The organism is Protofrankia sp. BMG5.30 (assembly GCF_001983005.1).
Taxonomy (GTDB): Bacteria; Actinomycetota; Actinomycetes; order Frankiales; family Frankiaceae; genus Protofrankia; species Protofrankia coriariae.
In genome coordinates, this window is the sequence record NZ_MOME01000005.1 from 115,344 (window position 1) to 173,014 (window position 57,671).

Genomic DNA, 57,671 nt, shown 5'->3' on the forward strand with positions numbered 1-57,671 from the left:
TGGTGGGTTGAAGACGGGCGGTCATGCGTTTGCCGGCTCCGGTTTCCGTCGGGTCCGGGTGGTCCGGAAAGCGATCCGGATGGTCCGGATACCGATGGTCCGGAAGGCTTTCGGCCCGGAAGGCACGCGGGCCCGAAGGTCTGCCGGGTCATTCGGATCCGCCGGGCTACCCGGTACGGATCACTCGCGGCCGTGGGTCCCGCGCCCAGCCACGATGCCCGCTCGCGATGCCCGCTCGCGATGCCCGCTCGCGATGCCCGGTAGGGATGTCCAGCCGTGGCGCCCGGCCGGGGCATCCAGCGGATCATTCGATACCGGCCGTGTTCCGACAGCTGGATTCGGATGTCTGGGCGGCTATTCGGCGCGGTGCCGCGACAGATGGTGCCGCGGCCGATGATGCGGCAGGTGCTGGGGGCTGCCGCCGTGGTAGGTGGTGCGCAGCTTCTCCGAGGTGAGGGTGACTGCCGCCGGTCCGGAGCCGAACTGGCGGCGGTTGAGCAGCCAGACGCTGTCGCAGGTCAGATGGGCCAGCGCGAGATCGTGCGTGGACATCATGACGCTGGTGCCGGCCGAGCGCATGGYCGCCAGCGCGGACAGCAACGCCTGCTGGGAAAGGACGTCCACACCGTCGAACGGCTCGTYGAGCAGCAGCAGGTACGGCTGCTGGGCGATGGCACGGGCGAGGAGCACCCGCTGACGCTGCCCGCCGGGCAGCGCCTCGAACCGGTCCCCGGCGCGGTGGGTGAGCCCGACCGTTTCCAGGGCACGTGCCGCGATGGCCCGGTCCGTGCGGGTGGGCCGCCGTACCCAGCCGAGCGAGCGGTAACGACCCATGAGGACGGCCTGGGCGACGGTCACCCGCGGGTCGGGCCCGAGAGCGTCGACCTGCGGGACGTAGGCGACCCGGCGGCGGGCCTGCATCGGTGGGCAGCCGAGTACCGTCACCGATCCGCTCACCACCGGGGCAAGCCCGAGCAGCGCTTTCATCAGCGTCGACTTTCCGGCGCCGTCCGGGCCGATGACGGCTACGGTACGGCCGCTTTCGACCGTTCCATGGACGTTCTCCAGCACCGGGACCCGGTCGTAGGCGACCGTCGCCCGGTCGAAGACCACGGCCGGGGACGTTCCGGGCCCTCGCGTTTCATCCGATACGGCCGGATCAGATGGTGGATCGGATACGACCCGCGAATCCGACGCGACCGGACCAATGGGGCCGTCCGGTCGGGCTGGCCGCCAGGCGGCCGTGACCGTGTCCTGTTCCGCGAGATCCACCGACCATACGACTGATTTCCTGAATGTGGAGCTCGACAACCACCGCGTTGCCTCGGTCATGCTCCGAGACGGTACGACCACTGGACGCGTCCGGCATTGCGGGCCGCTTCCCCACCGGCCATCTCACCCGCACAGGTTGATGCGGTCCACGCGGGCACGAACGGCCACGGACCCGCCGCCGCAGCTCCAGACCGTGATACCGGCCGTATCCAAAAAGATCATGATGACAGGTATCAGGTACGGCACGGCGGGGAGCGCCGCTTTGAGCGATGGGAACGGGTTCGGCATCGATCGTCATGTGTGGTCGATCGTCATGTGTGACGGTCATGATGTGCGATAGATGATGCTGACCCGTCGGTTCTGGCCGCGGCCCGCGCTGTTGTCCGAGCCGTCCGAGTTGGTGTTCGGCGCGACCGGGTTGGCGGCGCCGTGCCCGGTCGCCGAGACGAGGRCGCCGGGCGGGGCCTTCGGACGCAGCAGGTTCGCGACGGCGTTCGCCCGCTGCTGGGACAGGATCACGTTGTACGCGGGCGTACCGGTGCTGTCGGTATACCCGTTGACGGTGATCGTGCCGGTCACCCTGCCGAGCTGTGCCGCGATGCCGTCGAGCTGCTCGCGGGCCGCCTTGGTCAGGTTCGCCGAGTCGAACGCGAAGAGCACGTCCGAGCTGATCGTCAAGACCACGCCGGAGCCGTCACGCCTCTCGGTACGCAGCGTGACAACAGACCGTTCGACGTCGATCGGCCGGATCGCCGCCGCTGGATCGATCTCCCGGATCGACTCGATGATCGCCTGATCGGTTACTGTGGGTGCAGTCGTGGGGGTGTCCGTCGCGGCGCGGGCTGTCGGCACGCACAGCCACGACACCACAGCGGTGACCGACGCCAGCACGACCGCRCCGAGCCGGGTCAGCGTGGGCCGGGTCAGCGTGGACCCGGCCCACGCGGGGCCGGGCTGTGCGGGGCCGGTCAGCGCGCTCGGCGTCCGCGTCCGCACGGGGCTCACCGGCCGACCGGGACGTCGTCGAACAGCAGCCGGTCGTCGGCGTAGACGTCGATCGTCCGCACGTCCGCGGGCGGCGCGGCAAAGGTGTACGAGGCGCTGACCGGGGTGTTGTTGGAGGTCTTCGTCTGGGGGCCGCTCGCGCCCAGCTCGACGTTGCGGCTGTCCTGGACGACGAGGTAGCGCTTCAGGTTGACGCTGTCGACCAGGGTCACCGCGGGGCTGTGCCCGTCGAACATGTCGAAGACCGAAATCTCCTTCCCCTGTGGGGCGCCGGTGTATCTCGGTGTCCACAGCAGGGTGAGCGTGCTCAGACGTCCGTCCGCCTTCAGACCGACCAGGCCGACCTCGACCGTCCCCGGGGTGCTGCCGGGCGCGCGGAAGCTGGCCGTCCGGCTGGCTGCCGGGACACCGGCGGAAGCCGCCTGGCCCGTCTGGGCCGTACCGGCAGGCCCGGGGGCCGTCGTACCGCCGGATGCGGGCGTGTCGGACGAGCTGGAGCAGCCCATGGCGAACAGCGTGATGACGCCGATCAGGATGGTGAGGGTGGTGACCGGCGTCAGCCGGGTTCTCATCCGGTGGAGCATCCGGACCTCCCGCATGGATGCGACGACGGTGCGCGATCCCGATTATGCGGACAGACCGGGGCCCACGGCCCATCGGTGGCCGGCTCTGTGGACAACTGGCCCGTTGGTGGCCGACCCGCGGAATGATCTGTGGATAATCCGCCCGCGGACGACCAGCCTGTGAACGACCGTCGTCTCAGGCGGGTGGCCATTCCGTGCGGGGCCGCCGGCCGGGCCGGACGAGCCCGCGCCACCGCGGGGCAGGAAACCGTTCCGCGCGGTGCCGCCGGTCAGAAGGGCGGGACCGTTCCGCAGGGGATGCGGACAGGATTCGGGCCGGTCCAGCCGGGTAGGGCAGGCCCGGACGGGTTTTCAGACGAGCCCGAGCAGCCAGCGGATCTCCTTGCCGAGCTCGCGTGGTTCGCGCAGCGGTGCCCGGAACGGAAGATGGATCTCCTCGGCTCCCGAAGGCCCTATCCGCCACATGTCCAGGCCCTGGTGGTCGAGCCGGGTGATCTGCGCGCCGGCGAACTCCCGCGCGTGCCCCGACCGCACGATCCTCACCAGCCTGGGGCCGGCGGGCTGCCGCGCCCCGCGGCCCTGGTCGGTGTCGACGGCGACCGCGTGTTCGGCGAGGCGGCGGATCTGCTCGGCGTGCACCGTGTTCAGATGCGCCACCAGATCCGGCGCGTAGGCCGCTATCAGGTCCGGCTCGGCCAGGGCGTAGGCGATCAGGTCGATACGGGTCCCACAGCCACCGGCGGCTCGGGCCCGCCTGCGGTCGCGTTCACCCGCGGCCCGTGGTGCCCGCCGGCTGCTCCCTGCCGTGGCTTTCTCGGGCGCTGTCGGCCGCGGTCCGGGAGGGTCTGCCGATCCGGCCCCGCCGCGATCCGTTCCGCTGTGGTCTGTTCTGTCATGATCTGGTGACGGCTGGGCCGCCGCGCCGCCGGGATCCGTGAGAGTGAGCAGGTAGAGGACGACTTCGGCGACGATCATCGCGATCGCGACGAGATCATGATCGTGCCCGCACGAGCCGAGGGGTGGCCGCGGTGTCGGGCAGCCAGGCCCGGCCAGCCGCGCGATGACGTCCGTCGCCGGGCCGGGAACGACGCGCAGGGAGCCGGAGAGGACGAGGCGCTCACCCTGCGGCCCGTGAATGTCGACCCGCGCTGTCGGGGAGCTGCCGGCCGCGTGCGCGGGCGGGCTGCCGGCCGTGACGAGCAGGATCGGCTCGCCACCGTCGTCGAGCAGGCCGACCCGGCCGCAGAGGCGTTCGTATGGCAKCGTCAGCAGAGCGTGTCGGGCTCCGGCGATCACGGTGCGGGCCCGGCTGGGCGTCGCTTCCTCGAGCGGTGTCGGTGCCGTCACGATGCCCTCCGCTAAAATATGGTTACCTGTTCTCAAGTAAGGCTAACCTAATTAGCCGTCGGTCTGCGTGCAATGGAACAGCGACGGATCGCAAAAGATCACACTAGGTCATGTTGATCGCATTGACAAGAATGCTGGTGGTGCTGTAAAAGCGGCGAGTGCGCGTGGGCGGCGTCCACCGTCCACGGCGTGCGGTCGCCGGCAGATTGAGTATGAAGAGTAGATATCTTCTACGTTTCTTCTACGTTTCTTCCGCGTTCTACGGTGTCTGCCTACAGCGTCCGCTGGGTCCGCTGGAGCCAGCGGTGCGGAAGTCGCTCGGGGTGTCGGGATGTCGGGACGTCGACAGGGCCGAGGTCGCGAGGTTGCTCCGGGAGCGGTTCCGGTCGGTGTCGCTCGACACATCGCGGGCGGCCCTCGGCGTGTCGTGGACGGCGCCCGGCGCGTCGCGGACGGGACGGYGGCATGGGTGGGGGAGCGGGGGTCGCCCCGGGTGATGCCCGACCGGCGCCGTTCGACTCCGACGGTGAACGGTTTTCGGTTGGCTATAATACGTGAAGTGTTGATTTTAGATGACAGTTTGGATGACAGTTTGGATGACGTTGTCGATCCAAAACAATATACGAACAACTACTGTAGAGAACGGCCGCGATCCGCTGGGTTGACGGAGGTCTCCGGCATCCTGTGAGGCCTCCGGTCGCATGAGAAGGATTGCGATCATCTGGCCTTTGGTCGGTAGGCTGTTGGAGCCTCCGGACTTCCCAGGTCGGCATCCGGACCTCCTGGATCGGCTTCGCCGCTCCGGCGGGAGCCCCGGATTCGGCGGGAGCCCGAGCGCGAGGAGGATCATGATCATGCGGCCTTTGGTCAACTGGCCATCAGATGTTCCGCGACGTCGCGGCCTCGGCGAGGAGGTGCTGGGTGATCTTCAAATGGGTGGGTGACGGTCGCCCCTATCCCGATCACGGGCTGAGCCAGCGGGAGTGGGCGGCGATTCCACCGCGCCAGGTCAGGCTGGACCAGTTGGTCACCACCAAACGAGTGCTCGCGCTGGACGTCCTGCTCGACGAGGACTCGACCTTCTACGGGGATCTGTTCCCCCACGTCGTCGACTGGGACAACACGCTCTACCTGGAGGACGGACTGCACCGGGCCGTCCGTGCCGCGCTGCAGCAGCGCAACTCGATCCATGCTCGGGTGCACGTTCTCCAGCAGCCCCAGCCGGGGGCGGACCCGGCGACCATAGCCGGCTCCCGACTGAGGGTCAGTCCCCACTGATCAGATAGGTGGTGAAGGTGTCATCACCGACCTTGCCGAAGATGTACGGCGGGCAGTCGTCGGACGGCTTGTAAGCGACAATCGGCTTCCACACGGGCAGGCGGGAGACCTGGACGAGGGAGCCGCCGGCGAGGTCGCGGGCCTCCACCAGCGTACGGTCACGCTCGTTGCTCCGTTCGTACCACGCCCCACACCAGCGGATCTCCTTGGGTCTGCTCGTCCATGCGGGGGTGTGGAAGAACCACAGCAGATATATCTCGCGGAACACCAGGGCCATCACGAGGATGGTCAGCAGCGCCCGGACGAAGTTCCCGGCCCGGCCTGACGCGAGAACGGGGCTCACAGGACCAGAAGCCTAAAGCGTCCCGGATAGATCTTCAGTAGCGCATGCGGGTGTGTCTACTCATCGGGGGTGAACAGGCCATAGCGGTTTTGAAGTCGGTGGCGCGGCGCGGGGGATGTCCGTTGCCGCCGGGCCAGGGCGCGCCGGTCGACTTTCAGATCATTCAGGGCTGTTCCGGGGCGGCCTGATCGTCCACCGTGACCTGGTCCCCGATTCTGATCGTGCCGTCGGAACGGACGGCGGCATACACCCCGCAGTTGATGTGTCCATAGTGGGCCTGTAGTTCCTTCGGAATCCTGATGTCACGCTCGCCCGTCCGCGGGTTGACCGTGGTCGCGGCGCACCGGCCGGTGGGGACGAGCGCCTTGACACGCACCCCACCGAGGTCGATCTCGTGTCCGACCCAGTCCAGTTCCGACCAGGCGTCGACATCGTCCACATAGATGTTCGCCCGGAAGCGCAGATGGTGGACGTCCGTTCCCAGCCGGTCCGCGATGTCGCGGACAGAGGCCAGATTGATGATCGAAATGGCTCGCATCATATCGGCGGAGACAATGGAGGCATCGGTGAACCGGTGGCTGTCGGAGCCGGCCACCAGCCGTGGCCGGTCTCCGTGCAGGGTGTCGGCGAGCAGTGTCGCGAAGTAGTCCTCCACCGCTGCCCGGTCCCGGGCGTTACCCAGGTCGGCGGTCAGCTTCCCGACCGGGTGGTCGAGGGTGAGCAGACCGGTGGCGGCGTCGTACCGGCTCGCGACGCGGGCCAGCTCCGAGTTCTTCGCCAGCATCAGAAAGCGGGTCTTCGGCAGTCGCTGTGGATGTGCTTCGTCGAAAACGGTCTCGGGCCTTGCCAGTGCGTACACCCGGTCCACAAGGAGGCCCTCGCTCGCTGACAGCGTCATCGAGTCCAGCATCTCAGCCGACAGGCCCTTGATCGGATATCGGTACAGGTGAGCGATCCGAGGCACCCTCCCGACGCTACCGGCAGGGACGGCCGCCGACACAAAGGCGCCGGGGACGACGGCCGGCGGGGAGCCGCGGCGGGCACCGGCCGAAGGCGACACGAAGATTTTTCGTGTCGCCGGAGGCCGTGGCTGGCAGCGCCGAAGGCGACACGAAGATTTTTCGTGTCGCCCTCGGCGCACCGGTGATCAGGAGGTGGTCGTACCGCCGCGTCCGCCGCGCAGGGCAGCCACGCCGGCCCCGATGCCGATCAGGCCGACGACCAGGCCCGCGATGCCCAGCCCACGGGCCGTGCCGTCGGAGCTGTCGACGCTGTGCGACGCCGCCCTGTCGGCCGTGCCGGTGCCGGCGGGGGACGCGCTGGCTGCCGAGGCGCCGTGCGCGTCCGCGCCGCCAGCGGCCGCCGCGGTGAGGGTCAGGGACGGCGCCGGGTGTTCGGGCTCGTCCTGACCGGGCTGGGCCACGTCGATCCAGCGCACGACCTCGCCGTTGCTGTAGGTCTGCAGGGCCTTGAACGCGACCGTGCCGGCCTGGGCTGGCAGCGGCCCGGCCGAGACGTTGAACACGGCGAACTCACCCGGCTTGATCGCGGTATCGGCGGAGGACGCGGTCCAGGTGATCTGAGAGATCACTTCGGAGACGGAGCCGTCGTCGGTCTTGATGGGTTCGGCCAGCTTGGTCTTCGCGACCTGGTAGCTCCAGCCCGGGTGTGGCTCGATCGTCACCGAGCTGATCGGGGTGTCGGTCGGGAACTGGATCTCCAGTTTGGTCGTGGAGGCGTCGTCCCGTTCGGTCGGGATCTTGAATGACAGGGTGCTGTAACTGCCGGCAGCCGCTGATTTCGGCTGCACGGTGACATGCGCGGACGCCGGCAGCGCAAAGGCGATCACGCCGGTGAGGGCGGCGCCGAGCACGGCGATGCCACGGGTGGTGCGGGACATACCGATCCTTTCGGGGAACCTGCCTCCCGCGGACGGCGTGACAGTGGTTTTTCACGTCGCCGGCGGAGCGGCGGGAGCATGTGCGTACGGGGCGTCAGCCCGGACCCGCGTACACCTCACCCACACAGACGGTGAACCCGGCCCGGCGCGCCGAGGCCTACCGGCCTGACGCGGGCCGGCCGGTAGACCATGCCGGTCGGGCCAGTGCCGGTCGGGCCAGTGCCGGTCAGCCGGTGCCGGTCGCCCCGCAGGCCCGTTCGCCGCCGCCGGATCCGACGGACGCGAATCCGGGCAGCGGGCATGCATCGGGCCAGCGCTCGCCGAGCCGGCCGGTCCGGCGGCGGACGCCGTCCACAGGCAGGACAGGGCAGGCGGGGCAGGGCACGGAGTGAGGTGACGCGTGGCGGATGCGGACGCGTGACGGTCAGGCCGATTGTGGCCGGGCCCTCGGGTGGGACCGGCCGGCGGCCGTACGGCGGGCCGGCGGCCCACGTCGTCTGCCGGCGCGGACGAACAGGCATCCGCCCATGGACGCCGACGGCGCGGACGCGGCGAGCGGACATCCACCGGGCATGCCGGGGGCGCGGGTGGCCGCCGGCCCGATCGTGAGCGGGATGCCGCACCGCGCCGCGAACCGGTGGGTGGCCCGCAGCAGCCTGCCGACGCGGCGGGCGAGCATCCCGAACCGGGCGGCCGCCGAACGCAGGACGCTCGTGCTCCACAGCCCCTTCTCGGCATGGCGGAGCATGCCGGCGACGAGCCCGGCCGCCACGGCGTGCACGGCGCTCATGACAGCTCCGTCATGCAGGACCGCGTCGGACGCCGTGCCGGCGCCGTGCGCTGTGACCGCAAACGTGGCGTGCAGGACGATCTGGGTCAGGCCGACCCCGGCGAGTACGGCGATGGCATGGCGTTCCCGCCCGGCAAGCCCGTACGCGATGCGGGTGATCAACCCGAAGGCCCCCAGGAAGATCGCCATTGACGGTCGGTGACCGTCGGCGGCGGTGTGCGCCGCCACGGCGAGGCAGACCGAGGAGCCGGCGAAGACGGACGCGCGCATGCCCCGCCCGGCAGCCGTCCCGGCGACAGCGGGTGTCGCGGCGGCGGGCGTCCTGGCGACGGCGGGCAGCGCCGTGCGCGCGTTCACGGCGGTCAGCTTGCCATATCCCGCCGGGTAGGGAGCATGTCGGCCGGTTGCCGGCCGTCGTGTGGCAGGCCGGCGTGATCCGGGCCGGCCTGTCCCGGGTCGCTGTGGTGGCGRCTTTTCCGTCCCGTACCGCCCGGCCCGCGTGACGCGCGCTGGCGGGACGCCAGTGCCGTGGCGGCGAGCAGGCCCAAGCCGATACCGATGGTGACCGCGGTCAGCGTCCGGGCGAGGCCGATCGGCCCGGCGATCGGGGCGCTGGACCGGTACAGCACGCCCAGGTCGCCGAAACCGCCGACCATGGCGATGACGAAGCCCGCGGTCCCGGCGAGGTAGCGGCCCGCGCTCGAGCGCCGTAGCAGCAGGACGGCCGCGGCCAGCCCGAGGATCCAGGCGGTCATCTCAACGATGTTGCCGTAGACGAACCCTGAGAGCCGGCCGCTGGCCCGGGAGCAGGCGACGAGCACCGAATGGGTGACGTCCACCCCGACGATCACTGTCACGGCTGCGGCCAGCGCGGCGTCGCGGCGCTGGTACAGCCCGCTGGCGGCTACCGCGGCGGCGACAGCCACGGTGAGGACGAGCCACGGCACCGGTGACGGTCCGGGAACCCAGTCGAGGGTGCCGGCGGTGAGGACCGCCTGGTCGTCCACGGTCAGGGGGATCGTCCAGGCGTAGATCTGGTGGAAGCGGCCCKGGGCGGCCTTCACGGCCGGCGGGTCCTGCGTGCCCATCCAGTGGGCGCGGTGGTCGTGCCAGACGACGGTCCGGCCGTCGGCGATCTTCTCCCAGCGTGGCGTCGCCTTGGCGGCCCGGCTGTCGCCGGCCGGGACGGAGCCGCTCGACCCGTACCGGTCACGGTTGAGATACGTGGCGGGTGAGAGCGTGTTCTGCCAGACGCCGGTGGAATCCACCCGCAGATAGGGCTCCTCGTCGTACCCCTTGACGACGACCGTGTGGTTGCCGGTGACGGTCAGTCGCACCCGGCTGCCGTTCTCCACGGGTACGAGGCTGACCCCGTCCACCGGCGGCCGCAGGCCGGTCACGGTCGTGCGGAAGTTCGTGGCCGAGGCACCGCTGACGGAATGCGCCTGCGCCGGCCCGGCCGTGAAGACGAGCCAGCAGGCCACGGCGCCCAGAAGCACGAGCACACGCCGCGACACGCCGACCGGCCGGACCCGGCCGGACAGCCTTCCGACAGCGGCGTTCACGAGATCTTCATGGGCGCGCGGTCTTCATGCAGCCGGATTCTAGCCGGCCGATGAGCGGGAGCCGGTGATTCCTCGTCCGACGACGATCGCGGAAAACCGCTCGGCGATCCACGGGAAGTGGATTTATGGATCTTGAAAAGAATGCTCGGAGGGCCCTGGAAGATGTGGCACGCTCGGAAGTTGCCAGCGGGCCGCGGAGGTTCCCGGAAGGGCACAGGGTTTCCGCGGCACCATGGAGATTCCTGCGGAGCGTGGCCGGCCGGAGTTTCCGCCGGCTCCCGGCTCCCGGCTCCCGGCACGCTGGCCTCCACTGTTCCCGGGAGAGTTGTGGGACGTGGTGGCCGGCCGCGGATGCCGGCGTTGCCGCCGTTCGCGGGCGGCGAGGTGGACACTGGGCCGGTGGTTCGGTTCCGGATTGGCATCGGGCCGGTATTCCGGCCCAGGACTGGCATCGGGTCGTTGACCCGATCTCGCGTTGACACCGCGTCACCATGTTTTGACGCCGGGTGGCGTTGGCGGCGCGTCGCGCGTCGCGTCGGCTTCCTGCTCGCGGCCATGCTCGTGGCGGTGGTCGGGACGGCCRTGCCGGCGTCCGCGCATGCCGTGCTCGAGGGCAGCGATCCCGCCGGGGGGTCGAGCCAGCCGGCCGCGCCGTCGCGGGTCACGCTGACCTTCAGCGAGTCGGTCACGGTGAACGCCGGCTCGATAACGGTCATCTCCGCGCCCGGCCAGCGGGTGGACGACGGTGCCGCGCGGCACGGGCAGGCCGGCAACGAGGCCGTGGTGGGGATCCGTCCCGGGCTCGACAACGGAACGTACGTGGTCAGTTGGCATGTGGTCTCCGCGGACAGCCACCCGGTCTCCGGTGGTTTCTTCTTCGGGGTCGGGGTGGTACCGGACGCGTCGGCGGCCGCGTCGGTGTCCACGACCACCCGTGGCTCGGTGGTTGTGGGCGTGCTGGCCGGCGTCGCCCGTTTCGCCGCTTTCGCCGGGCTCGCCGTCCTGGTCGGGGCGGGCCTGTTCCTGCTGGCGCTGTGGCCGGCCGGGCTGGGGCTGCCAGGCCCGCGGCGCCTGCTGTGGGCGGGGTGGGGGGTCACCTTCGGCTCGTCCGTCGCGCTGTTGCTGCTGCAGGGGCCGTACGGCGCCGGTCAGGGCCTGTCCGCCCTGTTCCGCTGGGATGCGTTGTCGGCCACCCTGCACGGCAGATACGGGCATCTGGTGCTGCTGCGCATCCTCGCGCTGCTGCTCGCGGTACCGCTGCTGCGTGCGGTCATGGCGGGTCACCGGCGCTCCCTGCTGGAGCTGGCGGGGCTCGCTCTTGTCGCCACGGTGACCCAGAGTGCGGCCGGGCATGCGGGTGCCGGTGACGACGCGTGGCTGGCAACCGCCAACGTGACCCTGCACCTGCTGGGTGTCGCAGCCTGGGGTGGCGGTCTCACGGTCCTTGTGATCTTTCTGTGGGCCACCTCCCGGCGCGTTTCGCGGGACGGCCGGCAGCCTCCCGGCGACGACGTCGAGGTGCCGGCTGCCCGGGCCGCCGAACTCGCCGAGGTCCTGCCGAAGTGGTCACGTGTCGCGATGGCGGCTGTCACTGTGATCGTTCTGACCGGTGTCTATCAGACATGGCGGGAGGTCGGCTCGCTCTCGGCGCTGAACACCACCTACGGCCGTCTGCTGCTGGTGAAGCTCTGGTTCGTGGCGATGATGCTCGGATTCGGCTGGTTGGGGCACAACTGGGTCGCGCGCCACCATCGGCCACCCCGTGCCGCGCCGGCCGCGGACCGGGCGGACACGAACGCCACCGCGGGGCAGGCCGGGAACCACGCCTGGAACGAGGTCGGGGACACCGCCGTGGAACCGGCCGGGGACGGTCGGGGAAGTACGGCGGTGGGCGTGGCCGTCCAGACCGTGGGCCACGGGCCCGGGCTTTCCGGATCCGCCGGATCCGCCGGGTCAGCCCCGCCGGCCCGGCGGGAAGCGGGGATTCACGTGAATCGTGGCCGTGCCGTCCTCGGCCTGCTGACAGGCCGGGCAGCCGGGCCGCTGGCAGCACGGAGAAACAATGATGATATTGCTGCCGGCCCGTCGGGGGGCGCGTCCTCGCCGGGCCTGCCGCCGCGTCCCAGGATCAGCGAGGGCGCGTTGGCGCGGCTGCGCCGGGGGATCATCCTCGAGGTGGGAGTCGCCGCCGTGGTGCTCGGGGTGACAGCGGTGCTGGTCAACTCCGTCCCGGCGCGGACGTCGTACGTCCCCCCGTTCTCCGACACGGTCTTCGCCGGGCCGCTGACCGTCCAGGTGGACATCGCCCCCACCAGGCGTGGCCCGCAGACCCTGCACGTCTACGTCTTCGACCCCGCGGGGAAGGCACAGCCGCTCGCAGAGACGTCGGCCGCGCTGTCACTGCCGGACGCCGGTGTCGGCCCGCTGCCGGTGCCGCTCACCCAGGCGGCACCCGGCCATGTGATCGGCGAAGGCATGCAGGTCCCGCTGCCGGGCATCTGGCAGCTGCGGCTGACGCTACGTGTCAACGACTTTGACCAGTACGTGACGACCCTCTTCTACCGGGTCCGCTAGCTCTACCGGGTCCGTCAGCGCGTCGGCCGGGCAGTCGACCGGGTGACGCGGAGCCGTTCCGGAACCGCGGGCCGGCGCGATGGCCGGCCGGGCGGCCGGTTCCTGGCGGTTCAGACCGAGGTCAGGGGCGCGCGGGTGGTCGCGGGCCCGCCCTCCTCGTCCGCCGGGCCGCCGGATGCCGACGGGCTCACGGCCGTGGCGGTGATCGACGGATCCGCCGTGGATGTTTCGCCCGGGCTGGTCGGGCTGCCCGCCGGCGGGTCGGTCCCGGCGCTGCTGGACGGAGTGCCGGGACCGGTGGGCTCGGTGGTTGCCGTGGGCTCCGGTTCGGGCGGGGTCGCCGTCGCGGTCGGCTGGGGCGGTTCCGTGATCGTCGTAGGCGGGGCGTTCACCGGCGGTGGGGCGGCCGGGGGGAGCGGGCCGTCGTTGATGGAGAGCTGGGAGGACACCAGTGCGACCCCGGCCGGAGGCCCGAAGTCGGACGTGGTCGGCCCGGTGCGTTGGGCGGACGGCTGCTGGGCGGGCGGCGCACCCACCGCGGGGTCGACCGGGGCCGACGATCCGGACGCGGACGAGGGATCCGAGGAGAAGCCGCCGGGCTCCTCTCCGGACGAACTCGGTATGATCACCGCGGTGCCGGGGCGGCTGGCGGTGGTGTCGGATGCCGCGGTGGGCCAGTTGACCGCGACGACGGCACCGATCGTGGCCATGACCAGCAGCGATGCGGCGGCTGCCGCGACCGGACGACCGCGCCGACGCGATCCGGCCACCGGGGGCTCCCCACCGAGGTACCCGGGCGCCAGCGGCCCGACCGGGCCCGGCCTGGCCCGGCCCGGCCCGGCCCGACTCGGCTCGGTCGGGTCGGACAGAACGCCCTGGCCTGTCACCGGGCCGATGACTAAGGTCCTGTCGCTGTCCGCCGGCTCGGCGTGAACCGGTAGCTGGCCCGGGCCGGCCGCACCGTCGTGAGCTGGGCCGTCGTGAGCCGCGACATCGTGGGCCGCGCTGTCGCGGACGGTACCGGCCCCGTTGCCGTAGCCGGCAGCGACAGCGCCGACTGTGCCGCCGGGGAGGGCGCCGGCCGCGGGGACGGGGCCAGCCACGCCGTCGCGGGAGATGACCGCTGTGCCGTCGGGGCCGCGGCCGGTGCCGAGCGCCCGGTAGTGGGCGCGGGCCGCGATGTCGCGGGCGGTGGCCGCCGCGGCGGCCCGGTCGAAGGTACGCGCAAGCCCTTCCCGCAGGGATGCCGGCGCCGCCACCAGTTGGGTCGCGGCGAGCATCTCCTCGGGGGTGATCCCGTGCGGTACCGGAGCTGCCTGTACCTGCGGCGAGCCCGACCACGCCAGTGAGCTGCCGCGGGCGAGCTCCAGCAGCCACGCGTGCAGCCGGGTGGGATCGCTGAGCGGGCTGAGGCGGCTACGGGCGACGAGGGCGAACGCCGTGCCCGCCGCGGCGTGCGCGACGGTCGGCTCGCCAAGGATCAACAGGCACACGGAGAAGACGTCGTCGGCGTACCGGTCGTAGAGATCGTCGAATGCCTGCCGCTGACCATGCCGGATCCGCATGACGATGTCGGCGTCGATGTCGGCGTCGGCGCCGACCGCCGGCCGCTCAGGTCGCGGCTTCCTGTCGAAGGCGGCGGGACGGATGACAGGTGGCGCACCCGCGGGGATGGCCGTGTCGAAGGTGGTGTGGTCGATGCCGCCGTCCATCAGTGCACTCTCCCGGATCCCCCATCGGTGATTCCTGTCGCAGCCGCGCCCTGACACGGACGGAGTGACATCACCATCACTTATTACGGTAGAACGTCTCGGTCATGTCATGCGGAACCTTGGGAAAACTTTGTTGTCACATGACGGACTCGTAACATTCCTGGCCTGCTCGGCCGCCGTCCCCAGCACCGCTGGTGGTCCGCTGGTGGCGGTGGTGGGGACGGGTTAGTGGCGGACAGCGCGGCAGTGCGGGAGCGGGCGCCCGGGCCGCCGCCCGGTGCCATGCGGGCCGGCTCCCGGTCGGCCGCTCCCGTGACATCGAGTGCTCAGGACGGTTGCTGGGCGAGGGTCACGTCGGTGGTCAGTGTCTGGCCGTTGCGGGTGTAGGTGACTGTCACCTTGTTGCCGATGCCGTGTGAGCGCACGGCGGCGATGAGGCCGTCCACACTGGTGATCCGGCGGTCGCCCAGTTTGGTGATGACATCRCCCGGCTGGAGCCCGGCCTGCTGCGCCGGCCCGTTGTTGACCAGCTCACCGATGGTGGCGCYGGTGCCCTCACCTGTCGGGTCGGACGGGCCCACGCCCGCCGTGGACGCGCTGACCCCGAGGTACGGGTGTCTCGCGGTGCCTCCGGTGATCAGTTCTTCGGCGATGGACTGGGCGTAGTTGGCCGGGATCGCGAACCCGACGCCGATGTTGCCGGACTGCTGCTGCTGACCGCCGAAACCGCGGCCGCCCGATCCCACGGTGGCGATCGCCGAGTTGATGCCGATCAGCTCGCCCCTGCTGTTGACCAGCGGGCCGCCGGAGTTGCCCGGGTTGATCGGGGCGTCGGTCTGGATGGCGTCGAGAACCGCGTTGCTGTCCTGGACGTCGGCGTCGCCGGTCCRCACCGGCCGGTGCACGGCGCTGACGATGCCCGAGGTCACGGTGCCGTTCAGGCCGAGGGGGCTGCCGACCGCGATCACCAGTTCGCCGACCGCGAGCGCGTCGGAGTTGCCGAAGGTCGCAGGCTTCAGACCGGTTTCGTCGATCTTGATAACCGCGAGGTCGGAGCTCGGGTCGGTACCGACGATCCTCGCGTTGTAGTCCTTGCCGTCCTGCGTACTCACGCTCAGTGAACCGCCGCTCGCGGCGTCGGAGACCACGTGGTTGTTGGTCAGGATGTAGCCGTCCTGGCGGATGATCACGCCGGAGCCGGTGCTCCCCTCGTTGTTCCTGGAGGCGACGGAGATCGTGACCACGCTCGGGAGGATGGCCTGCGCGGCGGCCGACACCGTGCCGGCGGCCGCCGGCGACGTGCCACCCGAGCCGCTGTCGGTGCTGCGCAGCAGCCCGCCGGAGGACACCACGGCCTGGCCGTTGTCGTTGTTGCTGGCCACCAGCGCCCCCACGCCGCCGCCCACCCCGGCCGAGACCAGCGCGAGCGCGAGCGCGGCGGCGACCAGCCGGCGGCGGTGCGGTGGCCCCGACGGCCCGGTGGTCCGCGTGAGGTCCTGGTACGGGCCGGCCGGTGGTGCGGGCGGCGCGTGGAACGGGTTCCCGGCACCGGGCAGCCCGCCGAGGTAGTTTGCCGAGCCGGGCCGGGTCGGGTCGGGCGGGGGAAACGCTCCCTCGCCGCCGCCGCCAGCCGCGGCCGGCCCCCCTGCCTGCGGCGTGTTCCACGGTGTGCCCCACCAGACCCGGCCGGACGGCTGGCCTGGCCCGCCACCGGACGACGAGGCCGCCGACGGTGGGGCTGGCGCCACAGCTGGCGTGCCAGCCGGCGCGCCGACCGGCCGCTGCCACGGTGAGTTTTCGGGGCTGGCGGGAGTCTGCTTCCCGCCGGCGGACGCGTAGGACGTCGGCGGGCTCGACGGGGCCGGTCCGCCCTGTCCCGGGCCGCCTGGCGGTGGGTCACCGCCGGCGGCCGGCCGGGCCGGCCGCGTGTCGACGACGGGATAGGGGTCGGCATCCGGCGCCGCCCAGTTCGGGCTGTCCGAGCCGGTCGCGACGCCGTCGATGCCGTCGTCGGATACGTGCGCGTTCAAAGGTGATCCGTCCACGAAGGTGACGAAGGGGGGCCGCGTGCTCATGGTACGAACCTTCCCCTCGCAAGCTGAGTGAATACTGAAGTACAGACAACAGTCGGCTGAGACGTGGCACCGGACGGTGTCCGCCGCCCGACACGGCCCACCGGCCGACACCCCCACCGGGATCACACGCCGACGGGGGCGACGACGGCAGAGTACGCAGCGTACGGCCGCGGGAGGCAGCGCGGTAACACGGCGCCGGGAGGAACCGGCCGCGGGGAACACCCGTAGCGGGGAACACAGTGGGAAACAGCGAACCACGGTGGGAAAGCAGGGAGCCCGGCACGGAACGAGATGCGCTGTCAGGATGCCGGCGCAGGTGGCATGCCGTGCCGACGATCTCGGCTGCCCCGTTCCGGGCATCCATCCGTGTCCTTCTGCGTCCTTCCGCTGTTGCGTGTTCGGCCCGCTGTTCCGCCCGCCCGAAGTCCTCCTTCCGGGACTCGCCTCCGTAGCGGGGCTTTCACCATGACGGATGCTTTCACCGCGGCAGGAACCGCGACGGGACGGGTATTGCGACAGGACGGGTATTGCGGCCGAACCCGCGCACCGCCTTCCGTCCCGGGCCCGTTCTCCGGTTTCCCGCTTCGCGTCCGCGCTCCGCGGCCGCGTCTGTTCTCGTGTGGTGGGGCCAGGGATTCGCCGTGACAACCACTCAGTAGCTTCTCAGGCACGGTTCAGCCCGTTCTCACCGCGGTCGCCGACGCTGGAAGGTGTGAACCTGCCGAAACCTTTTCGGGACGACCGCCCCGCCGGCCCGGCCGTGCCCGGATCGCCCTGTGCGCTACCCATGCGCGGCGACGGCCTCGAGGTCCCTGCCACGGGCGCGCCGTCCGCCGGCCCGGAGCCCACCGGCTCCGCGTGCGCCAGGGTCACGCCCCCCGTGCCCGCCGGTGGTGTGCCCGCCGGCGCCGCGCCTACCGGCGTCCACCCGGAATCGGGGCTCGACGCACCCGGGAGCACCGGCGTCCTGGCGGAAGCCCGGCCTGACGGCTCGCGGACGATCCCGTCGCAGGCCTCGTTCGGAGCCGACGGTTGGGATCCGGCCGCCGCCCGGGGCACGGTGGCGCCACAGCCGTGCGGGACGTCACCGGCGCGGTGGCGCCAGCAGCAGTACGGGACGCCACCGGCGCGGTGGCGTCAACAGCCACTTGTCGAGGTGGTGGTCCCCGTCTACAACGAGCAGGAGGCCCTCGACGGCAGCATCCGCCGGCTGCACGACTACCTGACCCGCCGCTTCCCCTTCGGCTGGCGTATCACGATCGCGGACAACGCCAGCACCGACACCACTCCGGTCGTCGCCCGGCGGCTGGCCGGCGAATTCGACCGGGTCCGGGTGGCCCGGCTGGAGGCCAAGGGTCGCGGCCGGGCCCTGCGGGCGGCCTGGTCGTCCTCGGACGCCGACGTCGTGGCCTACATGGACGTCGATCTCTCCAGCGGGCTGGAGGCGTTCCTGCCCCTGGTCGCGCCCCTGCTGTCGGGTCATTCGGACGTCGCGATCGGCTCCCGGCTCGTCCGCGGGTCCCGGGTCGTCCGGGGGCCGAAGCGGGAGATCATCTCGCGTTGCTACAACTCGATGCTGCGGGTGGCCTTCCACACCTCCTTCCGGGACGCCCAGTGCGGGTTCAAGGCCGTGCGGGCGGACGTGGCCCGCGCGTTGCTGCCCGCCGTCGAGAACGACCACTGGTTCTTCGACACCGAACTGCTGCTGTTGGCCGAACGCAACGGCCTGCGCATCCACGAGGTGCCGGTGGACTGGACCGACGACCCGGACTCGCGGGTCGACGTCGTGGCGACCGCGATGGAGGACATTCGCGGAATGATCCGGGTCGCGCGCCGTATCATCGCCGGCCGGGCCGGGGTGGACCTGCCACCGCAGGTCCGGGCCGCGCGGCTGCCTCGTGACATGGGCCGCCAGCTCGGGACGTTCGCGGCGATCGGGGTGTGTTCGACCCTCGCCTACGTCGTCGCCTATGCGCTGTTGCGCGAGGGCGGGGCGTCGTCCTTCGCGGCCAACTTCATCGCGCTGCTCGGCACGGCGGTGGGCAACACCTGGGCCAACCGGCGCCTGACGTTCGGGCAGGTGGGCAGCGAGGGGGCGCTGCGCCAGTTCGCCGAGTCCGGGGTGGTGTTCGTGCTGGGGCTCGCGGTGTCCTCCGCCGGGCTCGGGCTGTTGCACGCCCTCTGGTCGTCGTCCGGGGTTCTCGTCGAGATCGTCACCGTGCTGCTCAGCGGCGTGCTGGCCACGGTGGTGCGGTTCGTGCTGATGCGGGCCTGGGTCTTTCACCCCGCCCGCTCCCCTCGTCCCCGCGACACCTCCACCGGGCGTCACCTCCACCGGGGGTGACCCGTCCACCGAACTGGCGCTTTGAGCGGACGCCGGTGGGAGGAGCCACGCGGTGGGAGAAACCGCGGCCGTGACCATGGTCAGGGGAGTCGCGGAGCAGGTCCGTTGAGCGTCGGGATTCGGACATAAGTCGGTTACGAAGCGTCAGCGTATGACCGTGAGGATCCGGGCGAGTTGCGTCGCGGAAACCTGTGGCGGATACGCTTAATATCGCTGTTCCGACGACATCGGCACAACCGCCGCCGTGCGAACCTGACCGGAGGATACTCGCGTGGTCCGAGGAGACCCCGACTCCCGGGGCGACCGACGAGGTGCTCCTCGAGCGGACTCGCGGGGTGAGCCGCGTGAGATCACGGATGGTAACGACGAGGAGACGTGGCCGCCGAACGAGCCGGCGGGCCCGTCCCGGCCCGGGCCGGGTGGGTCGCGGCGCCCAGTGGCTGAGCCGCCGCCGTCCCGGTCCGTAGTGGCGGGGGCGGGGCAGGTGGATCACGGGCATGAGCGGCCCGTCCTCGGCCAGATACGGGCGCTTTCCGCGAGCAGGGGCCTGGTTGCTTTCGCCACCCTGTCGGACCGGTCCGCCAGAAGCGTCCAACCCGTCGGCGGCAACCGGTCCGCGACGCCCGTGGCCAGTAACCACAGACCCGGCGGCCCTGGACCCGGCAGCTCTGGACCCGGCGGCTCTGGACCCGGCGGCTCTGGACCCGGCGGCTCTGGACCCGGCGGCTCTGGACCCGGCGGCCGTGGGCCGGGCGGCTACGGGTCCACGGCGTCCCCCGCGGGCCGGTCCGGGCCGGGCCGGCAGGGCAGCAACGCACCAGGTGTGGACGCCGGCGCTGCTCCCGCACCGGTTGCCAACGGACGTCCGAGAGGGCACGGTTCGTCTTCGTCTTCGTCTTCGTCTTCGTCTTCGTCTCTGCCTCCGCCCGTGCCCGCACGGCACGGGCCTGGGCCGGCCGCCGGCGACGCCCGTCGAGCCGAGGGCTATCCCGACCAGCGGGGAGCCCGCGGGCCCGATGGCCCTGATCCGCTTGACATGACCACCGTCGTGCAGCGACCGGCCGAGCGGGGGCTTCCCGACCAGGGAGCGGACCCGGTCATCCGGAGGCGGGTGTCGGGCGCCGGCCCCGGCGCGGACCAGGGAAGGCCGCCTTACACCGGAGAGCCCACACAGGGATACAACCCGTTTCCGGAACGTGGTCGGGACGGCGCCCGGTCCGCGTCCGCCGCTGCCGCACTCCGTCAGCCGGGGGCGGTGCGCCCTGGTCATGGCGGTGCGGAACAGGTCGGTTCATCCGGACCGCCCTCGCCCCGATCGTCCGCGGTCGCCGGCATGCCGCCGGCCGCGCCGCCGCGTCTGCCGGTGCTCCCGCCCGACTCCGGGCCCGTGGGGTCCCGCTCCGCCCCGCATGGCCGGCCCGATGCCCGGGCGCGACCGGCTTCCGGTCCGGCGGGCACGGCGGGTGCGGCCGGCGCGGCAGGTGCGCGCGGGCCGGTTGCCGGTGACCGAGCCCGTCCGGAGAGCCAGCGGCAGAATGATCATATTGCTCGCCCGCCCGGGGCCCGGATACCAGCCGGGGCGGGTCGGGAGACAGCGAGGCGCGGACCATCGGCTGGGTGGGGCGGCTCCGCCAAGCCCGTCTCCAGTGCGAACGACATCGAGGCCACCGATCGGTTCACCACGCTTCCCGGCGAGGACGGCCGTTCCGCCACCGCTGGTCGTCCCGCTCAGGCGCGCACCGAGCGCGTCCGGGCGGACGTTGCATCCGCCGGTGGCGCTCCTGGCCCGGCCCGTGCCGCTGCCGCTGACGGCGCCGCCGCTCCCGACGATTCCGACGCTGATACCGATTCCGGCTTTGACGCGGCCGCTGACGCCCGGGCCCGGGCGGGTGCCGCGTCCGCCCGGCACCGTCCCCCGCGCGCGCGGCCGGCCGTGAGCCTGCTGGGTCTGCTGTTGGTGATCGTTGTCATGGTCGTCGGGTTTTCCATCGGGCGAGCCGTCGCGGTGCCGGGCTCGGTGAGCATGCAGTCGCGGGTCAGTGACTGGGCTCGTGATCATAATCTGACGTTCCTTGTCGAGAACGTCGACAAGTTCCGTTGATCGTCGATGTTCCCGGTGCCRCTGGCCGGGGTTCTGATGATCAAAGGTTTTGGTGATCGCCGTTCTTGGTCGGCGACTTGTCCATATATTGACAAATATGTCGGACGGTAGTGTTTTATTGTGCCTGAATTTTCTGTTACCAGGAGAGATATTGACAAATCGGTGAGCAGCCACCAAATAGCCCATACACGCTAGTCGCTGTTTCGCGGCTGGTCATTGTGATGGTCACCGTGCGAGGAATTCGGTTCCCGGCCCTTGCGCTCGGGGCTCCTGCATGTGAATCTRCATAGATAGGTCTGTCGCGCTCTGTCACAGCATGTGCGACTTGGCGTGATGTTGGCCGGGTAACGTCCCGACCTGTCATCCGCGGCAGGAGGCTTCGCGTGCGTCCACATTCCACGCGTCCACACGGCAACGGCCCACGTGTCATCCGCCCGGCGGCCGGTCGTGACGCGGACGCTCCCGCAGCTGAGGATCCCCACGCCAGGGCGTTAGCCCCGGCCGCCATCCGGGCCGGCCGGGATGCCGGCGCCGCTCCTGCCCCGCCCGGTCGGGAGCCGACCGCGGAGGAGGTCGACGCGATCGCCCGGGCGGTCTTCGCCAGCCCGCTGGTCGCAGCCGTCCCCCACGGCCGCCTCCAGGTGGACTCCATCAGGATTTCCACCGGCTCGCCCGACTGGGCGTTCGTCGCGCTCCGACCACGTGAATATGATCTTGATCCGGCCGTTGCCGTACTGCGCTGGAACGTCAGCGGCGGCTGGGTGCTCGACCAGGTCGGTACGGCCCAGGTCGGCGTGGGTCGGGTCCCGGTGTCCGTGAGCGACGAATTCGATCTTGATGATGGACGATAGGGCGTGTCGGGCCTTCCACGCAGCCGGATACCGTTGTGAGGGTGTCCATACCGGCGGACGGCTCCGACGTGCCCACCACCCTGGCCGGGTGGCTGCGCGGCCTGCCGGATGACGCGCTGAACCGGCTGCTCACCCTGCGGCCGGACCTGGCCACCCCGCCCCCGCCCGACTTCGACGTCCTCGCTGCCCGGCTGGAGATCCGGGTGAGTGTCACCCGCGCGCTCGAGCGGCTCGACGTCTTCACCCTCGAGGTCTGTGAGGCGTTGACGCTGCTCCCGCCGGCGGTGAGCGCGGCGGAGCTGTCGACCTTCTGCGGGGGCGCGGACGTGACGGCGGCCCTGACGGCGCTGCGCGAACGCGGGCTGGTGTGGGGGGACGACTCGGCCATCGTGCTCGTCGGCATGGTCCGTGACCTGCTGGGTGAGCGGCCGCTCGGGCTCGGCCGGCCGTTGCGCGCGTGCCTGGGCGGCCATCGGCACACCCAGCTGGCCCGGCTCGCCACCGCGGTCGGCGTCGACCCGCGCCGGGACCGGGGCGCCGCCACCCGCTCGGCCCTGCTCGACGAGCTGACCACCGTGCTGGCCGGGCGGGAGCGGGTGGCCCGGCTGGTCGAGGAGTGCGGCCCGCGGGCCTGCCAGATCCTCGACCGGCTCGCCACCGGGCCGGCGCTGGGGCACACCGGCGACGCCGGGCGCCTGCTCGCGGCCTCCGACGCCCGCACCCCGGTGGAGGAACTGCTCGCCCGGGGCCTGCTCGTCGGCGTCGACGAGGAGACGGTCGAACTCCCCCGGGAGGTGGGCCTGGCCCTGCGCGGCGACCGGCCGGCGGGGCAGCTGCACGTCGACCCGCCCGCGCTCGCCGGCCGGCAGATCGATCTCGGCCAGGTCGACGGCGCCGCCGCTCTTGCCGCAGGCGCACTGGTCCGCCTGGTGACGGCCCTGCTCGAGGCGTGGGGGACGGCCCCGCCCACCCCGCTGCGCACCGGCGGTCTCAGCGTCCGGGACTTCCGCGCCACCGCGAAGCTGCTCGACGTCACCGAAGCGGTGGCGGCGGTGGTCGTCGAGATCGCCTACGCGGCCGGGCTGGTCGACGGCTCCACCGGGACGGACACCCAGATCATGCCCACGACGGCCTACGACCGGTGGTGTGTGGAGACCCCGGCCATGCGGTGGGCCGTCCTGGTGGAGGCGTGGCTGCACACCCCGGACGTCCCCGGCCTGGTGGGGGAGCGGGACGACAAGGGCCGCCAGCTCGCGGCGCTGTCGCTGGAGCTGCGGCGGCGCAGCGCGCCGGAGCTGCGCCGTCTCGTACTGGACGCGTTCGCCGCCGCGCCCCGCGGACTCGCGCCCACCCCCACCTCGGTGCGGGAGCTGCTCGCCTGGCGGATGCCGCGGCGTGGCGGGCCGTTGCTGGACAGGATGGTCGACTGGGTCTTCGCCGAGGCGGAGCTGCTGGGCGTCACCGGCCGGGGCGCGCTGTCGGCCGCCGGGTGGGCGTTGGCCCGCGGCGAGGCAGGAGCGGGGGCGAGCCGCTCCGAGCTGGCGGCGGCGCTCGGCCCGATGCTGCCCGAGCCCGTCAGCGAACTGTTCGTGCAGGCCGACCTCACCGCGGTGGCGCCGGGCCCGCTGGTGCCGGAGATCGCCGCCGAGCTGGCGCAGATGGCCGATGTCGAGTCCTCGGGCGCGGCGACGGTCTACCGGTTCTCCGAGACGTCCCTGCGGCGGGCACTGGACGCCGGGCGGACCGTCGAGGACATCCGCGACTTTCTCACCCGGGTGGCCCGTGGAGGCGTACCGCAGACGCTGGACTACCTGGTGGACGACGTCGCTCGCCGGCACGGGCGGTTGCGGGCGGGGCCGGCCGCGTCCTATCTGCGCTGTGACGACACCGCTGTCCTCTCCGAGGTGGTCGCCTCCCGGCGGACCCAGGCGCTGGGGCTGCGCCGGATCGCGCCGACGGTGGTGGTCTGCTCGCTGCCCATGCCCAAGCTGCTCGACGGGCTGCGCGCCGCCGGTTTCTCCCCGGTGGGAGAGGGCCCGGACGGGCGGGTGGTGCTCAGCCGGCCGGAGGTGCACCGCACGCCGGGCCGGCCGCGGCCGCCGGGCGGTGCCCAGGCGCGGGGCGGCCGTGACGAGCAGCTGCGCGACATGGTGCGGATGATCCGCCGTGGGGACGCCAGTACCCGCACGGCGCGGGCGGCCGCCGCCGCGGCCGGCTCGCTGGCCGACGGGGCCGACGGGATGGTGCGCTCCGCGCCGTTGATCCTGGTGACGCTGCAGGGGGCGGCCCGCGCTGGCCGCCGGGTGCTGCTCGGATACGTCGACCAGCAGGGGACGCCCAGGGACCAGGTGGTCCGCCCGCTGACCGTCGAGGGTGGCTGGGTCACGGCCTGGGATCAGCGCACCAGCGCGACCCGGCGGTTTGCGTTACACCGTGTGACCGGCGTCCTCGATGTGGAGGACATACTCCCGAGTGGTGAGATCAACGGCTACCCCTGGCTCTACGAGCCGGGCGGGCCGGGCGGTTTCAGGGCGGCTTCCGCCTCCCGAGCCGGTTTCGGTGCCGGGCCGGCGGGCRTGGGCCCGGTTGCCGTGGACCCCGTTGCGGTGGACACCGCCGGGACGGACACCCCCGAGACGCCGACGGCGGTGCCCAGCCAGGCGCCTCCACGGCCGCTTGACACGGAGGACATTTCCGATCTGCCCTGACGACAGCCTGACCTGCCCTGACAGCCCGACCTGCCCTGACAACGGCCGGGCCCGCCTCGCCTCCCGATGACCGGATTTCGGCGGCCGGGCCGCTCTGCGGCCGGATCGTCCGGACGACGCCCGCCGCGGGCGGCGGCGTCGGCCCTGCCCGGGACCGCCGGCGAACATGCGAGAATCGGCGGACGCGCTCGGTGTCCGCTGGCCGGCCGGTCTGCTCCGCTTGCCGGTCCGCCTGACGCGACGCCGTGAAATCGGCGTCCTGGAAGCCTTCGGACGCCTCGGGAACCCTGAGCCCCTCGGAAATCCCGAAACCCTCGGAAGGCCCTCGGAAGGGTGGTGAGACGTGACCGACGGTCCGTTGATCGTCCAGTCGGACAAGACCCTGCTGCTAGAAGTCGATCATTCACTGGCCGGCGACGCCCGAGCCATGATCGCGCCGTTCGCGGAGCTGGAACGTTCACCCGAGCACGTGCACACCTACCGGATCACCCCGTTGGCGCTGTGGAACGCCCGGGCCGCCGGCCATGATGCCGAACAGGTCGTCGACGCGCTCGTCCGGTTCTCCCGCTACGCCGTTCCGCACGCGCTGCTCGTCGACATCGCCGACACCATGGATCGCTACGGCCGGCTGCGGCTGGAGAACGACCCGGTGCACGGGCTGGTGCTGCGCACCGTCGACCGCGCGGTGCTCACCGAGGTTGTCCGGTCGAAGAAGGTCGCGCCGATGCTCGGGCCGCGCCTCGACGACGACTGCGTCGCGGTGCACCCGTCCGAGCGGGGACGGCTCAAGCAGGCGCTGCTGAAGATCGGCTGGCCGGCCGAGGACCTGGCCGGTTACGTCGACGGCGAGGCGCACCCGATCGAGCTGCGCCAGGACGGCTGGGAGCTGCGCGACTACCAGAAGGGCGCGGTGGCGGGTTTCTGGGAGGGCGGCTCGGGCGTGGTGGTGCTGCCCAGCGGTGCCGGCAAGACCATCGTCGGGGCCGCCGCCATGGCGCACGCCCGCGCCACCACCCTGATCCTGGTCACCAACACCGTCGCCGGCCGCCAGTGGCGCTCGGAGCTGCTGCGGCGCACGTCGCTCACCGAGGAGGAGATCGGCGAGTACTCCGGCGAGCGCAAGGAGATCCGGCCGGTCACCATCGCCACCTACCAGGTGATGACGGCCCGCCGTAAGGGCGAGTACCTGCACCTGGAGCTGTTCGGTGCCCGCGACTGGGGGCTGATCGTCTACGACGAGGTGCACCTGCTGCCGGCGCCGGTCTTCCGGATGACCGCCGACATCCAGTCCCGCCGCCGGCTCGGCCTGACCGCAACCCTGGTGCGCGAGGACGGCCGGGAGGGCGACGTCTTCTCGCTGATCGGCCCCAAGCGGTACGACGCCCCCTGGCGCGAGATCGAGGCGCAGGGCTGGATCGCGCCGGCCGAATGTACCGAGGTGCGGGTGACCCTCACCGAGGACGAGCGGATGGCCTACGCCGTCGCCGAGGCGGAGGAGCGCTACCGCATGTGCGCCACCGCCCACAGCAAACGGGCGGTGGTGCGCCGTCTGGTGCAGCGGCACGCCGACGACCAGGTGCTCGTCATCGGTGCCTACCTCGACCAGCTCGACCAGCTCGGCGAGCTGCTCGACGCCCCGGTCATCCAGGGGTCGACCCGCAACCGGGAGCGCGAACGCCTGTTCGAGGCGTTCCGGACCGGGGAGATCAGGACGCTGGTCGTCTCCAAGGTCGCGAACGTGTCGATCGACCTGCCGGAGGCGGCGGTCGCCATCCAGGTCAGCGGCACGTTCGGGTCACGCCAGGAGGAGGCGCAGCGGCTCGGGCGGGTGCTGCGCCCGAAGGCGGACGGCCGGGGCGCGCACTTCTACACCGTGGTCTCCCGGGACACGATCGACCAGGAGTACGCCGCGCACCGCCAGCGCTTCCTCACCGAGCAGGGGTACGTCTACATGATCGTGGACGCTGACGACATCCCCGATCCCGCGTAACCGTCCGGCCCCGGGTGGCCAACCGTCCGATACCGACTGATCGTCTGGCCCTGTGTAACCGTCCGGTGGTTACTCTGGGTATGGTTACTCTGGGTTTGGTGGGTCCACGAGGGTGGCTGGGATGATCGTGCAGGGTACCGGCGTGATCACTGTCAGCTCCTCGTCTCCGGTCGCGGATGCCGCCGGTACGTAGGCACCGTCGACGAGCCGGTAGGCGTCGATGCGCGGGCCGTCCGGATCGACCAGCCAGTAGTCGGGCACGCCGTGGTCACGGTAGAGGTCGAACTTGAGCGTCCGGTCGTAGCGGCGGTTGCCGGCTTCGGCGACCTCGACGACCAGCAACGGCAGACCGGTGATCCGCTGTGGGCGGTCGTCGTCGCCGGCGGCGGCCACGACGATGTCGGGGACGACCTCGCTGCGCGGCTCGATCCGGACGCTGACGTCACGGGTGTGGACGCGCATGTCGGCCGGGGTGGCCTCGACGAGCAGCCGGACCAGGCGTTTGGTCACCCGGGTTTCCAGCGGCGTCGGCCACGGGCGGACCACGAACATCCCGTCGACCAGCTCGAAGCGGGGGTCGAGCGCGAGTTCGTCGAGGTCCGTCACGGTGAGCGGCGGCGCGGGCAGCGTCAGGACGGGACGGAGCGAGCGTGTCGCGGGGCCGGGAGAAGGCACGCCAGTAATGGTGCCTTGTGACCCGGAGACTGTCTAAATGTTCTTTGCCGTACCGCTGTCAGCCGAGGCCGCGGGAGTCCTGCTTGAGCGCGGTGTCTATGGTGAGCGCGGAGGCGACCACCAGGCTGCGCAGCGGATCCGTCAGCGGACGGTGGATCTGGACGACGTAGTTGTCAGCGGTGGTGAACAGGGTGCGGGCCAGCCCCTCCCAGGTTTTCGTCACCCGGGCGATCTCGGTGCCGCCGTGGTCGACGATCGAAAAGTTCCACGCCCGCCAGTTCTCCGTTTTGATCGTTCCGATGGGCGTCCCGCCGGTTTCCAGCGCAAAACGGATCTTGCCGAAGATGTTCTGCTGGACGATCTGGCCGATCTCGAATCCGTCCGGCCGGGTGACGATCACACGTGACCTGAAGACCTTCGCCGGCCGGGTGAGGACCAGATGGGCCACGCCGGCGCTGTCGCGCACCTCAAGCCGGTGGGTGAAGAACTGGTCGAGCGAGCTGACGAACCGCACTGCTTTCTTCAGCGCGCTCTGGCCGACCTCGACAACCGAACCGATCTGGTTGCCGGCCTGGTCGAACACGGCATATTCGTTCGTCAGTTCGATGAGCTTGGTCTTCTGGTTGACCACCAGGACCGGTTCGGTGAAAAGCGTCCCGCCGCCACCGTGGACGGGTCGTACACCCGCGCCTTCGGAAACCTGGCGCTGGACGCGGTCCGGTGTGTAGTTGGTCTGTACCGGCGCGTTCTGGTAGCCCTGTGGAGTTCCCCAGCCCTGGGCGGGCGCCGTCTTGCCCGGTGATTCCGGCTGTCCCGATGGCACGTCGCTGACCTGGTCGGTCCAGGTGGTGCCGTCCCAGTAGCGGAAGCCGTGCTGGCCGGACGGGTCGGCGTACCAGCCGGCCGGCGGCGTGGTCTGGGTCATCTCGTACACACTCCCGGTCATGGTGCTGTTCGCGGCCCACCACGAACCCGTGGCAGCGGTAACCCCACCGAAATCGACGCTTCACGCGAGTATGCCCGACATGGTCGGTAAACCGCCGCCACCGCCGTCCAGCCATGTCCCAGGCACGACAGGGACATGACACGACAGACGACAGAGGTATGACAAACGACAGAGGCATGACAAAGGGGCGGTCCCGCCATTGGGACCGCCCCTTTTATCCGGTTTGTTCGGTATTCAGGCTGTAGGCCTCAGAAGTCGAGGTCTCCACCGCCGCCGGGAGCGGCCGGGGCCGGGTTCTTCTCCGGCTTGTCGGCGATGACGGCTTCGGTGGTGAGGAACAGCCCGGCGATCGACGCGGCGTTCTGCAGCGCCGAACGGGTGACCTTGGCCGGGTCGATGATGCCGGTGCCGATCAGGTCGACGTACTCGCCGGTGGCCGCGTTCAGGCCATGGCCGGCGGGCAGGTGGCGGACCTTGTCGACCACGACGCCGCCCTCAAGACCGCTGTTGTAGGCGATCTGCTTGATCGGCGCCTCCAGRGCGAGGCGGACGATGTTCGCTCCGGTCGCCTCGTCACCGGCGAGGTCGAGCTTCTCGAAGGCGGTGACCGACGCCTGCAGCAGCGCGACGCCACCACCGGCGACGATGCCCTCCTCGACCGCGGCCTTCGCGTTGGAGACGGCGTCCTCGATGCGGTGCTTCTTCTCCTTGAGCTCAACCTCGGTGGCGGCACCGACCTTGATGACCGCGACTCCACCGGCGAGCTTGGCCAGCCGCTCCTGCAGCTTCTCGCGGTCGTAGTCGGAGTCCGACTTCTCGATCTCGGCACGGATCTGGTTGACCCGGCCGGCGATCTGGTCGGGGTCGCCAGCGCCCTCGACGATCGTGGTCTCGTCCTTGGTGACGACGAACTTGCGGGCCTTGCCGAGCAGGTCGAGCGTGGTGCTCTCCAGCTTCAGGCCGACGTCCTCGGAGATGACCTGGCCACCGGTGAGGATGGCGATGTCACCGAGCAGGGCCTTGCGGCGGTCGCCGAAGCCGGGGGCCTTCACCGCGACGCTCTTGAAGGTGCCACGGATCTTGTTGACGACCAGGGTGGCCAGGGCCTCGCCCTCGACGTCCTCGGCGATGATCGCCAGCGGCTTGCCGGCCTGCATGACCTTCTCCAGCAGCGGGAGCAGGTCCTTGACCGCCGAGATCTTGCTGTTGACGATGAGGATGTACGGGTCGTCGAGGACGGCTTCCTGACGGTCGGCGTCGGTGACGAAGTACGGCGAGATGTAGCCCTTGTCGAAGCGCATACCCTCGGTGAGCTCGAGCTCGAGGCCGAAGGTGTTGCTCTCCTCGACGGTGACGACGCCTTCCTTGCCGACCTTGTCCAGTGCCTCGGCGATGAGCGCGCCGATCGCGGGGTCGCCCGCGGAGATGGACGCCGTGGAGGCGATCTGCTCCTTGGTCTCGACCTCCTTGGCCTGCTTGGAGAGCTCCTCGGAGACGCGCTCGACCGCGACCTCGATGYCCTTCTTCAGACCCAGCGGGTTGGCGCCGGCCGCCACGTTGCRCAGACCCTCGCGGACCAGTGCCTGGGCGAGGATCGTCGCGGTGGTGGTGCCGTCACCGGCGACGTCGTTGGTCTTCTTCGCTACTTCCTTGACGAGCTCCGCACCGATCTTCTCGTACGGGTCCTCGAGCTCGATCTCCTTGGCGATGCTCACACCGTCGTTGGTGATCGTGGGGACGCCCCACTTCTTCTCCAGAACGACGTTGCGGCCCTTCGGGCCGAGTGTGACCTTCACGGCGTCGGCCAACTGGTTCATGCCGCGCTCCAGGCCGCGCCGTGCCTCCTCATCGAAGGCAATGATCTTCGGCATGGTGTCGTGGTCCTCCCAGGGGAATGGCTGTTCAATGGCCTGGCCAAGACGACGCCCGCGACGGACGGCCCGGTGGCCTCGTCGCTCAGCCCTGGCACTCGAAGCGGGTGAGTGCCAGCTCCTGTTTAGCACTCGAGGTGGGTGAGTGCAAGCTCGCCCCCCGTTGCGCCGCACGGCCGGACGGCCCGCCACGGGCCCGGCCAGGTGGCGGCCGCGCGCCGGCCGCATGCCATCGTCCGGCCCGTGAACCATCGGTGAACCCCGTGCCGGTCACGTGCCCAGAACTCCGTCGAACTGGCAGATCGCCACGCGGGCGTCGAGCGACTACGGCGAAGCCCTGGCTGCCCGCCCACCGACGAACCCCCGCCGTTGCGCGCTGGAAGGACGGGGGTTCGCGGTGCTGGGGCACGTTCGCACGTCGCGATCGCCGACCAGGACGGTGCGGTACAGGTCAACCTGAATCTACCCAACGGGGCCGGGACGGTGCTGCGGGTGATCGGCGATCCATGTCCATGCGGTCCATGTGCCGTGTCACGGGCCGGTGGTGCCAGGCGTTTTCACGCCCGCCATGGGGCACGTCGTCCGTCCGTGGCGTCCTCGGCCTCCCAGCGCAGCAGGTCGCCCGGCTGGCACCTGAGCACCTCGCGGAGCGCGGCGAGCGTCGCGGAGCGCACTGCCCTGGTGCGGCCGTTCTTGAGTACCGCCAGGTTGGCGGGCGTGATCCCTACGCGGTCCGCGAGCTCGCCCACGGACATCTTCCGCCTGGCCAGCATCACGTCGATGTCGACGACGATCGGCATCAGATCACCGTTGATAACGGGGACGTCGATGCCGTTGATACGGATGGTGCGGGCCATCGCCACCTCCTCGTGTGGTTTCCATGAGGTGCGGACAGGCCGGCGCCGCTTCCGGGCATGGTGGTATCCGGGAAGGGGACGGCGGTGGGATCATGGGAGTCGTCCGTGTCGGTCGTGGAGGTGCTCGCGGGGATGGCCACGCCACGGCTGTCGAAGCGAAGTCGCGGAGGTGTCACCATCGGCATGCGCTCCATCGGCCTGTCCGGATCCGGCACCGGAGGGTCCCCGGCACCCGATCCGGACGGACAGACGCGTGCCCCAGGGAGATCATCCACCACAACCTCCGACACGCCGACGAACCCGGGAGGTTGTGGTGAGAGATCGACATGCATCCTGACCTGCAACGACACAGAATTTTTAGATCATCTCACCATGATCTAAAAGATCTTCAAAAGGAGGTTGTGGTTGGATCTTGCAAACCCCCAGCTCAGACGGGGTACAATTCGGACAGCGGTCCCCGCGATCTACAAATCCGAGCCGGATTGAAACCAGGCCGCCGCGTCGTGCTCGTCGACGACCGTGAGGTCCCCGCGATCCACAGATCTTTGTTTCTGGGTTCCGCGTGTCGTTCGTCTTCGGAATAGCGGACCAATCCGTCGATCACTATGGGCTGGGTGTTGACTCCCAKGGTGTCCCCGAGCCGCTCGAAGCTGTCGAGATCGCAGGAGGCGGACATGGTTCGATACTCATCGACTCGAAGGGGAGCCCAGCTCGATTCTTTCGTCGGGCCGCGAGTTCGGAAGCTGCCGTCAGTGGCAGGCCTCGGCCATGTTCAAAGCGGCCCCCGGGCAGGCGAAAGTGAACGAAGTTCTCGTCTTCCGGTTCGGTGTCCACAATCTTGGCTTTACCGGCCAGTTGTCGGAATGAATCGACACGGGCTTCTTCTCAGTGGTCTGCCGGAACGGCGGCGCGGGCAGGTGGCCGCGCCGCCGTTTGCGTCGTCCCGGAGATGTCGGCGGTGCTGAATAGCGGAAGATCCTGCGGAGGGTGTTGGGCGGTCGGGGTCAGTCGCCGAGGCCGGCGGCTTCGAAGGCGGCCAGGGACGGGCGGATGGTCGCGGTCGGCCGGCCTGTCGGGATCAGCGGGTCGAGGGTCTTCAGGCCGTCGCCGGTGTTGAAGATGACGGTCTCCGCGTCGGGGTCGAGCAGGCCCTCGCGCAGCAGCCGCCGCAGGCACGCGACGGTGACGCCGCCGGCGGTCTCGCCGAAGACACCCTCCGTCCGGGCCAGCAGGCGGATTCCCTCGACGATCTCGGGGTCGGTGACGTCGGTGATCGCGCCGCCGGTGCGACGGGCCACGTCGAGGGCGTACGGGCCGTCCGCCGGGTTGCCGATCGACAGCGACTTGGCGATGGTGGACGGCTTCACCGGTGCGACCGTGTCCGCCCCGCGGGCGAAGGCCGCCGCGACCGGGTTGCAGCCCTGCGCCTGCGCGCCGAAGACCCGGTGCGGGGTCGGCTCCACCAGGCCGAGCCGGCCGAGCTCACCGAACGCCTTGTCGATCTTCGTCAGCAGCGACCCGGACGCGATCGGCACCACGACCTGCTCCGGCAGCCGCCAGCCGAGCTGTTCGGCGACCTCGTAGCCGAGCGTCTTGGAGCCCTCGGCGTAGAACGGCCGCACGTTGACGTTGACGAACGCCCATTCGTACTCGCCGGAGAGCTCGCTGCACAGGCGGTTGACGTCGTCGTAGTTGCCCTCGATCGCGACCAGCGTGCCGCCGTAGACGGCGGTCGACACGGTCTTGCCGTCCTCCAGATCATGCGGGATCAGCACAACCGAACGTAGCCCGGCGGACGCGGCGTGCGCTGCCACCGACTGGGCCAGGTTGCCGGTGGACGCGCAGGCGACCGTGGTGTACCCGTGCTCGCGCGCGGCCGACAGCGCCACCGACACGACCCTGTCCTTGAACGAGTGGGTGGGGTTCGCGGTGTCGTCCTTGACCCACAGTGTCCGCATCCCGAGCTCGGCGGCGAGGCGGGGGGCCGGGCGCAGCGGCGTCCAGCCCGCGCCGAGCGACACCCGGCGCGCGGGGTCGTGGCCGGCGGGCAGCAGCCCGACATAGCGCCACAGGCTGGCGGGACCGGCCTCGATGGACTCCCGGGTGACCCGGCGTAGCACGGAGTCGTCGTAGGCAATCTCCAGCGGGGCGAAGCACTCGATACAGACATGCGTCGGGGAGAGCGGATAGGTGGCGCCGCAGTGGCGACACGACAGGGAAACCGCGGGATTGACGACGTCCGGGCTGATCGTTGCGACGCGCTCGGGAGCGACTGTCATCTGTGAAACTCCTCATCTTTCCCGAGAGCCGGATGCATCTCAGGACGGAATTAGCACCTGCCGCGCACTGATGCGGGTGGTTGCCGGGGCTTCACTGGGCCGGTCCCTCTGCCCCTCTGGATGAGCCGTATGCGGTTGTCAGTCCGTACTGTAGTCCGTGTGCGGTCTGACGTATACCGTTGGTTCGAGCATAGGACGTACTACGGGCGGGACTTCTCACCAGGGGAACTACTGGCCCGTAAGGCAGGGCCGATCAGCGTGGTGCTGCCCGCGTTGAACGAGGCGGCCACCGTCGGCGCGATCGTCTCGGCGCTCCGCCGCGATCTTATGGCCGCGGTGCCTCTCGTCGACGAGATCGTCGTCATCGATCCGGGGTCGGTGGACGCGACCGCCTCCGAGGCGGCCGCCGCGGGCGCGGCGGTGTTCRCCGAGGAGCGCATCCTCACCGGCTAYGGGCGGGTCGCCGGCAAGGGCGAGGCCCTGTGGAAGTCCCTGTACGCCACGTCCGGGGACATCGTGGTCTTCGTCGACGCCGATCTGGAGGACTTCGACGCGAGCCTGGTCACCGGGCTGCTCGGGCCGCTGCTGACCGAGGGCGCGGTGTCCTACGTCAARGCGTCCTATGACCGGCCGCTGGCCGGGGGGCTGCTGCCCGGCGGCGGCGGCCGGGTCACCGAACTCGTCGCGCGCCCCCTGCTCAACCTGCACTGGCCACAGCTCGCCGGGCTGGTGCAGCCGCTGGCCGGTGAGTTCGCAGGCCGGCGGGCCCTGCTGGAACAACTACCGTTCGTCTCCGGCTACGGCATCGAGTTCGCCCAGGTCGTGGACGTGTGCTCGTTGCTGGGAGTGGACGCCCTCGCTCAGGTCGAGGTCGGCCGCAAGGTCCACCGTCACCAGTCCGACGAGGCTCTTGGACGGATGGCCGCGGAGATCATCCATGCGGCGTGGACCAGGCTGGGCGTCCACACCGACTCTCTCAGCGGGACGCTGACCCAGTTCAGGCGCGGTGACAGCGGGCTGGAGCCGCGTACCCATCAGGTGGCGGTGCGGGAGCGGCCACCTATGATCACGATTCCGGAGTACGCCGCCCGCTACGCCCGGCTGTACCACGGTCCGGTGGAAAGCGGCTGACCGTGGCCCTGCCGCACCAGACGGGCCGCCGTGGGCAGGGCACGGTCTGTCCCGGACAGGTGGCCCGCACCAGGTGACAGCCCCGACGCCGTGGCGCGGCACGGCCCCACGAAACGCCCGCGCCGCCCCGTCCCACGTGCCACGAACGCCCAGCCGCCACGAACAGCGTGAACGCCATGAAGAGCGCGAACAGCGTGAACAGGAGGACAGCACCGATGAGTGTCCGGGTCGTCTATACCGATCTCGACGGGACCATGGTGGGGCCACGTGGATGCTTCTTCCGCAGCGAAGATCACTCCGTCACCCTGGACCCGGCGCACGCTCTGATCGATCTGCACCGGGCCGGCATCGCGCTGGTCCTGGTCAGCGGACGGACCCGGCCTCAGCTCACGGAGGCTGCCTCGATCTTCGGGGCGGACGGTTTCATCGCCGAACTCGGTGCCATCGTCGGCTGGGACCACGGGCACAGCAGCCAGATCCTGCGCGGAGCCATGCCCGAGACGTTCGACCGGATACCCGACGAGCTGGTCACGGCGCTGGTCGCCCAGTATCCGGGACGCCTGGAGGCGCACCGCTCCTGGATCCGCGGCCGTGAGATCGACATCATGCTGCGGGGCAACATCGACGTGGTCGCGGCCGACGCGTGGCTTGCCGCGGAAGGTTATGGATGGTTGACCATGCGCGACAACGGCATCATCGCGCGGGCCACCATGCCCGATCTGGACGATGTTCCGCACGTCTACCACCTGGTGCCCGACGGAGTCAGCAAGGGGGCCGCGGTGGCCTTCGACCTGGCTCGCCGGGGGCTGCGCCCGGAGCAGGCGATCGCGATCGGGGACTCCGCCAGCGACCTGGTCATGGCCGACCATGTCGGCCGCATGCACCTTGTCGCGAACGCGCTGCACCACACGGACCTGATCGATCTGCTGCCCGGTTACGACAACGTCGTCGTGGAGGACGGCACCCTCGGCGCCGGGTGGGTGAGCGCGGTGCGTTCGGTTCTGCCCACGCCACGGCCCGCCGCCGTCTGATCCCCGTGCCGCCCGGCAGGAGCATGCGGGCGGAACACGTGGACGCCGATCACGAGGAGAAAGAGGACGGCTGCGATCACGTAGGAGTTCCCGATCACGAGCTGCCAGCCGTGCCACCGGTATTCGCGGTCGTCCTCGTTGGGTAACCACCACAGCGGGGAGAGGACGAGCAGCGTGAAGCCGCCCAGCGGCGCGAGACGCCCCCCACGCGGCCGTCGTGGACCTGCCAGTGTGGCCAGCGCCGGCAGCACCCACAGCCAGTGGTGCGTCCAGGAGATCGGTGACACGAGCAGGCCGGTGATGCCACAGGCCGACCAGATTGACTCTTCATGCGACTTCAGGCGACAAGTTGCCAAATCCGTAGTTGCTACGACATGACAACAGCCGTCCACACGTCGTCGGATGCCGACCAGCGACAGCTCCGTGAGGCGGGTGCTGTCAGGCGGGTGCCCACACGGCACGGGCCGGGCAGCACCGCCCGCAGGCCCTCGAGTGTTCCCCCCGACAACGGCCTGACCGCACGCATCGGTGGCCTGGCCGCACGCATCGGTGTACCGCGGCCTGAGTGACGGCCGCGCGGCCGTCTGYCGAGGTACTACTCTTCGCAGGATGCGTCACGTCCGGTCGGTCGACGAAACGCTGYGTCCTGTGGCCGGTGGAGGGGCCGCCCGAGTGCTTGTCGCCTCCAATCGCGGCCCGGTGGCGTTCGCGACGGGTAACGACGGGTCACTTGTCGTGYGCCGTGGTGGCGGTGGGCTGGTCAGCGGCCTGCACGCGGTCGCCAGCGGCGACATCGGATCGGCTGGCCCGGCTCGCTCTGCCGGCGATGCCAACGCTGCCGGCGGGGCTGGTGGTGGGCTGGTCTGGGTGTGCGCGGCGCTCAGCGAAGCCGACCGGCGGGCCACCCGCTCGACGCCGGACGGCCGTCTGGATCTTGCCGGTCACGACACCGGGGGTGCGGCCGTCCACATGCTCGACGTGGACAGGGTCGTGTTCGACCGGGCCTACAACGCGGTCGCCAACCGTACGTTGTGGTTCGTTCTGCACCTGCTCTACGCGCCGGCGTCCCAGCCCTCCTTCGGCGCGGCCTTCCAACGCGACTGGCAGGCGTATGAGATCTACAATGCGATGTTCGCCGAGGCGCTGGCCCGTGAGGCGGCGCCGGGCGCGGCCGTCCTGATTCAGGACTACCACCTGACGCTGGTGCCCGCGCAGCTGCGCAACCTGCGCCCGGACCTGCGGATCGCCCATTTCAGTCACACACCGTGGGCGCCGTCGGAGTATTTCCGCATACTGCCGGACGACGTCGCCCGCGCGGTCGTCCAGGGCATGCTCGGTGCCGACCGGCTCGGCTTCCTCACCCCTGGGTGGGCGGAGGCTTTCTGCCGATGTGCCAAGGCGCTGCTTCCCGCCGACGTCGAGCTCGCGGCCGGCACCGAGGCCGAGGTTGAGGTTGACCGCGACAGCGCCGGCCCGCGTCGCGCCGGTGACGACGCGCGTCACTCCGGCAGCGGGACGGATGGCGCACGCCGTCCCGACGGCATGGTGGCCGCCGCGGGCCGCGACGACGGTGTGGGCCGCGACGACGGTGCGGGCCTGCGTCATGGCGGGGCGGGCGGTGCGAGTGGGTTGTGGCTGCGCTACCGCGGCCGCGTCGTCCGGATCGGCGTCCATCCGCTCGGAGTCGACGGTGACTGGCTGCTCAAACGCGCGTCCGGACAGGACGTGGCCGCCCGTGCCACCGAGATGCGCGAGCTCGCCGCGGGCCGGCGGGTGATCGTGCGGGTGGACCGGACCGAACTGTCGAAGAACATCGTCCGCGGCCTGGACGCCTATCGGGAGCTCCTGCGTGACTACCCACAGTGGCAAGGTCGGGTGGTGCACATCGTGTGCGCCTATCCGTCCCGCCACGATCTTCCCGAATACCGCGAGTACACGGCTGCCGTGCAGCGGATCGTGGCGGAGATCGAGGACGAGTTCGCGACCGCGACCTGGCTGCCCGTCCGCCTTGAGGTCAACGATGACTACCCACGGTCACTGGCGGCACTGTCRCTGGCCGAGGTGCTGGTGGTGAACCCGATCAGGGACGGTATGAACCTGGTCGCAAAGGAAGGCGCGGTGCTCTCCCGGCCCGGCGCGGCCCTGGTGCTCTCCCGCGAGGCCGGGGCATGCGTGGAGATGGCCGACGACGCGCTGGTGGTCAACCCGTTCGACGTGAGCGCGACCGCCCGGGCGCTGCATACCGCGCTGCTGATGGCCGCCGACGAGCGCCGTGACCGGTGYGCCCGGCTCGCCGCTGTCGCCGGCAGGCTCCCCCCGCGCAAGTGGTTCCGCGACCAGCTCGACGCACTACTGGAGTAACCACGTGGAGTGACCGCATTGCCGGAGTGGCCACGCTGGAGGCGGCCGGCGTCCTAGGCGAGACGGTCGGCGAGCAGACGCAGCAGCGCCACCACTCCCTCAGGGCCGGGGACGACGAGATCGGCCCGTTCACGCAGCGCCCGTGGGACCTCCGGGCCGTCGCTGCACACGGTCAGCCCGGGGATACCGGCGACCCGCAGTTCGTCGACCGCGTCGAAGGCCGGCAGGTCACCGAGGTCGTCGCCGGCGAACAGCACGGAGCGGACGCCCAGCTCGGCCGCGTGGTCGCGCAGCGCCCGGCCCTTGTCGTGCCCGGGCGGGCGTAGTTCCAGCACCCGTTTGCCAGGCGCGGCATCCAGCCCGTTGTCCCTGGCCAGGACGGTCAGCGCGGGCGTGAGCGAGGCCAGCGACGCATCCGGGTCGGCGGTGCGGCGGACGTGGACGACCAGGGCATGCCCCTTGTCCTCCACGACGGTCCCGGCGGGTGCGTCCTGCAGGAGCCTGGGCAGCGCTGCCCGGACCGCGGCCACTCCGGGCAGCGGCTCGGGGCTGGTGATTGTTCTGGTGGAGGCGTCCCAGCGTTGTAGCCCGTACTGGCCGAGGACGGACAGCGAGCGCAGCCCCGGCTCGTCGGCGAACCGGGTGAGTGAGAGCAGGGCCTCGACCGGGCGACCGGTGATGATGGTGACCGATCCGACCCGTTCGGCCAGCCGGGCCAGGGCGCGCAGCGCACCGGGCGCGGGAACGGCGTCGGAGGGGCGGTTGACGATGGGTGAGAGGGTGCCGTCGTAGTCGAGCGCGACCAGGGCATGCCGCGGGTCGGTGAGCAGCGCGGCGAGCCCGGAGCCGCCGGCCAGCGTCCGGGGCGCCTCGGCGAGCGGGCCGCTGCCGGGCGTACCGCTGGTACCAGGTGTGTTGCTGGTACCGGGTGTGGAAGTCATGGGTTCAGGTCCGTCACTCGGGCGGGTCGATCTGGAAATCCTTGGTGATGACAAGGATGAGCGGGTCGTCCGAGATGAAGTGCGTGCTTTTGGGAGCCGCGGCTCTGACATCCGGGATCAACTCCTGCAGGGTCTCGGCGGCGGCCTTCTGCTCCGGCTCGTAGAACACGGTCGGTATCGCGACGTTGTACGTCGCGTTGTAGTTGCCGACCCGGGTCACCGTGAAGCCGGCGGCTTCCAGCCGCGCCCGGGCAGCGTCGGCAAGCCCCTGCTCCCTGGAGTTGTTCAGGATCACGACGGGGGCGAAGACACGCTTCGGCGCGGTCGACGGCGGGACGGGAACAACCGCCTTCGGCGGCTGTGATGTTTCTACCGGTAACGGACGGGCGCTCGTCGCCGGCGCGGCGGGTGCCGCCGGCGCGGCCGTGGACACGCCACCGGCGGACCGCGCGGCCGCAACCGTGGCCTGGGCCGGGGAAGCGGTCGCGGCGGCTGTCGCGGTGTCCGGCGAGGGGTCGTTGGCCAGGTTGATGACCAGGATGCAGCCGAACACGGCGAGCACGGCGACGGCCCCGGCGGCGATCCCGTGCAACCGGTCCCCCCGGCGCAGCCGCGGCGGCCGGGGGGGAGCCACGGAAGAGATGGTCTCGGTCATGGCGGTACTCAGATCTCGGCGGGGTCGGGTCGGCCGGTGTGGCCCGAGCGCGCGCGCCGTCGCGTTGCCCGCAGCCTGCGCAGCCGTCTGACCAGCATCGGGTCGGCGGCGAGCGCGGCCGGGGAGTCGATCAGGGCGTTCAGGATCTGGTAGTAGCGGGTCGCGGAGATGCCGAACTCGGCGCGGATCGCGGTCTCCTTGGCGCCCGCGTACCGCCACCAGTGATGTTCGAACTCCAGCACCCGGCGCTGGCGTTCGTCGAGCGCCGCCGCCGGGCCGGCCGCGTCGGCATTATGCGCCAGTCGCGGCTGGTGGTCGGATGACGCCGTTTGGTGATCGAATTCCGGCGGGTCGGACGATGCGGGCGTCCGCACGGGATCGTGCGGCCCCTGGAAGGCCTGCGATTCGGGCGCCAGGACGTGAGCGGCGTTCACTTTGATGATCAACCTCCTCCGGCTGGGATCCGCGAATCACAGGAATGTGCTTCGCCGTCCACTATTTCAGAGGCTGGGTCCGACAACTTCGGCCGAGCCGGTCGACACGCGGGATCCTCCCTCGTCAGCCCCGCCTGCCTGGCACCGCATGAAGAAGATCACACCTTCGGACGGAGTCGATCACTGTCGCCGCCCGCGTGCCGCCCGTCCCATACTGTCACGCGGCCACTGCCGGGCATGCGGTTGCTGGCATGCGGTTACTGTCATGCGGTTACTGTCATGCGGTGACCCGTCGCTTCACCCGTACCGCCGAGGACTTCCGCTGCCTTGCCTGCGGGACGCCGGTGCGCGGCGACGGCTACACCAACCACTGCCCGCGCTGCCTGTGGTCCCGGCACGTGGACGTCAACCCCGGCGATCGGGCCGCCGACTGCGCGGGGCCGATGCGTCCGGTCGCGGTGGAGGTGCGCGCCGGGCGAACCATCCTGCTCCACCGCTGTGAGGCCTGCGGTCACCAACGGCGGAACAGGACGTCCCCAGCGGACGACCTTGAGGCGGTCCTGCGGCTGTCGGCGCAGGGCGGCGTCGACCATGCCGGTTCCGTCCCGGATCATGCCGCGCGCCGCGCTCCGCGGGGCGGACGTGAGCGGCCTGGCCGGCGCGGGCGGGCCCGGCCACGGCAGTTGTACGAGGGGTCCGGCTACGAGGGGGCCGGCCGTGGGAACCGCTCGGATCGGCGCCACCCGAACCGGGACAACCCCGGCCCAGCCGGGTAGGCGGGACCTGGCACTCTGGCGGCGGATACCGTCATGGAACGTGCGGACGGCTGACATCGGTACCGCCGGGCCGGCGCCACGACGGCCGGGCCGGCGCCTGTCCGTGTCGCGACGGAGCCCACCACGCCCCGGGTATCCCGGCCGGCCCGTGCCGCCGGCGCGTCTGTCCCGGTGGGCGAGYCAGGCCCGGCGGTGGACGCAGCCATGGTTCAGGCCCTGGTCGGCCCGCCGGATTCGGATCTTCTGGCTGGTCTCCCGGGTGCTCCTGGTCATCCTCGCCGTCGCGGGCAGGACGTTGGGCGCGCAGCACGGGGTGCTTGGCGACGTCCGGCTCTACGACCACTGGGGCCACGGCCTGGTGCACGGCGCGGGGCTCCCCGTCGACGACGACCGCTGGCAGTACCCGCCGGCCGCGGCGATCGCGCTTGCCGTCCCGTCCGTGCTGGAGACGGTCACCAGGCTGCCCTACGAGGTCGGCTTCTTCCTGATGATCCTCGCGGCGGACGCGGCGGTCACCGGCATGCTGGCCCGGCGCTCGGCGTCCGCGGCCCGCTTCTGGTTGCTGGGGATCTGCGCGCTCGGACCGGTCGCGCTGGCCCGTTTCGACCTGTTGCCGGCCGTCCTGGTGGTGGCCGCGCTGGTCGGTGCCACCGACCGGCGGTGGGGGCGGGTGGGGCTCGCGGTCGGCCTCGGCGTCCTGCTCAAGGTGTGGCCGGCGCTGCTCCTGCCCGCGCTCGGCCGCGTGGTGGGAGCACACGGCCCGGTCCCTGGCGCGGGCCCGGCACCGGCCCGCGACGCGCGTCCGGGCCCACTGGTGGTGCGTGCCACCGGTGCGGCGTCGTGGCCGGCCCTGGCCAGGCTGGCCGGCGGGCTGGTGGCGGCGGTGGCGCTGGTGGCCGTGGTGCTGTTCGCGACGGGCTGGTGGCGGGAGTCGTTCGGTTTCCTCGGCGCGCAGGAAGCTCGCGGCCTGCAGACCGAGGCCGTCCCGGCGACCCCGTTCGTCCTGGCGCACATGGTCGGCCTGGGCTCGGGCCCGGTTTACGACTGGGGATCGTTCCAGTTCGGCTCCCCGGCGGCACGCGCCGTGGCGACGGCCTGCTCGGTGGTGGAGATCGTGGCCGTGCTCGGTGCCACCGTGTGGTGGTGGACACCCCTACGGTCACGCGCGGCCGCGAATCCGGCGGATCGGATGCTGGCGCTGCTCCTGGTCGTCCTGGTGACGAGCCGGGTGCTCAGCCCCCAGTACCTGGTGTGGCTGCTGGCGGTCGCTGCCTGCCGTTCCCTGTGGCCGAACCCGGCGGCCACCGGCCCGGCCAGCGCCCCGGGCCTGGCCACCGGTACCAGTCCTGTTGTCGGCCCGGGAGCGGCTATCGGTGCCGGCTCGGTCGCGGGGACGGCGCCGACGGAGGGTCTGGACCTCGCGGCGGGCCACAGCGGGCTGGACCCGGCCACCGGCGCCGGACCGGTCGCCGGGATGGGCCCTGGCGCTCTGGATCAGGCCAGCGTGCCCTCCTTCGCCGGCCCGGACGCCGGGGTGGGCCAGGTCGCTGCTCGGGCGGCCCGCTCGGCCCCGTCACGTCGATGGATCACCGTCGGGCTGCCGGCGATCTGCCTGATCTCGCTGGTGGTCTACCCGATCCGGTATGACGACCTGCTCGCGGGGCAGGCCGTCGCGAGCCTGCTGCTGGTGGTGCGCAATCTCCTGCTGGTCATCGTCTGCTGCTTCGCCGTCGCGCGAGCAGCGCGGCCAGCGCTGCCGCGCCCAGGGCGACGGCCCCGACAGCAACGGTTACGATCATGGTTGCGGATGCGGCTGCCGGGGCCGCCCGGCCCAGCAGGGCCCAGGTCGGAGCCAGCGATGCCAGCGACGTCACGCACAGCACCACCGACGTGACGATCACCAGTCGGCGTGCCGCCGCGGATCCGCCGCTGGCTGCGATGACGGCGAGCGCCGGAACAGTGGGCGCCAGATACCACGGGTAGACGACCGGGCTACCCAGGGCGACCGCCATCCCCCCGACTCCGACGATGGCGACATCGTCCGGCACGCACCCTCGCGCCGACGCCGACGTGCCCGCTACCGCAACGGGCAGCGCCGGGCCGGATGCTGCCGGGCCGGATGCTGCCGGGCCGGATGGCGTCATGACGGATGGTGCCGGAGTGGACGACAGCGCCGGACGGGATGGCGCGGGCAGGCACGCGGGCAGGCATGGTCTGCGCCAGGCGCGCACGAGGAGCCAGGCGATGACGGCCGCGGCGACGGCCAGCGACACCGCCCGCCCGGCAGCGAGCGCCGTCTCGGCCTGATCGCCGGTATCCCACGGGCCCGGCAGGTTCAGCAGACCCAGCAGGCCCAGCGGTAGCCGGATCAGGTGGGCGAGCAGCGCGGCGGGTGCGATGCCGGTCTGTGACTGTCCGGAGGTGGCCAGCGCGCCGATCCAGGTCGGGCCGAAGCCGGCCGCGACCATGCTCACCGCCATCGTCACCGCCGCAACCGAAAGATCGAAGAGGACGCTTCCCGCGCCGGACGCGACCACTGACCGGCGTGCGGGGGATGCTTCGCCGTTCTCGTCGTGGTTTCCGCGGTCGCTTCGGCCGTGGCCGGCGGTGGCCCTCCCGGTGTGGCTGGCCGCGACCCGTGCACGCAGGTGGACGAGGACCAGCACGGCAAGGGCGAGGAAGGCGGTCACCTTGATCGTCCCAGCGAGACAGGCAAGCACGACCGCGGCGCAGCGCAACGCACCCGCCCGCGTCGACCACCGGGACCGTGGCCACCACCGGGACCATCGTGGGCGCCCATACCCCGCCTGCCCCCATCCCACCCGCTCCCGCTTCCCGCCCGGCCACCACCGCCCCACACCACCGCCCAAACGCCCGCGCAGCCCACCCTGGTCAAGAGAACGAGTACGGAAGTGGCTGCCATGACAGCCGCTTGTTCCCTCGTTCTCGCGATTCGACGGGATTGGGTCACCAATCCTCGGGTGGCGGTGGCGGTGGCGGTGGCGGTCGAGGAGCAGTGCGGTGACTGTCAGGGTGGCGGCCAGCGCGTCCAGATGGGCTCCGCCGGTCAGGTGGATGGCGGTGACGGGGTTCGCGGCCAGCAGCGCGAGTACCAGGGCGGTCCGTCGGGGGTTCCCACGGCCGGGCAGCAGCCGCGGGGTGAGCGCGACGAGCGCCACGACCGAGAGCACGGCGACGAGCCGCAGCACGATGACGGCACCGAGCGGCCCGGTACCGGCCAGCGCGTCGCCGACCGTGGCCGCCGCCTTCTCGACGAGAACGGCCGTGCTCCCATAGGGAGCGTGGGTGTCACGCCAGCGCGGGTCGACCGCGGTCACGAAGGGTTCCATCTGTGGACCCAGCGCGCGTAACGCCGAGACGCCGTGCGTCGCCGGATCGAGCCCGTGCCGGGCGAGTTCGCCCTGGCTCGCATAGGCGTAGACGTCCCGGCTGAACAGTGGCGGGCCGAGCGCGAACGGCAGATTCCACCCGATGGAGGTAACGACCACCCGGGCGGTGGTGGTACGGCGCGTGGCGGGGCGCGCTGTCCCACGGGTATGCTCGGAGTCACCTGGGAGCGTATCGGGCATAGACGGTCTATCGGATATATGCCATCTACCGTGCGAATCCACCGCGTCCTCGGTGGTGTGAGCGGCCGAATGAGTGATCGAACGGACGAGGGCGCACCAGCAGATGCACAGGGTGATCACGGCGACGGYGGCGATCGCCGCGAGCCAGCCCCGTGTAGCCGTCGACGGTGGCTGTGATGYGAGAATCCCCCACCAGGATGAGGGATTGAAGGTGTCCGGGTTGCGCGGTCCGAGCCAGGCCTCGGCGAGGACGGCGGTGACTGCCGCGACGGTGCCTACCACGGTCGGCCACCCGACAGGTGCGTGAAACAGGCCCGCCCGCGGAAAGAATCGCGGACGGGGACTTCGTCTCCACCCGTCGCTGCCGTTGTTGTGGCCGTGGTCTGGCGTGGGCCGCGTGCTTCCGGTTGGCTGGTTCGTGGCGGTCTGACACAGGGAGGTGTCGGGTGGGTCTGCTCGGCACCGTCCTACGTCGTGTAGGGCCGCGTCGGGCTGTCCTGGTCGAGACGGAAGCGCCTCGTACTGGTCTGGCTGAGGTTGGCCTGGCCGAAGCCATCCCGGCTGAGGCTGTCCCGGCTGAGGCGCGGGCATCCCACGATCTTCCGTGTGACGCGCGGGCACATCAGGGCCCGCTGGGTGGCGGGCAGCCGCGTCGCGCACGGTGGCGCGCGGCCATCCGGCGCGACGACGTGCCAGTCGGGCCCACAGCACCAGCAACGCTCTCCTCTCCGGCGGTCCGTCCGGGACCTCGCGCCGTCCTCCAGGGATCCAGCTTCCGGGGATCCAGCTTCCGGGGATCCGGCGATGATGCTCCGCAGCCTCGCGCGGTCTTCCCGAAGCCGCGCGCCGCGTTCCCGCGGGCTGTCCTCGTCGTTGCCGCCCTGCTGCGACGCCAGCCATGGCTGATCACCGCCGCCCTGTGCGGGTTGTCACTGGCGCTGGGACTCACCGGCCCGGACACCCCCGCACAGGAATATCGCGTGTGGCTGTTCAAGCACGGCGGCGCGGTGCTGTGGGACGACCAGTGGTACGGCGGGCACACCGTACCCGGCTACAGCGTGCTCTTCCCTCCGCTGGGGGCGCTGTTCGGGGTGCAGGCGCTCGGCTGTTTCGCGTGCGTCGCCTCCACCATGATCGTCACCCGGCTGTTGCGCGGTCGCGGCCGGACGCACGGCCACGACCTGGCGCTGGTCTGGTTCTCCGTCGCGACGGTGGCCAACCTCGTGGTCGGCCGGATGCCCTTCGCGCTGGGGATGGCCTTCGGCGGGTTGGCGCTGCTCGGCGTCCGGGAGCGGCGGACGAAGATGGCGTGGGCCGGCGCGATCGGGTCGTCGCTGGCCTCACCGCTCGCCGGCGGGTTCGTGCTGCTGATCGGGGTCGCCCTGCTCGGCACGCTCCCGCGGCGCCGGGTGCTGCCGCTGGCGGGGGCCATGAGCGGGATCGTCGTCGCGTTGCTGTTCCCCGAACACGGTGTGCAGCCGTTCCCGGCGATGACCTTCCTGTCCCTGCTGGCGCTGATCGGAGCCGGGCTGCTCGTCGTCCCACGGCACGAGGTGGCGATCAGACGCGGGCTGATGCTGTGGGCAGCCTCGGCCGCGGTCTTCTTCTTCGTCCCGACCCAGATCGGCGGGAACATCGCCCGCCCGGCGACCCTGCTCGCGGGCCCGCTCGCGGCGATGCTGCTGGCCAGACGTCCACGGGTGCTGCTGGTCGTCGCGATCCCGTTGCTGGGCTGGCAGATCGGCCCGGTGCACGGGGCGCTGGCCACCTACGGGGACGCCTCCGGCCAGGCCGGCTACTACACCGGTCTGCTCGACTATCTCGACCACGGCCCGGTGGCGGTGGGCCGGGTGGAGATCCCGTTCACCCGGGCGCACTGGGAGGCGTCGTTCGTGGCGCCGCACGTCCCGCTGGCCCGCGGTTGGGAGCGGCAGTTGGACATGGAGTACAACTCGCTGTTCTACGACGGCACCCTTTCGCCCGAGACCTACCACAAGTGGCTGCYTGAACGCGGCGTCCGTTTCGTGGCGCGGCCGGACGTGGAGCTGGACTCCTCCGCGGTGGAGGAGGCGAAGCTGCTCGATGTCGGCCTGCCCTATCTGGAGCTCGTCTGGTCGGACGCCCACTGGAAGGTCTGGCTGGTCACCGACTCGCCGGGTCTGGTGCGAGGGCCGGCGGCGCTGACCGAGCTCGGGGTCAGTTCGCTTGCGGTGAACTTTCATGCGCCCGGTGTGGCGACCGTCCTGGTGCACTTCACGCCCTACTGGCAGCTTGACGACGGCCACGAGGCGTGCGTGTTCGAGGCGGCGGACGGCTGGACGGGCATCCTCACCGAGCAGCCGGGGCCGGTCCGCCTGTCCGCCAAACTCACGGTCAGCGGCCTGACCAGGGCCAGTGCCCTGGACTGCCCCCCGGACCCCCGCGTCCACTGACCACCGCGACGAAGCGCACGGGACGAAGCACATGGAAGGCAGGCGGGTCCCGCGGCCGGAGCGCTGTCCGCTGACCGTCCGTCGGCCCGGACAGCTCGACTTCAGCTGCTGAAAGAAGCTGCTCGCCGCTGTGCATGAGAAACAGCTGTGCCGGGGAAGTACTTGTCGTTGACCGCTGCCGCTTCCTTACGGAAAAGTTTATCCGAGGGTTCGTCAGGCCGATAGTACCGCCTTGCGTCGTACTCGTCAGATCAAGATTTTGATCTTGAAAGACGGTCGTAAAGTTTTTGAAAATCCTGTGACTGTCATGGAATTTTTCGTGACTCGGATTCCGGTTGTATCCGGAAGGCTGAACCGGATGAAGATCCGATCAGGTTCAGAATTTTGTTTTCTTGTGGTACGGGCGCACCGGGCATCGGACGCTCCATTCTCGTCCGGTCGCTGCCTGGGCGGCGCCCCGGCCGAACTCTGGTGGCCAGAATCATAACCGGTGGCCGTGCCGGCGGAGGTGTGCTTGTATCGGGCGGAGCTCCCCTGCCTGTCCTCTCCAACAGCGCATGGCGTGGGTGCGGCGGACCCCCGGTGGAGCTGCCGACGGACGCCGATGGATGGCACTGGTCGGCAACCTGACAGGTTGATCGGCAATGGCTCCGGCCCATCCGCATCCCAGGGCGATGGTGCCTGCGAGCGGAGAACCTGAACAGGGATCCCAGGGATGTGACCGGTCGCTGAATCCGATGATCTGGTCCGACGGCCCGCGTCCACTGTGATGATAATGTACGCACAATGTTGAAACAAATCTTGTCGTGAGCCTGAAAGCCGGGTTAGGCTTACCAGGGCGTTCCCGTGGGGAGGGGCGTCATGCCAAGCTGGCTTGTCAGCGCTGTCTCGGCTTCTTGTCCCATCTCTCCGATGCTATCTTTAAAGATCTTGAAGGCGGGGTGGGTGTGAGCGGTATGCTCGCTGATCCGTACGAGCCGCGCTTCGAGTTTGTTGACGTACAGCCTCGTGCCGGTGTCGTCGGCCAGGAAGTCGTGGTCAGATGGTCCGCGCTCCACACGAACGAGGTGTTCGTCGAGGGCCGTGGCGTGTTCCCGCCCAAGGGATCTCTTCCGGTGACGCTTGAGGCCACCCGATCTCTGCGTCTGATGGCACGCGGGCCGGCCGGAGCCGTGGTGGAGGCGCAGACACCGGTAATACGTGTCTTCAACCAGCCGGACATCAGGTTCCTGAGGATTCCGACTCCACCGAGCGGCGTTGATACCGCCGCCAGCGCCACGTCACAGGCCGGTCTGTTCGGGCTCCGGGACGAGTTTGCCGCGATCCTGGCCCGTACTCCACACGGGCTGTCCGCCCCACCAGTCTTCTCGCCGGGTCTCCAGGAGCCCGGGAGCCGGACCATCGGCAACCGTGACCGGCCGGCCTTTGCCTGTTCTGGCCGTTTTCCGGCGGGGCGGGCGGCGACAACGACGCCGGCCACCGGCTGGGGCGGCACCGTTTCACTGCTCGACCAGGTCGGGCGTCCGCGGTTGCCGCCCGCTCTGGTGCGTCCGGTGGGATTCCGCGGGCCCGGTGGCACACGCGGTCCAGGTCATGATCGAGAGGGTGGGTGGCGACGGGTGGCCGCAAGGCTGTGGCGGCGGGAGCGCCTGTCGTGAGACGGCTGCTCATCTGGTTGTCCGGGGCGAACTTCCAGATCCTCCAGCGCTGCCCKACCGACCGGGCGAAGTACGTCGGTATCGGCAGCGCGGTGCTGACCACCGCCCTCATGGCGGCGACCTCCTGTGCGTTCGCCCTGCACATGGCACTGCAACTGCCAATTGCCAGTTGCCTGCTCATCGGCGGGGCCTGGGGCCTTGCCATCATGAGCCTGGACAGATGGCTGGTGGCCTCCGTACAACGTCGGGAGCACTGGTACCAGAATCTGGTAGTCGCGCTTCCGCGGCTGGTGCTGGCGGTGCTCATCGGTCTGGTCATCTCGACGCCGCTGGTGCTGCGCATCTTCGAGCCGGAGATACAGGCCGAGATGGTCACCATTCATCGTGAGCGCGCCGACGAGTTCGACCGTGCCATGCAGAACGACGAGCGCACGAAGCAGATAGGCGATCTCAGGACCCAACAGGCACAGCTGCAGGCCACCGTCGCCGCCGGCGGTGTCGTCACGGACGTGAACAGGGATCCCGAGGTGGCCCGCCTGCAGCCGCAGGTCGACGCCGCGAGAACCAGATACAACGACGCCGAGCAGGCCGTCGTCTGTGAGAAGGAAGGACGGCCGGGCTGCGGCAGCGGCCGTCCTGGCGCCGGCGTCGCCTACGACGAGAAAGTCGCGATCCGGGACAGGGCCGGGGCCGAACTCGCCAGGCTTCAGCGCCAGCTCGACGCGGCTGTCAGCGCGGCGCAGGCGAACCAGAACGCCTCTCGCGCGACCACGCTCGCCAACGCCCAGTCGGAGCTGGAGAGGGTCAACACCCAGCTCGACAGTCTTGAGAGATCCCGTGCCGCGGACATCGCCGCGTTCAACGCCGAGAACAGCGACGACACCGGGATGCTCATCCGCATCGAGGCCCTTGACCGGCTGACCTCCGAGCGGCCCTCCCTCGGCCGGGCCCATCTGCTGCTGCTCCTTTTCATCACCGCGATCGAGTGTCTTCCGGTCCTCGTCAAGTTCCTGATGTCGCTGGGGGCGCCGACGCTCTACGAACGAGCTGTCGAGATCGAGGAGCGCAATCAGCTGCAGATCGAGGAGGAACAGGGCCGTCGCCGGCGGGCAACGGAAATCCTCAACGGCGGGGACACCTACCTTGAAGCCCAGATCGGGCGTGAGGAAAGGGACGCGGCGATCGAACGGCTGACCCGGAGCACCATCCAGGCCCAGGCCGACATTGCCGAGAGGATTCTCGCCAGATGGCGGGAACGCGAGCTGCGGCGCATTGAGGCGGATCTCGACAGCTACCTTGTCACCGGTTCGCGGTCCGCTCCGAACACGAACACCCGGCCCCGCGGCATGGCCCCTGACTACCCGCACCTGAGCGACCTGCCGTCGCAGCCCACCCGAGTTCAGCCGCCGACGGAGCGGCACCCGTCGGACGGCCGGGCCGACCCGTCAGCCGGTGACGAGCCTTTTCCCGCGGACAGAGCGCCCAGGGTGCGGCCGCCGGCAGAGCCGGTGCGAGGAAGCGCCCACTCCCAGGCGCGCGATACGACGGTGTCGCCGTACGACGGGCAGCCGCGGCACGAGCCACAACCCGAACGGGACGACCGGCAGCCGGACAGCGTCGAGGACGAGCCGGTGTGGCCCGAGCCCTGGCCGGCGCCGCCGCGAAGGCCCACACCGCCGCGGGAGCCGGTACGGCGGCAGGAGGAGCCTCGGCTGCCAGCTCACACCATCTGGTGGGAGCCGGGCGGTGACTCGGGACGCACGCAGCATCCCCTGCCGGAGGACGTGACGCGGCCGACCGAGGCGACCCGCCTGCTGGCGGACGATGACGTCACGTGGCGGACGCCGGACAGCGCCCGCCCGGCCGGCCAGCCGGATGCCCGGCCATGGGATCCGGACGAGATGACGCGGGACGCCGCCGATCGGAGCACCGTCGGTAGGCGGTACGCCGGTCACAGTGACCGGACCAACCACGCCAACCATGCCAACCACGCTGGTCAGGCCGGCAACCAGCCACGCGATCCGGACGAGGAACCGACCTGGGTGCCCCGGACGGACGGGGGGTTCGGCCCACGGGCCGACACCGCTCGCTCGAACGGATGGCCGGCAGACCTCCCCGACGCCGAGGGCCCGGCTGGCCGGGAACGGTCGACATGAGCACCTGGCCGAGCGGGTCAGGCAGTCTTCTCAACGTTGCGGCGACCTGCCGGCTGACCCGTGCCCTCGGCCCTGGCCCGCGAGCGATGGTCTGGGTGCAGGGCTGCCCGTTCGACTGCGCGGGATGTGTGGCGCCGGACTGGCTCCCCGACCGTCCCGCCCGGCTGGTCATGCCGGCGGAACTGGCCACCGAACTGTGTTCGGTACCCGGGGCCGACGCGGACGCAGCCCGAGGCTGCCCGGCCGGCGCAGATCTCGGTAAACGGGCCAGGTAGCAGGTCAGGTAGCAGGCCAGGTTAGGAGAAGGAAGCCGGTGCCAACCGACCGTCCGGGCGCATCCGCCCGGCTGGACGCGTCCGGGCAGTCGTGGCCGCCGGGGGCCGTGGCGGTCGAGCGGCTCGCCGCCGCGGTGCGGCCCGGTGGCGACGCGGTGTTCGTGCTGTACGGCCTCGGGATGGACGATGTCCCCGTCGGCCGTGACTACCAGGAGCGCGACACCGAGGAAGCGCCGTGGGAGACGCCGCGCGCCGGGGGCTTCGAGCGAATCGCCTTCTGCTCGGCTCGTGACTCCCTGTACTTCCGCGACGTCGACCCAGCGGACCAGGCCCGCCATATCTGTCCTGGCCATATCCGTCCGATCCACGAGAATCCGGCGTCCACGAAGACGCCGGCCGTGCCCACAACGGCCGGGCCCACACCGGCTGGGCCCGCCACGGCTGGGCCCGCCACCGGGTCCGACCAACGCGGTGGGACGCGGTACTTCTCCGGGCCGCTCTTCCTCGGTGAGTGGGCGCGCGGCGGGATGGGACGACACCCGCGAGGCAGCGGCGCGCGGGCGACCGGTGCGTAAGGGGCCGGCCCGCGAGGAGGCGGCCCGTGAGGGACCGGCCCGGGCAGGGCCGGTGGCGGCGGGCTGCTGCCCGGTCTGCGCCCTGGTGTGCGGGGCGTCGCGGGAGTGCGGGCGATGCGGCTGGCTCCTGCGCGGTGACCACGTTCGGGGCGAGATCACTGACGATCTTGAATGGGAGTTCGGCGCACGGCTGGCGACGGCGCGCCGCCGGTTCGACCTGCCTGCCGTGGTCCGGGTCGCCGACGCGCTCGGCAGCGGCGATCCCGGGCTTGCCGACCGGCTGGTGGACCTGGTCCGCGGCGGCCCCCCGGTGCCTGGTGAGCTCGACGCCGCCCGGCGCGCGGTACGGACGGCGTCGCCATGGCCGGCGGCCGCACCGACGGCCATGGCGACGGACACCGTGGCCGTCGGCCGGCTGCTGAGCCGGATCGTCGCCGGTGAGGTGCGGCGGGCCGCCGTCGTCGAACTGACACCGGACGCCGTCGCGGTCACCGGTGTCGGTGCGGACGATCTGGGCGTCCCCCACCGGCTCGGGGCGCAGCGTACATGGAACTGGTCGGATCTGCTCCCGGAGCTGCCGTCGCAGCCGGACAGCCAGTGGCTGCGGCTGGCCGGCGGGATCGGGGCCCACGGCGGCGGGCGGGTGGCCCGGATCCCGACCGTGGGGTACGACGGCTGGCCCGCGGCCTTCCAGCCGCTGCGTGACGTGCTGGGCACGGTTGGCGCGTCCAGCGTGGTGGTGCTGGTCCGGCAGGTCGCCGGTTGGCCAATGGTGGACGACGCGCTCCAGGCGCTCACCGGCCACCTCGTCCGCACTGGTCTGGCCGACGGCCACGAGGCTGCCGCCGTCGGGACCGAGGCTCTGGACGAACTGCTGCGACGGGCGCCGTTGCGGCACGGGTACGCCCTTGCTCTCGCCGAGGTCGACCGTGCCACCCGGCGGGTGCGTCTGGTGGCGTATCCGCTGTTCGAGGCCGACACCGTGGTGCCGGCCACCCCCGGGACGGCGCTGGAATCCGAGGTCACGGTCGTGGCGCCGCCGACCCGTGCGGACGACCTGGCGCTGGTGGTCGTCGCCCCGGTGGCGGACGATCCGCGGCAGTGGCATCCGGTGGCCCTGGCGGGGTGCGCGCCACCGCCCGGTGCGCCCGTGCGCGTCCGGGTCGCGCTCGACGGGCCCGGCCGGGTGYGTTTCCTGCATCCGGCGGACCTGCGTGGTGGCGGCAGGAGCTGGTCGGGCGTGTTGGACGCCGTCCCCGCCGAGTTCGGCGCCGATCCGGTGGACGTGGTCTTCGCCCTCGAGCTCGGCGGTGCGCCGGAGGCGGTCGCGGCCCGCTTCCAGGTGGTCACGGATCTGCTCACGCTGCTCGGGAACGAGCATCCGGATCCGACGGCCGTGATGGTCGGCCTGATCGGCTACGACGACCACGATCTGCTCGACTGGCACCGGTCACAGCGGCCGGTGGTGCRGCCGGCGGCGCCGATGGCGGCGGCGGGTGCGCTGACGGCACTGTACGGCTGGCCGCCGAGCGAGCCACGTTACGATTTCGCGGCTCCTGTCGAGGATGCGCTGCACGTCCTGAACGAACCGGCGGGGACGCGGTGGTGGCGCGGGGGTGCCACGCACTGTCTTGTCACGGTCGGTGCCCGGCCACCGCATCCCGTACGGCAGGAGGACGACCTCATCCTGCCCTGCCCGGCCCGTCACGACTGGAGGACGGAGATGGATCAACTGGTCGTACGGGATGGTGTGCGGCGGGTGGCCATCCGGGGCACACCTGAGATCATCCCGGCCCGCGCCGGCGGTTCCGCGCGGCAGCGGGCCGACACGGCCTGGCGTGAGCTGGGTGCGGACGCGCTGTTCGCCATGGATGAGGTGTCCGCGTCCGGGCTGGCTTCGGCGCTCGGGCTGCTCACCGGCTACGGCGAGCGCGTGCTGCCGGTGCCGCTGGCAGGCCCGGCTCCCGGTGGTGCCCAGACGCCCGGTGGCACGCGCTCTTCCGGTGACAGCCGGGCTTCCGGCGGTGGCACGTGGTGAGCCGGTGGGTGGATCGGCCGACGCCCGCCGGTTGGCCGGCGCCTGTACAGCGGCCGCGCCATGACATGCGCATCGGCCTGTGGGGTGCGACCAGCAGCGGGAAGACGACGTACCTGGGCGCGTTGAAGCTCGCCGCCGAGCAGGCGCGCGGCCGGACCCGTTGGAAGGTTACGAGCAAGGACCCGATCGCGTTGTCCAGGTTGTCGGAGCTCGCGCACGTGCTCGCCGTCAAACGCATGTTTCCGGAGGGCACCCAGCACGGCACCAACACCCGGCTGAGCTGGTCGTTCCTGGGGCAGAAACAGGTGGGTCCGGCGGGTCGCGGCAGCCAGGTCGAGTTCGCCCTCGACTTCCTGGATGTTTCCGGCAAGCTGTTCGAGGACCAGTGGACGGGTGGCGACGAGAGCGAGGACGACGAGGACGAGCTCGATTTCGACGAGGTGCGCGGCGAGTCGGACCACGCCACCGGCAACGAGGCCGCCAAGGAGCAGCTCGTGGAGCACCTGGTCTCCTGCGACGGGATCATTTATCTGTTCGACCCGGTCCGGGAGGAGGAGAACGGTAACAGCTTCCAGTATTTCAACCAGGTGCTCGACGAGGTGGTGAGCAGGACGTTCGACAACGGGCGGCTGATCGGGAACCGGTTACCCCACCAGCTCGCGGTCTGCGTCACGAAGTTCGACGATCCCCGGGTGCTCGGCCGGGCGATGTCGCGGCGTGAGCTCGAAGCGCTGGCGGAGACGCCCGGCCAGCCGAAGATCAGGGCAGGAGTCGCGTTCCGGTATTTCAACATGTTGTGCCACGAACGGCCCGATAACTCCGCCCAGAACATCCGTGACAGTATCGTGTCGAATTTTCACAGGGACCACGTCAGTTTCCACGCGACCTCCTCGATCGGTTTCTACATCGGGGCGAACAACCGTTTCGATCCCGCCGACTACGCCAACATCGTCAGCGAGCGCGGTCAGTTCCGTATCCGGACGCGACCACAGCCGATGAATGTTCTTGAGCCGTTGGTGAGGCTGGTGGGGCGGATTCGCAGGGCGGGCACGTCCCGATGAACGCGGTCGATCTCGACTGGGCGCTGATCAGCAAGGTTCCCGGGCAGCGGGACGACTACGGTCTGCTGCGATCCAGCGCCACCGGCCGCCTCCGCCCGGGGACCATGGCAAGGATGGTCAGCCACTTCTCGCCCGGATCACCCAGCTCACCTGGTGGGGAACACCGGGAGCGAGCGGACGCGCTGCCATGGGTCACGTTCACCTTTGCCACGGTCGCCAGCTCCCGGTACGTGGGGGTCGCGATCCGCGAGTGGCCGTGGGAGTCGACGGCGCCGGTGGACGCGACCGGCCGCCCGATCGTCCCGACGCGTTTCTTCTGCCTGCCGCTGGAGGACTTCGAGCGGTATTTCAGCAGCTGTCTGGCCCTGTATCAGGCCGTTGCGAAGCTGGCTGTCCCCGAGCACAACGATGATCCGCTGTCCGTGTTGGTTCAGTCGCACGACGACGAGGCATCGAGAACCCGGCAACGTCTTCTGGGTGACTCGAGAATGTTCACCGCCGCGGCGGCGGTGGCCGCGGCGGTGCTCGACGGGCCGGTCGCGCTCACCCCTGGCTACCAGTCGCCAAGGTATCCGCTTGCGGACCGSATAGCCTTCATCGACGCGGTGGCCGCGCTGCTGCCCGCGGGCGTGCGAGCCACGCTGTCCGCGGGCACCTGGGTGGACAACCGGACCAGCCACAAGATCCGGCTCGCGTTCACCCACCGCCTGCGGGACGGCCTCGGAGAAATCGACCCGGACGACCCACCAGAAGCCGATACCGTCACCGACGGGCATGGTGACGGCCCTGGCCGCGGTGGTGACCCCACCCGGGACAGCGGCCACAGCCATATTTATGCCGAGAACCTGAAGAAGCTGTGTCACCACTGGGGATCTGACGCCGTCCTGCGGTGGCTCGCCGCCGACCACAGGCCATACAGTTTCAAACAGCCGGGCGAAATCGTCGACGCGCTCGTCACGGCGGAGCGGAACATACTGGTCGACCGCGCCCGGGAGAAAAATCCGGCGTCTTCGCCGGCCACGGGTTCGGAGACATCGCGGGCCGGCCTGGTGGTGTCGTCGGAAGAAGAATCCGCCCCGTTGCGGTATCTCATCGACGGTATACGCGGGCACCTGCGTTCGGTGCGGCCCGCCGGCTATCTGGCGGCCGAGCTGCTGAGCGCTTTTCTGTGGGAGATCGGCGAATCCGGTGATGCCGGGTCGATCGCCGATGACGTGAAACTGGTCGAGCGGCACTGGGTCGCGGAGGCGCTGCCGGCGCTACGTGCGCTGTGCCGCCGGCTGGCCGCGGTGGACGCCGACAGCCGGCTGCTCACGGCCCTGATGGCCATGGCGGGGCGTCTCGACTGTGTCCCGGAGATTCTCGTCGACTTCCTGAACATGCGGGGTGGTGTCGAGGAGGCTGATTCGAGGATACGCCGGGTTGTGATCGACTTTGTGATCGAACAACGGGGCGACACAGCCGGCTGGCAGGAGGTTCGGAACCTGCTGGCGGCCGATCACACGTACACGATCCACACGCTGTACAGGCAGGTGGAGTCCGACGAGTCGGCCGAGGGCCAGGGCGGGCGTGATCTGCTGCGTCTGGTGGGCTGGCTGGAGGCCGCCGACCAGCCGGTATCCAGGGACGTTCTGAATGTCTTCCGCGCGTTGGAGGTCGCCTCCTCGTTCCCACAGGCGGTGAGCGCCGCCGACGTCGGCCGTCTCAGCGGGCCTGACGGGGCTGACGACCTGGGGGTGTGGGCGCTGCTGGCACGGGCTGCCCGGACCGGGCGGCTTGACGAGGTGCGGCCGGTGTTCGAGAGCTGGTTCGAGGCCGCGAGCCCGCACTTCGACCAGCCGCGGCGGGAGGCGTGGGCCGATTTCCTCGACCAGCTGAAAATCAGCGGTGGCCTGCGCAGGCGGCTGTTGAAAGCGGCCTCGGGCGAGTCCAGGAGCTGGTGGTTTCTACGTCGTGGTGGTGGCCGCGCTGTGGTCGACGGTCCTCCTGCGGACGTCCCGGTCAACATCGCGGCGAGCTGGATGAACTGCGATTTTCCCGGTAAGCATGATGATCTTGCTGTGGCGCAGCTGGTAGCCCGCTACTCTCCCGGCGCACCGACGGAGGTCTCTTTCTTCGGCGACGGTGTGAAAAACGTGGCCGTACTCTTCCACGGTCCTGTCACGCCAGCTGGGCGGGAGAATTCCTTGTGGTGCTGTTATGYCGCATACGCAGAGTTCTCCGGAATTCGTCCGAGGATGGAAAAGTTCTACTACGCGGCCGAGGAGCGGGTACACACGTCGAATGCTCCGCGAGCCGGGCTGCGCATGCCGTCACCGATGGCGGCGGTCGACGATGTCGCCGCCGCCATCGACGCGTTCGGCTTCGGCGCGGTAGCGGCCACCGCGGCACTCGTACTCGACGGGCCGGTGACCATTGCCATGCCGAAGCCGCCCGTGCCGCGGCGGTTGCGGCTGGCCTTTCTGGATGCCGTCCTGGCACTCCTGCCGGCGGGAGCGTATGCGTCACTGACGGCCTGCACATGGATGTCGGGTAACGGGGTCAGGCGTTTTCGCATTGCTTTCAGTGACAATACGAAAATATCAGAACGACATGTGGTGTTCTGGCAGGGACTACCAGCGGTCCCGTCGTTTCGATCTGGTTTTGCCCGGACATACTATCGTCGCCTCCTGTTGCTGCGGACGCTGTTCCACAAGACTACTCACGATATTGTCCGGATACTTGCCGCGGACAGTGAGTCGCYGAATCTGGAAATACCGGATCACGGCCTCTCGGCTGTTCTGATCTCCGAGGGCGCGCTGTTCGGGTCGGGGCGGGAGAGCAGGGAGATCCCGGAGAAGTGGCAGAAACGGGTGCTGGATGTCCTTGCCGGGCGTTCCGGCTCCGGTAGGGACGAGGACGATGTCCGGGCGCTTGAGATACTGCTTGCCGACGGCGCCCTGCCCGCCGTGGAGACCGCCCACCGTTACGCGCTGCGTCTGCGCGACCAGGACCGCCTGGACCGGGTGCTCGGCGAGCTGCTGGCCCGCTCGCCGAAGAAGGCCGACGACCGCTCCCRCCAGGCCCAGGCCGGGGCCGTTGCGCTGGCCCGTGAGTTCTGCGCCGACAGATTGTGGGCGTACGGCGAACCCCGGTGGCCCGCGGTCGACCGCGGGCTGGCCTGCAGCGGCCATGCTGCCCTGCAGGTCGTCATCCAGGAAATGCGCGCCGGTTCGGTCGACGGACTGCGGGACTGGCTTGAACGGATGCACAGCGCCGGAGATTCGGCACCGTTGGTACTTGTCCCGTTCTGGGCGCTCCTGGCCCAGGATCGACTCCCCAACAAAATACCGAGTCCAGCGGAGTTTCCCGAGGACGGAATGCGGGCGCTCCTGCAGCTCGCCCACCGCTTGGACCTGCGCGGTGGCGCGTGGCGGCTACCGGCCCTCATCGAACGTCTCCCGGCCGGCTGGGGCCAGGTCGCCGAACCGTTCCGGCGGTTTTTCGCGCC

38 protein-coding genes, 2 pseudogenes and 1 riboswitch (1 of these 41 only partly in view) are annotated in these 57,671 nt (G+C 70.7%); of the genes and pseudogenes, 20 read left to right on the forward strand and 20 right to left on the reverse strand.

Features of this window, described 5'->3' with window-relative positions; genetic code table 11:
* Positions 1-354: 354 nt before the first annotated feature.
* The 4 genes from BL254_RS02310 to BL254_RS02325 all read right to left on the reverse strand — a co-directional run bounded on the left by BL254_RS02310 (position 355) and on the right by BL254_RS02325 (position 4,208).
* Entirely contained in the window at positions 355-1,113 is a 759-nt protein-coding gene (locus BL254_RS02310; protein ID WP_076842391.1) for a metal ABC transporter ATP-binding protein, read from the reverse strand.
* A 483-nt stretch (positions 1,114-1,596) separates the two neighbouring features.
* Positions 1,597-2,268: an OmpA family protein gene (locus BL254_RS02315; protein WP_254857730.1), complete on the reverse strand. Its 672-nt coding sequence runs from the start codon at positions 2,266-2,268 to the stop codon at positions 1,597-1,599.
* Positions 2,269-2,273: 5 nt separating this feature from the next.
* Positions 2,274-2,849 (reverse strand): hypothetical protein, encoded by a 576-nt coding sequence (locus BL254_RS02320; RefSeq protein ID WP_076842459.1) that lies wholly within the window; start codon positions 2,847-2,849, stop codon positions 2,274-2,276.
* 363 nt (positions 2,850-3,212) lie between these two features.
* Complete coding sequence (locus tag BL254_RS02325) at positions 3,213-4,208, reverse strand: DUF2470 domain-containing protein (protein WP_076842393.1); 996 nt, start codon at positions 4,206-4,208, stop codon at positions 3,213-3,215.
* Positions 4,209-5,129: 921 nt separating this feature from the next.
* Between BL254_RS02325 and BL254_RS02330 the strand changes: the two genes are divergently transcribed.
* A complete protein-coding gene (locus BL254_RS02330; protein ID WP_047223624.1) occupies positions 5,130-5,486 on the forward strand; it encodes a type II toxin-antitoxin system VapB family antitoxin in 357 nt (118 codons plus the stop codon).
* On the opposite strand, the gene BL254_RS02335 is transcribed toward BL254_RS02330, so the two are convergent.
* From BL254_RS02335 to BL254_RS02355, 5 genes are all read right to left on the reverse strand, one after another.
* Positions 5,473-5,829, reverse strand: coding sequence for a hypothetical protein (locus tag BL254_RS02335; RefSeq protein ID WP_047223558.1), 357 nt, complete (start codon positions 5,827-5,829; stop codon positions 5,473-5,475). The two genes, BL254_RS02330 and BL254_RS02335, sit on opposite strands and share 14 nt — an antisense overlap.
* A gap of 163 nt (positions 5,830-5,992) precedes the next feature.
* Positions 5,993-6,793: an MOSC domain-containing protein gene (locus BL254_RS02340; protein WP_052914675.1), complete on the reverse strand. Its 801-nt coding sequence runs from the start codon at positions 6,791-6,793 to the stop codon at positions 5,993-5,995.
* Between the two features lie 183 nt (positions 6,794-6,976).
* On the reverse strand, positions 6,977-7,729 hold the full coding sequence (locus BL254_RS02345; RefSeq protein ID WP_047223557.1) for a YcnI family protein: 753 nt from the start codon (positions 7,727-7,729) through the stop codon (positions 6,977-6,979).
* 424 nt (positions 7,730-8,153) lie between these two features.
* Positions 8,154-8,876, reverse strand: coding sequence for a hypothetical protein (locus BL254_RS02350; protein ID WP_052914674.1), 723 nt, complete (start codon positions 8,874-8,876; stop codon positions 8,154-8,156).
* Positions 8,877-8,881: 5 nt separating this feature from the next.
* Complete coding sequence (locus tag BL254_RS02355; protein ID WP_076842394.1) at positions 8,882-10,084, reverse strand: hypothetical protein; 1,203 nt, start codon at positions 10,082-10,084, stop codon at positions 8,882-8,884.
* Between the two features lie 567 nt (positions 10,085-10,651).
* Between BL254_RS02355 and BL254_RS02360 the strand changes: the two genes are divergently transcribed.
* On the forward strand, positions 10,652-12,658 hold the full coding sequence (locus BL254_RS02360; protein WP_217699216.1) for a copper resistance protein CopC: 2,007 nt from the start codon (positions 10,652-10,654) through the stop codon (positions 12,656-12,658).
* 110 nt (positions 12,659-12,768) lie between these two features.
* Here BL254_RS02360 and BL254_RS02365 read toward each other — a convergent pair whose 3' ends face one another.
* Both BL254_RS02365 and BL254_RS02370 read right to left on the reverse strand, forming a co-directional pair.
* Positions 12,769-14,370 (reverse strand): RNA polymerase sigma factor, encoded by a 1,602-nt coding sequence (locus BL254_RS02365; protein ID WP_052914672.1) that lies wholly within the window; start codon positions 14,368-14,370, stop codon positions 12,769-12,771.
* 326 nt (positions 14,371-14,696) lie between these two features.
* A complete protein-coding gene (locus BL254_RS02370; RefSeq protein WP_076842396.1) occupies positions 14,697-16,445 on the reverse strand; it encodes a S1C family serine protease in 1,749 nt (582 codons plus the stop codon).
* Positions 16,446-17,232: 787 nt separating this feature from the next.
* On the opposite strand from BL254_RS02370, the gene BL254_RS02375 reads away from it, so the two are divergent.
* The 5 genes from BL254_RS02375 (at position 17,233) to BL254_RS02395 (ending at position 26,439) form a co-directional block, all read left to right on the forward strand.
* Positions 17,233-18,789, forward strand: a complete 1,557-nt coding sequence (locus tag BL254_RS02375) for a glycosyltransferase (RefSeq protein WP_047222148.1) — start codon at positions 17,233-17,235, stop codon at positions 18,787-18,789.
* 1,933 nt (positions 18,790-20,722) lie between these two features.
* On the forward strand, positions 20,723-20,890 hold the full coding sequence (locus BL254_RS26745; RefSeq protein ID WP_157180411.1) for a hypothetical protein: 168 nt from the start codon (positions 20,723-20,725) through the stop codon (positions 20,888-20,890).
* 383 nt (positions 20,891-21,273) lie between these two features.
* Positions 21,274-21,741 carry a hypothetical protein gene (locus tag BL254_RS02385; protein WP_052914412.1) on the forward strand — a complete coding sequence of 156 codons (468 nt, stop codon included), beginning with the start codon at positions 21,274-21,276 and terminating at the stop codon, positions 21,739-21,741.
* A gap of 35 nt (positions 21,742-21,776) precedes the next feature.
* Positions 21,777-24,449, forward strand: coding sequence for a helicase-associated domain-containing protein (locus BL254_RS02390; protein WP_076842398.1), 2,673 nt, complete (start codon positions 21,777-21,779; stop codon positions 24,447-24,449).
* Positions 24,450-24,792: 343 nt separating this feature from the next.
* The gene (locus BL254_RS02395) at positions 24,793-26,439 is read left to right on the forward strand and encodes a DNA repair helicase XPB (protein ID WP_047222147.1); all 1,647 of its coding nucleotides are present in this window, start codon (positions 24,793-24,795) and stop codon (positions 26,437-26,439) included.
* An 84-nt stretch (positions 26,440-26,523) separates the two neighbouring features.
* Here BL254_RS02395 and BL254_RS02400 read toward each other — a convergent pair whose 3' ends face one another.
* The 5 genes from BL254_RS02400 to thrC form a co-directional block, all read right to left on the reverse strand.
* Positions 26,524-27,114 carry a Uma2 family endonuclease gene (locus BL254_RS02400; RefSeq protein ID WP_047222146.1) on the reverse strand — a complete coding sequence of 197 codons (591 nt, stop codon included), beginning with the start codon at positions 27,112-27,114 and terminating at the stop codon, positions 26,524-26,526.
* A 58-nt stretch (positions 27,115-27,172) separates the two neighbouring features.
* Positions 27,173-28,039 carry a phospholipid scramblase-related protein gene (locus BL254_RS02405; RefSeq protein ID WP_047222202.1) on the reverse strand — a complete coding sequence of 289 codons (867 nt, stop codon included), beginning with the start codon at positions 28,037-28,039 and terminating at the stop codon, positions 27,173-27,175.
* A 269-nt stretch (positions 28,040-28,308) separates the two neighbouring features.
* The gene (gene groL, locus BL254_RS02410; protein WP_076842399.1) at positions 28,309-29,931 is read right to left on the reverse strand and encodes a chaperonin GroEL; all 1,623 of its coding nucleotides are present in this window, start codon (positions 29,929-29,931) and stop codon (positions 28,309-28,311) included.
* 557 nt (positions 29,932-30,488) lie between these two features.
* The gene (locus BL254_RS02415; protein WP_047222201.1) at positions 30,489-30,731 is read right to left on the reverse strand and encodes a helix-turn-helix transcriptional regulator; all 243 of its coding nucleotides are present in this window, start codon (positions 30,729-30,731) and stop codon (positions 30,489-30,491) included.
* Positions 30,732-31,792: 1,061 nt separating this feature from the next.
* Entirely contained in the window at positions 31,793-33,067 is a 1,275-nt protein-coding gene (gene thrC, locus BL254_RS02420; RefSeq protein ID WP_047222144.1) for a threonine synthase, read from the reverse strand.
* Positions 33,068-33,076: 9 nt separating this feature from the next.
* A riboswitch (SAM riboswitch) is annotated at positions 33,077-33,194 on the reverse strand.
* A gap of 32 nt (positions 33,195-33,226) precedes the next feature.
* On the opposite strand from thrC, the gene BL254_RS02425 reads away from it, so the two are divergent.
* The 3 genes from BL254_RS02425 to BL254_RS02435 all read left to right on the forward strand — a co-directional run bounded on the left by BL254_RS02425 (position 33,227) and on the right by BL254_RS02435 (position 37,590).
* Positions 33,227-34,198 (forward strand): glucosyl-3-phosphoglycerate synthase, encoded by a 972-nt coding sequence (locus BL254_RS02425; RefSeq protein WP_254857732.1) that lies wholly within the window; start codon positions 33,227-33,229, stop codon positions 34,196-34,198.
* Between the two features lie 215 nt (positions 34,199-34,413).
* The gene (locus BL254_RS02430; protein ID WP_047222142.1) at positions 34,414-35,229 is read left to right on the forward strand and encodes an HAD family hydrolase; all 816 of its coding nucleotides are present in this window, start codon (positions 34,414-34,416) and stop codon (positions 35,227-35,229) included.
* A gap of 672 nt (positions 35,230-35,901) precedes the next feature.
* Positions 35,902-37,590 carry a trehalose-6-phosphate synthase gene (locus BL254_RS02435; protein WP_076842401.1) on the forward strand — a complete coding sequence of 563 codons (1,689 nt, stop codon included), beginning with the start codon at positions 35,902-35,904 and terminating at the stop codon, positions 37,588-37,590.
* Positions 37,591-37,643: 53 nt separating this feature from the next.
* Here the strand turns inward: BL254_RS02435 and otsB are convergent, their stop codons facing one another.
* The 3 genes from otsB to BL254_RS02450 are packed head-to-tail and all read right to left on the reverse strand — an operon-like array spanning position 37,644 to position 39,620.
* Positions 37,644-38,531: a trehalose-phosphatase gene (gene otsB / locus BL254_RS02440; protein WP_047222139.1), complete on the reverse strand. Its 888-nt coding sequence runs from the start codon at positions 38,529-38,531 to the stop codon at positions 37,644-37,646.
* Between the two features lie 13 nt (positions 38,532-38,544).
* Complete coding sequence (locus BL254_RS02445) at positions 38,545-39,186, reverse strand: LytR C-terminal domain-containing protein (RefSeq protein WP_047222138.1); 642 nt, start codon at positions 39,184-39,186, stop codon at positions 38,545-38,547.
* An 8-nt stretch (positions 39,187-39,194) separates the two neighbouring features.
* Complete coding sequence (locus tag BL254_RS02450; protein WP_083730777.1) at positions 39,195-39,620, reverse strand: DUF3263 domain-containing protein; 426 nt, start codon at positions 39,618-39,620, stop codon at positions 39,195-39,197.
* Positions 39,621-39,904: 284 nt separating this feature from the next.
* Here BL254_RS02450 and BL254_RS29215 point away from each other — a divergent pair, with 284 nt between their 5' ends.
* Both BL254_RS29215 and BL254_RS29220 read left to right on the forward strand, forming a co-directional pair.
* Positions 39,905-40,396 (forward strand): RNHCP domain-containing protein, encoded by a 492-nt coding sequence (locus BL254_RS29215; RefSeq protein ID WP_371389840.1) that lies wholly within the window; start codon positions 39,905-39,907, stop codon positions 40,394-40,396.
* A gap of 358 nt (positions 40,397-40,754) precedes the next feature.
* A pseudogene (locus BL254_RS29220) lies at positions 40,755-41,120 on the forward strand (glycosyltransferase 87 family protein); the annotation flags it as partial.
* Between the two features lie 985 nt (positions 41,121-42,105).
* Here BL254_RS29220 and mptB read toward each other — a convergent pair.
* Positions 42,106-43,986, reverse strand: a complete 1,881-nt coding sequence (gene mptB / locus BL254_RS26750; protein ID WP_175648268.1) for a polyprenol phosphomannose-dependent alpha 1,6 mannosyltransferase MptB — start codon at positions 43,984-43,986, stop codon at positions 42,106-42,108.
* A 446-nt stretch (positions 43,987-44,432) separates the two neighbouring features.
* Here mptB and BL254_RS02475 point away from each other — a divergent pair, with 446 nt between their 5' ends.
* The 8 genes and pseudogenes from BL254_RS02475 to BL254_RS02510 all read left to right on the forward strand — a co-directional run.
* Positions 44,433-46,418, forward strand: coding sequence for a hypothetical protein (locus BL254_RS02475; protein ID WP_175648269.1), 1,986 nt, complete (start codon positions 44,433-44,435; stop codon positions 46,416-46,418).
* Between the two features lie 956 nt (positions 46,419-47,374).
* Entirely contained in the window at positions 47,375-48,076 is a 702-nt protein-coding gene (locus tag BL254_RS02480) for a hypothetical protein (protein WP_047222136.1), read from the forward strand.
* Positions 48,073-50,232, forward strand: coding sequence for a DUF4407 domain-containing protein (locus tag BL254_RS02485; protein ID WP_162233175.1), 2,160 nt, complete (start codon positions 48,073-48,075; stop codon positions 50,230-50,232). Before BL254_RS02480 ends, BL254_RS02485 begins: the two co-directional genes overlap by 4 nt.
* A pseudogene (locus tag BL254_RS02490) lies at positions 50,229-50,441 on the forward strand (4Fe-4S cluster-binding domain-containing protein); the annotation flags it as partial. The gene BL254_RS02485 and the pseudogene BL254_RS02490, both read left to right, overlap by 4 nt.
* Before the next feature lie 104 nt (positions 50,442-50,545).
* Entirely contained in the window at positions 50,546-51,082 is a 537-nt protein-coding gene (locus BL254_RS02495) for a hypothetical protein (RefSeq protein WP_047222135.1), read from the forward strand.
* The gene (locus BL254_RS02500) at positions 51,075-53,120 is read left to right on the forward strand and encodes a hypothetical protein (RefSeq protein ID WP_139342146.1); all 2,046 of its coding nucleotides are present in this window, start codon (positions 51,075-51,077) and stop codon (positions 53,118-53,120) included. Before BL254_RS02495 ends, BL254_RS02500 begins: the two co-directional genes overlap by 8 nt.
* A 65-nt stretch (positions 53,121-53,185) precedes the next feature.
* Positions 53,186-54,181: a hypothetical protein gene (locus BL254_RS02505; RefSeq protein WP_047222131.1), complete on the forward strand. Its 996-nt coding sequence runs from the start codon at positions 53,186-53,188 to the stop codon at positions 54,179-54,181.
* Positions 54,178-57,671, forward strand: partial view of a hypothetical protein gene (locus BL254_RS02510; RefSeq protein ID WP_076842404.1) — the 5' portion only. 61 nt of this gene lie beyond the right edge of the window; the window shows 3,494 of its 3,555 coding nt (coding positions 1-3,494); it begins with the start codon at positions 54,178-54,180; its stop codon lies off the right edge, out of view. Before BL254_RS02505 ends, BL254_RS02510 begins: the two co-directional genes overlap by 4 nt.

Excerpts from the sequence above, each read along its gene's own strand:
- BL254_RS02415 (WP_047222201.1), bottom strand. The coding sequence starts at position 30,731 with ATGCCGATCGTCGTCGACATCGACGTGATGCTGGCCAGGCGGAAGATG.
- BL254_RS02405 (WP_047222202.1), bottom strand. The coding sequence starts at position 28,039 with ATGACCCAGACCACGCCGCCGGCCGGCTGGTACGCCGACCCGTCCGGC.
- BL254_RS02365 (WP_052914672.1), bottom strand. The coding sequence starts at position 14,370 with ATGGACGGCGGCATCGACCACACCACCTTCGACACGGCCATCCCCGCG.
- thrC (WP_047222144.1), bottom strand. The coding sequence starts at position 33,067 with ATGACAGTCGCTCCCGAGCGCGTCGCAACGATCAGCCCGGACGTCGTC.
- BL254_RS02345 (WP_047223557.1), bottom strand. The coding sequence starts at position 7,729 with ATGTCCCGCACCACCCGTGGCATCGCCGTGCTCGGCGCCGCCCTCACC.
- mptB (WP_175648268.1), bottom strand. The coding sequence starts at position 43,986 with ATGCCCGATACGCTCCCAGGTGACTCCGAGCATACCCGTGGGACAGCG.
- BL254_RS02375 (WP_047222148.1), top strand. The coding sequence starts at position 17,233 with ATGCGCGGCGACGGCCTCGAGGTCCCTGCCACGGGCGCGCCGTCCGCC.
- BL254_RS02445 (WP_047222138.1), bottom strand. The coding sequence starts at position 39,186 with ATGACCGAGACCATCTCTTCCGTGGCTCCCCCCCGGCCGCCGCGGCTG.
- BL254_RS02320 (WP_076842459.1), bottom strand. The coding sequence starts at position 2,849 with ATGAGAACCCGGCTGACGCCGGTCACCACCCTCACCATCCTGATCGGC.
- BL254_RS02505 (WP_047222131.1), top strand. The coding sequence starts at position 53,186 with ATGCGCATCGGCCTGTGGGGTGCGACCAGCAGCGGGAAGACGACGTAC.
- BL254_RS02480 (WP_047222136.1), top strand. The coding sequence starts at position 47,375 with ATGCTCGCTGATCCGTACGAGCCGCGCTTCGAGTTTGTTGACGTACAG.
- otsB (WP_047222139.1), bottom strand. The coding sequence starts at position 38,531 with ATGACTTCCACACCCGGTACCAGCAACACACCTGGTACCAGCGGTACG.
- BL254_RS02430 (WP_047222142.1), top strand. The coding sequence starts at position 34,414 with ATGAGTGTCCGGGTCGTCTATACCGATCTCGACGGGACCATGGTGGGG.